We start from the raw sequence: 55,654 nt of genomic DNA on the forward strand, positions 1-55,654 counted from the left end.
CGGACCCTGTGATGGCCTGGGGTCAGGTGCCGTTGCTGTCCCAGACCCTGTGTCAGGGGACGGATGACGAACCGATGCGGTCCATCGTCGCCCGCTGCCGAGACTGGGAAAGGGAGGCGGGTATCCGCGCCGCGACCGTGTTCGGTGGTTTTGCGCTGGCCGATATCGAGGATTCGGGGACCAGCGCCGTCGTGATCGCCGATCGCTCCGTCGTTGCGGACGGGCAAACATTGGCGGAAACGGCCCGCGACGATTTGCTGACGCGCTGCTGGGCCGCCCGCGATGCCTTTATTTATAAGGGACGCGACCTCGACGCGGCGGTGACCGCGGCGAAGGGATACAATGACGGACCGGTCATCCTCTTGGATCACGCCGACAATTGCGGATCGGGCGCAACCCAGGACGTGATGACGGTCGTGGCGGCGGTTCTGCGCCGGAATCTGCAAGGCGCGGTGGTCGCGACCGTTTGGGACCCTGCTGCGGTCGCGAGCATGCTGGCGGCAGGCGAAGGCGCGACGGTTACGCTGGACCTGGGCGGCCGGACGGATATGCCGTCCATCGGCGCCGTCGGACGACCGCTGACCGTGACGGGCATCGTGGAAAAACTGTGCGACGGCAAGTTCCGCGTCGAAGGGCCGATGTATACCGGCGTCGAAATCCAATGCGGGCCGACGGCCCTTTTGCGGGTCGCGACGGCGGGCGGCGGTTTGGTGCGGATCATCGTCACGTCATTGCATCACGAACCCTGGGATGCGGGTGTCGTGCGCATGGTTGGGATCGACCCGGAAAAGACACGATATATCTTGCTGAAATCCCGCATTCACTATCGCGCGGGCTTCGGCACCTTGGCGCGTCACACGCTGACCCTGGATGGGGACGGCGTGACCACATCCGACAATACCCGTCTCGCCTATCGCAAGGTGCGGCGGCCGATCTATCCCCTCGACCCCCAAACGGAATGGGAGGTCGGGCAATGACTGTTCCCAAACCCGGAACAAGAAACAGTCTGACCGACGTAGCGGGCCTGGTGGTCGGCAATGCCGAAGACCGACAGGTCCGGTCCGGCACGACGGTGATCCTTTGCGAGCCGGACCTGCGGGCGGTCGCGGCGGTCCAGGTGCGCGGCGGCGGTCCGGGCACACGGGAAACGGACGCCCTCGCCCCCGGTGGATTGGTCGGGTCGGTGGATGCGGTGGTGCTGTCCGGCGGGTCGGCCTATGGGTTGGACGCGGCCGGCGGCGTGCATGCCTGGCTGGGCAGTCAGGGCCGGGGATACGATGTCGGCAAGCAACGCGTTCCGATCGTGCCGTCGGCCATTCTTTATGACCTGTCCCATGGCGGCGACAAGGACTGGGGCGAAGAGCCGCCCTATCGGCGTCTGGGGCGGGAAGCCGCGCTGGCCGCCGGACCGGATTTCACCCTCGGCAAGGCCGGGGCCGGATACGGCGCGCGGGCCGGGTCGCTGGAAGGCGGCCTGGGCAGCGCATCGGCGGTCGATCCGGTGACCGGCGCGACGGTCGCGGCCATCGTCGCGGTCAACAGTTTCGGGGAAACGACCGGGGAGGATGGATTCTTCTTTGCCGCGCCGTTCGAACGGGACGGCGAATTCGGCGGCTTGGGACCGTCGCCGAACTTGGCAAATCCGGAACCGGTCTTCGCGAAACTGGACAGCGGCATCGCCGCCGGGCGTACCAATACCACGATCGCGGTCGTCGCCACCGATGCGCGGCTGGACCATGCGGACACCCATCGCATGGCCGTGATGGCGGAAGCGGGTTTTGCGCGCGCCATCCGGCCGATTTTCACCCCCTATGACGGCGACACGGTGTTCGCGCTGTCGACCGGGCGGGGGCCGGCGGTGGATCTGGTCGGCCTGTGCCGGTTGGGCGCGATCGCCGCGGATTGTCTGGCCCGCGCCATTGCGCGAGGCGTTTACGAGGCGACGGGCACGACCGATTGGCCGGTCTGGCGCGACCGACACGCGACAGCGCGGTAGGGGGATCACGCGACGCTGCGGTGGGAATATCGACTTCAAACAAGATCGCGGTGTTGATACTGTGCCTCCGGACGATGGGTTAAATCCGGTGGAACGACGAACAAGAACGGGACGGGCATCATGAAACGGCAGTTGGGCGCATTCACTTTGGGACTGGCCATCCTTCTGGGGCTGACCCTGGGACCGGCGGTGCAGACGCCCGCCCAGGCGAAGACGGGCTTGATTATGGGCGTGACGCTGGAACCGCCGCATCTGGACCCGACGGCGGGCGCGCCGGCCGCCATCGACGAAATCGTCTATGCCAATGTGTTCGAGGGCCTGACCCGGATCGATGCGCAGGGTCAGGTGAAGCCCGGCCTCGCCGAACGCTGGGTGATCGAAGACGACGGGATGACCTATCGCTTCATCCTGCGCCCGGGCGTGACATTCCATGACGGCGCGGCGCTGGAGGCTTCCGACGTCAAATTTTCCTTCGAACGTGCGGTGGCGGACGATTCCGAAAACGCGCAGAAGGGTTTGTTTTCCGCCATCGACAGTATCGAGGCGCCGGACGACAAGACCGTCATCCTGAAGCTGAACCGCAAGGAAGGCCTGTTATTGTGGAATCTGGGCTGGGGTGATGCGGTGATCGTCGACCCGGCCTCCGCGGCGGATAACAAGACCCATCCCATCGGTACCGGACCGTTCAAATTCGTCGACTGGACCCAGGGCGATCAGGTCCGGCTGACCCGCAATCCGGATTATTGGGGAACGGCGGCGGCGCTGGATGCGGCGACCTTCAAGTTCATTCCCGATCCGGCGGCCCAGGTCGCGGCGCTGCTGGCGGGGGATGTCGACGTGATCCCGAATATCGGCGCGCCGGAGGCCGTGGCCCAGTTCCAGGCGGATCCGCGCTTTCAGGTGCTGGTCGGCACGACGGAAGGCGAGACCATTCTGGCCATGAACCAGCGGCGCCCGCTGTTGCAGGATGTTCGGGTGCGCCGTGCGATTCAGCATGCGATTGACCGTCAGGCGGTGATCGATGGGGCGATGTTCGGGTTCGGCACGCCGATCGGGTCCCATTTCGCGCCGCACAGCCCGGCCTATACCGATCTGACCGGCGTTACCCCCTACGATCCGGAAAAGGCGAAGGCGCTGCTGGCGGAAGCCGGGGTCGCGCCGGGGACGAAACTGGTCATGAAACTGCCGCCGCCGGTCTATGCCCGTCGCGGGGGCGAGGTCGTGGCCGCGCAGCTGCAGGCGGTCGGCTTCGACGTCGATCAGATTCCGGTCGATTGGGGCCAGTGGGTGTCGGAAGTCTTCAAGGGCGATCACGATTTCGACCTGACCATCGTCTCCCATACGGAACCGCTGGATATCGGCATCTATGCCCGGGACGATTATTACTTCGGCTATGACAATCCGGCCTTCAAGGAACTGATGCTCAAGATCGACGGCGTGTCCGACCCGGCCCAGCGCAACACGCTTTATAAGGAAGCGCAGCGCATGCTGGCCGACGACGCGGTCAACGGGTTCCTGTTCCAACTCGCGAAAGTCGCGGTTGCGAAAAAGGAACTGAAGGGCCTCTGGGCCAATGCGCCGATCCAGGCGAACGACCTGACCGGCGTGAAGTGGGAATGACCTTCCCAGCCTAACGGAGTGTTCTGAGGCGGATGGCGGGCTTTCTGATACGGCGGCTGACCGGGCTGGTGCTAACCTTGTTGGCGGCGTCCGCCGTGGTGTTCCTGGCGCTGGAACTGTTGCCCGGCGACGCGGCGCAAATCCTGTTGGGGACGGAAGTTCGCCCCGATACCTTGGCGGCGATGCGCGCGCAGCTGGGCCTCGACCGCCCCGCCGCCCTTCGATACGCCGAATGGATCGCGGGACTGGCGACCGGCGACCTCGGCGTGTCGCAGGTCTATCACGTGCCGGTCTGGGACATGGTGCGCGACCGTCTGGCGGTTTCGCTGCCGCTCGCCGTTCTGGCCTTTATATTATCGACGCTTCTGGCCCTGCCTTTCGGCATCACGGCGGCGGTGAAGCGGGGCCGTCTGGCCGATACGCTCATCATGGGCTTCGCGCAGATCGGCCTCGCGGTGCCGAATTTCTGGTTCGGCATTCTGTTGATCCTGCTGTTCGCGGTGCAGTTGGGCTGGGTTTCCGCAGGTGGCTTTCCGGGATGGGAAGGCGGCGTCGGTCCGGCACTCGGCGCCCTGTTCCTGCCCGCCTTGGCCCTGGCCCTGTCGGAAGCGGCGATTCTGTCGCGCATGGTACGGGCCTCCATGCTGGAAACCCTGGGGGAAGACTATGTCCGCACCGCCCGCGCCAAGGGATTGAGCGGGTCGCGCATCGTCGTCGGCCACGCATTGGGCAATGCGATGATCCCCATCGCGACGCTGATGGGTCTGCAATTCGCCTTTCTGGTCGCGGGCGCGGTGATCATCGAAAACGTCTTCTACCTGCCGGGGGTCGGGCGGTTGCTGCTGCAAGCGATTTTCGAACGCGACCTTGTCCTGGTGCGGAACCTCGTGCTGATGCTGTCCGCCTTCGTCGTCGCGCTCAGCTTTCTGGTCGACATGGCCTATGGCGCGATCGATCCCCGCTTGCGGAGGGCGACATGACCGGAACGCGCCTGCCGCAACTCTGGATCGGGCTGGTCGTGACCGTCAGCGTGCTGGCCGCGGCCCTGCTGTCGCTGGTCTGGACACCCTATCCGGTGGACGCGCAGTCGATCATCGACCGCCTGCAAGGCCCCGGCGCGGCCCACTGGCTGGGGACCGATATGTTCGGGCGCGATATCCTGTCGCGTGTGCTGGGCGGGGCGGGAACGGCCCTTCTGGTCGGCAGCGCGGCGGTCGTCGTCGGTCTGGCGGGCGGGTTGCCGCTGGGATTGGCGGCGGCGATGAACCGCGACGGTTGGGCCGATACACTGATCGCGCGCGGGGCGGATTTGATCTTCGCCTTTCCGGCCCTGCTGTCGGCGGTGTTGATCGCCGCCGTCTATGGACCGGGGGCGGCGAATGTCGTGGTCGCAGTCGGCATCTTCAACATCGCCGTCTTTGCCCGCGTGATCCGGGGCGCGGCCTTGTCGGTCATGGCCCGGCCCTTCATCCGCGCGGCGCTGGCGCTGGGGCGGCCCTGGCCGTCGGTGGCGGCGATCCATTTGCTGCCCAATATCGCGGGCGTGATCGCGGTGCAGGGAACGGTGCAGTTCGCGGTCGCGATCCTGGCCGAAGCGGGGCTCAGCTATCTCGGCCTCGGCGTCAAACCGCCGGACCCCAGCTGGGGCAAGATGCTGGCCGACGCGCAAACGCTGCTCTACCTCGACCCGAAGCAGGCGATCATTCCCGGCCTTGCCATCCTATGGGCGGTTTTGGGGCTGAACATGCTGGGCGACGGGCTGCGGGACCTATTGGACCCGCGCCTGCGGTCGATGCGCGCCAGGGGTTAGTTAGCGGTTAATCTATCGCTTGCCCCGGTTGCGGATCGGCTCGGCATAGGCCAATTCGACATCCCAGGGGAACAGAATCCAGGTGTCCTGGGACACTTCGGTCACGAACGTGTCGACCAGCGGGCGGCCCGCCGGTTTGGCATAGACGGTGGCGAAATGTGCCTTGGGCAGCATCTCGCGGACGATCTTCGCCGTTTTGCCCGTATCGACCAGATCGTCGACGATCAGCCAACCCGACCCGTCTCCGGCTTCCGGCTTTTTCAGGATATTCGCCTCACCCTGGGTCTTGTGGTCATAGGACGCGATGCAGACCGTGTCGATCAGGCGGACTTCCAATTCGCGCGCGACGATGGCGGCGGGGACCAGCCCGCCGCGTGTGATGGCGATCACACCGTCCAGCGGCTGAAGTTCCGACAGGCGCCAGGCCAGCGCCCGGGCGTTGCGGTGAAGTTCTTCCCAGGAAACCGGATATTCCTTATTGCGCGGCTCGCTCATCGTCGTCCTTCCGAATGCTTGGTCTCGACCGTCTTTTTGACTAGCGGAAGCGTGGCCGGGCGTCACGAAATAAAAAGCCCCGGCTTCCGTATGGGAAAGCCGGGGCCGATTAGGCGATGGTCGATCGGATCAGCGGGCGAAACGCACCGCCACGAAGATCTTCCGGTCGCCACGCAATACTTTCAGCAGGACGGAAGACCGGCCGGCATCCATTGCCGTCGTGACTTCCTTTTCAACATCCGCCGGGGTGCTGACCGGGTTCTGGTTGACTTCCAGAACCATGTCGCCGGGGCGCAGGTCCTTGTCGGCGGCATCCGAATCCTTGGCGATATCGGTAATCACCACGCCGCCTTCATTGGCATTCAGGTTATATTCCTGGATCAGGGCCTCGCTGAGCGGGGAGATTTCCACGCCCAGGGAGTCGAGGCGGCTGACGGAGCCTTTGCCCTGTTCGATCGTGCCTTCACCGGACAGCGCCGCCAGATCGATCTTTTCCCGCTGACCCAAGGTCGGGTTCAGGGTGATCGTCTTGCCGTCGCGCCAGACTTCGACCTCAACGGCCTCATCGACGCTGGCATTGGCGACGAGACGCAGCAGCTCGCGCGTGTCGTGCACCGGCTTGCCGCCGAAGGACAGGATGATGTCGCCCGCCTCGAAACCGGCCGTTTGCGCCGGGCCGCCTTCATGCACGGTGGAAATCAACGCGCCTTCCGCTTTCGCCAAACCCAGGCTGTCGGCGATATCGTCGGTGACTTCCTGGATCGAAACGCCCAGCCAGCCGCGACGGGTGGAGCCGTATTTCAGGATCTGATCCGCGACATTGGCGGCCTGATTGGACGGGATGGAAAAGCCGATCCCGATCGATCCGCCGGTCTGGGAGAAGATCGCCGTGTTGATGCCCACGACCTCGCCGTCCATGTTGAACAGCGGCCCGCCGGAGTTGCCCCGGTTGATCGACGCGTCCGTCTGGATGTAGTCGTCATAGGGGCCGCTTTGGATGTTACGGCCGCGCGCGGAGATGATCCCCGCCGTCACCGTGCCGCCCAGGCCCAACGGGTTGCCGATGGCCATCACCCAGTCGCCGACGCGAGACTTGTCGGAATCGCCCCAGGGCACTTCCGGCAGGGTCTTGCCGTCGGTATCGATCTTCAGGACGGCGACATCCGTCGACGGGTCGGTGCCGACCAGCGTCGCGGTATATTCCGTGTCGTCCTGCAGGATGACTTTGATTTCCTGGGAATCTTCGATCACGTGATTGTTGGTGATGACGATGCCCTTGGTGCCGTCGACGATGAAACCGGACCCTAGGCTCTGCGCATGGCGGGGCGGTTCGTCGTCCCGGCCGCGGCCGAATTTTTCCATGAATTCTTCCGGGAAGGGGCCGGACCGCTTCACTTCCTGTTCGGACGAAACGTTGACCACGGCGGGCAACAATTTTTCCGCCAAATCGGCGAAGGATTCCGGCGTGCCGCGTGCAAAGCTCGGCTGCGCGAAGGCAATCGCCGCCGCAACCATCAAGGTCGCCGCGGTCAACAGGCGGAAGGCACTGTGCGCCTCCGCTTTCGGAAGGGCCAGAACCGGCGCGGGACCGCGTCGCGAGGTGGCCTCCCTGGATTGGAGTATACGGGTTTTTAGGTAGCTCATATCGGTCCTCTAATCGCTGACGCCGAACGAAGGCGTAGGTTCCAGAATACACGATAACATCTGATGACGGGCATGCACCCGGTTTCGTTCCGCTGGGACGTGGGAAGCGATCAAGTGTCCGTCAACACCTGGGGCCGGTATAGGCCGGAAAACCATGAATTTGCCTCAATTACGCGCGGGTCAGGCCAAAATGCGCCACGATTGCGGCGATACCGGACAGGGCGATCCCCAAAGCCATGGGCAGGGCGCTGCCGTCCAGGAACAGGCCGACCACGACACCGACCACGGCGGCGATGGCATATTGGACCGTCCCGAACAGGGACGACGCGGTTCCGGCGATTCGCCCGAAATCACCGACGGCACCGGCCTGCGCATGCGGCAGGACCAGCCCCATTCCGATCAGGTAGAGAACCATCGGTACAAGGATCGTCCAGACGGTTTCGATTCCGGCCAGGACGGGGATCAGCAGCGCGACACCGAACACGCCGTTGAACAGGGTGCCGATCGTCAGCGCGCGTTGACGGTTGCTCATATGCCCGGCGATTTGCGCCCCGGCGATGAATCCGACGACGGCGGCGGAAAAGCAGAACCCGAAGACCTCCGCCGGGACGCCCAGAATACCGATGAAGACGAAGCTGGACCCGGAAATGAAACAGAACAATCCGCAATAGCTCGCGGTTCCGGCAAGCGTGTAGCCGACAAACCGGCGGTCGCGCAGCAAGCCGCCGATATTGCGCATCAATTGACGCGGCGCGGTAGCGGTGGCGTCCAGATAGGGGTTGGTTTCGCTCATCAACAGGAAACCGCCGACCAGGACCATCCCGCCGGCGATGGAGGTCAGGACGAAGCAGCTCTGCCAGCCGAATTGCGCCGTCAGATAACCGCCCAGAACCGGTCCGATCAACGGCGCGATCCCCATCGCGGCGGCGATCCGGGCCAGGGCCCGCCCGGCGGCTTCGGGGCCGTGAATGTCGCGGACAATGGCGCGGGCGATGACCGGCCCGGCACAGGCGCCCAGCGCCTGCAGGAATCGCCCCAGGATCAGGATTTCCAGGCTGGGCGCGAAAACGCAGACCAGGGAGGCGGCGAAATAGATCGCCATCCCGCCCATCATGACCGACCGTCGTCCGAACCGGTCGGACAGGGGACCGAACAGGATCTGGCAAATGGCGAAGGTGCCCAGATAGATCGACAGGGTCAGCTGCACCCCCGCCACATCGGCGGAAAACGCCGCCTGGATCGCGGGCAGGGCGGGTAGATAGAGGTCCGTCGAAATCGGACCCATCGCCACCATGAGGACCAGCAGCACCGAAACGGGGGCCGCCGTCGGCGCCGGTTTGCGGAACATCATGCGGCGGATTCCCTCGCTTCCGGGGGACCGTTTCGGGTCAGAACCAGAAACTGGACGACCGTGAACAGCGCCACGCCGATAATGACCAGCGCCAGCGTGCGCGCGGTCCCGTCATAAAGCGGCTGGACCAGCAGGCTTGTCAGGGCGGCGCAGAAAAACTGGAAAAACCCCAGGATCGCGGATGCGCTGCCGGCGACGCGCGGGAAGGGGCGCAGGGCCTCCGCCATGCTGCCCGGAATGACCATGCCGAAGCCGATCGTATAGACGCTCATCGGGCCGATGACGCGCGCGATGGTCAAGCTATCCGACAAAAGATACAGCAAGCCCGACCCGGCGATCAGGAATACGAAGGACAGCAGGATCACCGGACGGGTTCCCAGGCGCGGGATCAGCCGACCGGCCAGGAAGCTGCCGCTGGCATATCCCGCGACGGTGAAAATCATCAACAGACCGAACATGTCCGGTGACAGGCCCATTTCGCCGATGAACAGAAAGGGCGCTTCGGTGAAATAGGCGAAGAACCCGGCAAAGGCGAGGCTGGACGCGAGCGCCTGTCCCATGAAGAAGGGGGAGGACAGAAGACCGCCGTAAATGCGCACAAGCCGACGGGGCTTCAGCGCGTCCAGGTTCTTTTCCGGAACCGATTCCGTCAGTTTCAGATAGGTCGTCGCCAACAGGATCAGGCTGGCCAGGGTCAGGAAGACGAAATTGGCGCGCCATCCGATATGGGCCTGCAGGAACCCGCCCAGCATCGGCGCGACGGCGGGTACGATGGCCAGTGCCGTCCCGACGACGGCGAAGGCGGTGATCGCTTTCGGACCGTCGAATTTGTCCCGGACGACGGCGCGCCCGACCACCGGCCCGACGCAGGCCGCGAAACCTTGCAGAAAACGCCCGATCTGCAGGGCCTCAATGCCTGGCGCAAAGGCGCAGGCGAGGCTGATCGCGGAATACAGGACAAGGCCGATCAGGATGATCGGGCGACGCCCGAACCGGTCCGACAGCGGACCGAACAGCAATTGCGCCGTGGAAAACCCCAGAAAGAACAGGGTCAATGTCAGCTGCGTATCGGCGGGTTCCACCCCGAAATCGGCCTGGATCGCGGGTAGGGACGGCACATAGAGCGCCATGGAGGCGACGCCCATCGCGACAAGGGCCGTGATCAGGGGCAACATGCCGCGCGGTGCGGATCCGTCTTGCATTCCGTATCCTCGGGTCGATCCAAAGAGGGCGTTCAGGGCCCAAAGAGGGCGACAGGGCTTGTATTCAGGGTACCGGCCGGCGGGTCAGCCGATCCGATGCAGTCTTGCGCCTTCCGCCGTCAACCAATCCCGCGCGGCCCGGTAATCCGGGTCCAGGCGGGCGACCAGCGACCAGAAGGCCGGGGAATGGTCCATGTGGATGAGGTGCGAGACCTCATGCGCAACGACGTAGTGCAGTACCGGGGGCGGGGCAAGCACAAGACGCCAATTGAAAGACAGATTCCCGTTCGCCGCGCAGGACCCCCAGCGGCTGACCTGATCGCGCAGGCTGATGCGTCCAGGTTTTCGCCCGACTTGCAGGGCGAGGTCCTGGGCCAGCGGTTTGACGGTGCGCCGCGCCTCCGCCTTCAGGAAATCGGTGACCCGGCGCGGCAGATGCGCGGCCTCTCCCGATACGATCAGGCTGTCGCCGTCGATCCGCACGCCGCCACGGGCATCCGGGCGATGGTCGATCCGACGGTCGCGCCCGGCGATGGGCACGGCGACACCAGGGGCAAAGGCGATGCGTGTCGGGATGTTGTCCAGGGCGTCCAAGGCCCAGCGGGCGTTGCGCAACAGAAAGGCGTGCGCTTCCGTATCCGGTACGGTCATGGGATAGCTGACGACGGGTCGCCCGCTGCGCGTGTCGATCTGCAGCTTCAGCCGCCGCGCGCGCGGATGCCGCCGCCACAGGACCTCAACCTTGCGGCCGTCCAGAAGCACGGTTTCGGCGATTTCCACCGGGGCGGCGGGCAGCCTGCTTTTTCGGAAAAATCCCATATCCGTCTAATAGGCCGATTTGCGATTACGAGAAACGGGAAAGCGGATCGGGATTTACAGGAAACAGGCGCGGACGCGGCTCAGCGTTTCGGCCAAGGCACCGTCTTCATAGGCCTCCGGCGTGCCGACGCCCCAAATCGGGCCGGGCCAGGCGGGATCGGTCATGAAGCGCATGACGATATGGATGTGCAATTGCGGCACCATATTGCCCAGGGCGGCGACATTGGTTTTGTCCGCCCCCCATTCCACTTGCATCGCCTTGGACAGGGCGGCGATTTCTTCCGTCAGGGTGGCGCGGTCCGGCGCCGTCAGGTCGTGCCATTCGCGCAGGTCCGGCTGGCGCGGCACCAGGACGACCCAGGGAAACCGGGCATCTTTCGACAAAAGGACACGGCACAACGGCAAATCGCCGACCGTGACCGTGTCCTTTTGAAGCTGTGCATGCAGACTGAATTCTTGCGGCATCGGACTGCCTCTCCGTCGGTTAATTCGACGGGAGGGGACTACATCGCCCGGACATTGCCAAGGAATTCCTCAACGCGACTGTGCAATTCGTCCGACCGTTTGGACAGCGATTGCGCGACCGTCAACATCGTGCCGGATGCGCCGCCGGTTTCGTTGGCCGCCGCCTGAACGCCAGAGATGTTGGCGGAGACTTCCGACGTGGCCGCGGATTGCTCCTCCACCGCGCCGGAAATCGACGCGCTGATCTCGCTGACCTGCTGAATGACCTCGGCAATGCCTTTGATCGCCTCGGCCGTGGACCGGCTGACGGTTTGGATGCCGCCGATCTGGGATTCGATATCCTCCGTCGCCTGCGCGGTTTGGGAGGCGAGCGTCTTGACCTCCGACGCGACGACCGCGAAGCCTTTTCCGGCCTCTCCGGCACGCGCCGCCTCGATCGTGGCGTTCAGCGCCAACAGGTTGGTCTGGTTCGCGATATCGGAAATCATCGCCGTGACCGTGCCGATCTTGGCAGCGGCCTCGACCAGCCCCGCGACCAGTTCCTCCGACCGGCGGACTTCCGCGACGGCATCGTTGACGATCTTCGTTGAATTGGCCACCTGGCCGGAAATTTCGTTGACGGATGCCGCCAGTTCCTCGGTCGCCGCCGCCACCACGTTCGATTGGCTGCTGGTCTGTTCCGCGGCGGAGGCGAGGCCCTGCGCGGTAGATTCCATTTCCTGGGCGGAGGTTGCAACCTCGTCGACCACGGCTTTCACATTGGCTTCGAAATCGTCGGCAAGCTTCAGATTTTCCATCTTGCGCGGCGTCAGGTCCGTCGCGAATTTGATGACCTTATACGGCTTGCCGTTCAGATCGAAGATCGGGTTATACGACCCTTCGATCCAGACTTCCTTGCCGTTCTTGCCGATACGCTTGTACTGCGCGGCCTGGAACTCGCCGCGATTGAGATCGCCCCAGAATTTCTTGTAGTCGGGGCTGGCGGCGAAGTCGGGTTCGACGAACATTCGGTGATGCTTGCCTTTGATTTCGTCCAGGCTATAGCCCATCACCTTCAGGAAGTTCTTGTTGGCGTCCAGGATCGTGCCGTCCATCGAGAACTGAATGAGGGCCTGGGACGCGTCGATCGCGTTCGCCTGTCCCTGCAATTCCGCCAGTTGTTTCTTGCGGTCGCTGACATCGATGGCGAATTTGACGACCTTGTAGACCTTGCCCAATCGGTCGCGGATCGGGTTGTAGGACGCTTCGATCCAGACTTCCTTGCCGCCCTTGCCGATGCGCTTGAATTCGGCTTTCTGAGGTTCGCCCTTGTTCAAGGCGGTCCAGAAGTCGCGATAAGCGGGAGAGTCAGCCTCTTTCGGCTCAATGAATATCCGGTGTTGTTTTCCGCGAATCTCGTCGAGCGTATAGCCCATCACCTCAAGGAAATTCTGGTTCGCCGTGATAATCTTGCCGTCAGGCTGAAATTCGATGATCGCCTGGATATTGTCCAGGGCCTTATACTTCGCGGATACGTCGTTCGATCCGAACGCACCGATTGATAGTTTCCCCACTTATGCCTCCTAGCACATGTCATAATCAACGCTCCCCTTCGTTGTGACGGTACTATGCTAAGTGATAGTTAAAATAATGTTAAATAGTAAAATAGGTTACGAATATAAAAGGTTGTATAAAATTATCTATTGGCACCTTTTTACGAGAAAACCCCGTCAATAGTTGAAGTACGGAAGCCAATGTGAACCACGATTCGGTTTATATAGTGACGCTCGCCAGTTGCGATTAAGACAAGTTCTTGCAACCGTACAGAAGCGAACGGTCGGCGGACCGGTTGGGTGCCGGTCCGCCGTATTCATTTGCGTAACGGAAGGGGTGTTACATCGCGCGGACGTTGCCGAGGAACGCCTCGACGCGGTTGTTCAATTCGTCCGACCGTTTGGACAGCGACTGTGCGACGGTCAGCATCGTGCTGGAGGCGCCGCCGGTTTCGTTGGCCGCCGCCTGAACGCCGGAGATGTTGGCCGCGACTTCGGACGTGGCGGAGGACTGTTCTTCCACGGCACCGGAAATCGATATGCTGATCTCGCTCACCTGTTGAATTACGGTGGCGATGCCCTTGATCGCTTGGGCGGTCGACCGGCTGACGTCCTGAATGCCCGCGATCTGGGATTCGATTTCTTCGGTTGCCTTCGCCGTTTGAGAGGCGAGCGTTTTGACCTCCGACGCGACGACGGCGAAGCCTTTTCCGGCCTCTCCGGCGCGGGCTGCCTCGATCGTGGCGTTCAGCGCCAGCAGATTGGTCTGGTTCGCGATATCGGAAATCATCGCCGTGACCGTGCCGATCTTGGCGGCGGCCTCGACCAGCCCCGCGACCAATTCCTCCGACCGCCGGACTTCCAAGACGGCGTCGTTGACGATGCCCGTCGAATTGGACACCTGGCTGGAAATTTCGTTGACCGATGCCGCCAATTCCTCGGTCGCCGCCGCCACGACGTTCGATTGGCTGCTGGTTTGTTCCGCCGCGGAAGCCAAGCCCTGTGCCGTCGTTTCCATTTCCATCGCGGATCCCGACACTTCGTCGACCAAGGCCTTCACATTGGTTTCGAAATCGTCGGCGAGCTTCCGGTTTTCCGCCTTGCGCGGCGTCAGGTCCGTGGCGAATTTGACGACCTTATAGGGTTTGCCGTTCAAATCGAAGATCGGATTGTAGGAGGCCTCGATCCAGACTTCCTTGCCGCCCTTACCGATTCGCTTGTACTGCGCCGCCAGAAAATCGCCCTTGTTCAGCGTGTCCCACATTTTCTTATAGTCCGGGCTGGCGGCGAATTCCGCTTCGACGAACATCCGATGATGCTTCCCTTTCACTTCGTCGAGCGTGTATCCCATCACGTCCAGGAAGTTCTTGTTCGCGTGAAGGATGGTTCCATCCATCGAAAATTGGATGACGGCCTGTGACGCATCGATCGCGTTCGACTGCCCTTGAAGGTCGGCCATGTGGCTTTTGCGGTCGGTCACGTCGATCGCGAATTTAACCACCTTCGTGGTCTTGCCCTGGCGATTGACGATCGGATTGTAGGAGGCCTCGATCCAAACTTCCTTGCCGCCCTTGCCCAAGCGTTTGAATTCGGCCTTTTGCGGCTGACCGCGATTCAAGGCAGCCCAGAATTCTTTGTATTCCGAGGAGTCGGCATAGGTCGGATCGACGAAGATGCGGTGATGTTTGCCGCGAATTTCGTCGAGCGTATAGCCCATCAGACCCAGGAAGTTCTTGTTGGCGGAAATGATCTTGCCGTCCGGCTCGAACTCGATAACCGCCTGAATATTGTCCAGGGCTTGGTACTTGGCGGACAAGTCGGCATTGCCGAACAGTCGCCGAACAGTCGTCGTGTGTTGCCGTGAGGGTCGCATCTTAGGTCGTCTCCACAAAAATGCCGTGCGCTTCCCCCACACGGCCGTTCAATTCAGTGACCCTGAAATATCCAACAATATGAACGAAAAATACCCCCAAACGGGGGTGAATTGATAAATGGTCGAAATAGAGAAATGTGGTTTAATATATTGATAAATATAATATTTTTTCTTGCCCACGATATGGAAAGCTGGGCGTTCTCCCACAAAACACAGTCATTGTCGCGACAGTGCCGCAGCGACGGCCGCCCCGACTTTGGCATTGGCGATCAGCAAGGCGGTGTTGGCCCGCAGGGTTCTGCCGTCCGATGCCTGCGCGACGCGGGACAGCAGGAACGGGGTGACGGCCTTGCCGGAAATTCCAGCCTCCGCCGCCAGCGCCAGGGCGGCGTCGGTCCAGGCGTCGACATCCTGACCGGGCAGGGCGGCGTCCTCCGGCACCGGATTGCACAAAAGCAATCCGCCAAGCCCCAACTGCCAATGCAGGTCCGCGATGCGGGCGGCCTCCTCGGCGCTGTCCACGCGACGGTCGACCGGCAGGCCGCTTTCCCGGCTGTGAAAGGCGGGCAGGCTGTCCGTGCCGTAACCCAGAACGGGAACGCCCTGGGTTTCCAAGTATTCCAGCGTCCGCGGCAGATCCAGGATGCTCTTCGCGCCGGAAGATACGGTCAGAACCGGCGTACGGCCCAGTTCTAAAAGGTCGGCGGAGATATCCATGCTGTCCTGCGCGCCGCGATGGACGCCGCCGATCCCGCCGGTTGCGAAGACGCGGATTCCTGCAACATGCGCGCAGATCATGGTCGCGGAAACCGTGGTCGCGCCGGGTGCGCCCGACGCCAGCGTCGCGGCAAGGTCGCGTCGGCTCAATTTCGCGACGCCGGGTTCGGTCAGCCGCGCGCGGTCATCGGCGGTCAGGCCGATCCGAATGCGCCCGTCCAGCACGGCGATGGTCGCCGGTACCGCGCCGCCGTCTCGCACCGCCTGTTCCATCGCGGCGGCGGTTTCCAGATTCGTCGGCGTCGGCAGGCCATGGGCGATGACCGTGGATTCCAGGGCCACGACGGGGCGACCCTCGGCCAGGGCGGTTGCGATCTCCGGCAGGATTTCAAGGCTGTCCATCATGACCCGCATGCTGACATCCGGCGCGACCGCCGACAAGATGGCGATACGCGCGCGCTTCGGTTATCTAGGGGGCGCTAGCAAAGGAACCGATATGCACGACCCCAAACGCTTTCTTCTATCCCTGTTCGATGCGGCGCTGTCGGCGGCGGACCCGCTGCAATGCGTGCCGCCGCATCTGCCGGTCGAACCGGGAAGGCGCACTGTCCTGGTCGGTGCGGGGAAGGCGTCGGCGCTGATGGCGCAGGCGATCGAAAAGGCCTGGCCGCATGCGTTGGAGGGGCTGGTCGTCACGCGGTATGGCCATGCGGTTCCGTGCGAGCGGGTAGAGATTGTGGAAGCCGCGCATCCCGTGCCCGATGCGGCGGGGGAGGACGCGGCCCGCCGCATCCTGGACCTGGCGGAAAGCCTGGGCGAGGGGGATTTACTGATCTGCGCGATATCCGGCGGCGGATCGTCCCTGTTGAGCCTGCCCGCGCCCGGCCTGACGCTCGCGGACAAGCAGGCGGTGAACAAGGCGTTGCTGCGCTCCGGCGCGGCGATCGGGGAAATGAACTGCCTGCGCAAACATCTGTCCGCGGTGAAGGGCGGGCGTCTGGCGCGCGCCGCCTATCCGGCGCGCGTGCATACGATCCTGATTTCTGACGTGCCGGGGGACGATCCGGCGGTCATCGCCTCCGGCCCCACCGTGCCCGACGGAACCAGCCTTGCCGATGCGCGGGACATCCTGGATCGGCGCGGGATCGATGTGCCGCAGGCGGTGCGCGACGCGCTGTCCGATCCGGCCAATGAAACGCCCAAGCCCGGCGATCCGGTTTTCGCCAAATGCACGAGTGTCATGGCGGCGCGGCCGCTCGCTTCCTTGCAAGCGGCGGCGGATCTCGCGCGGAAAGTCGGGATAATGCCCCTCATTCTCGGCGATGCGCTGGAAGGCGAAAGCCGGGAGGTCGCGCAGGTCATGGCCGGGATCGCGCGGTCGATCAGGGAACACGGATTGCCGGTACCCGCGCCGTGCCTGTTGCTGTCCGGCGGGGAAACGACCGTGACGATCCGGGGCGAGGGCACGGGCGGTCCCAATGCGGAATTCGCGCTGGCACTGGCCGTCGCCTTGCAGGGGCTGGACGGGGTGCATGCGGTGGCCTGCGATACCGACGGCGTCGACGGCGCGGCGGAGGTCGCGGGCGCCGTCATTGGGCCGGATACGCTGGCAAAGGCACTGGCGCGGGGCATCGACCCCAGGAAGGCGCTGGCCGACAATGACGCCCATGGCTTCTTCGCGGCACTGGGCGACCAGATCGTGCCGGGGCCGACACTGACCAATGTGAACGACTTCCGGGCCGTGCTGGTTTCGTAAGGAAATCATCCCGGAATCGTCGCCAATCCGTAACAGAGCGCTGGTACATCTGCGCCTCATGAAGCTGCGGCAGGCTTTGCCGAAGCGATGAGGATGACGACGATGATCGATACCAACAGCCTGACGCAGACCCAGGATTTCGACGAGAACGATCTTCTGGCCGCCTTCGCCGATTTGGGTGAGGAAGTGCAGGACGCGCTGGATTGGGTCGACCACGCCTTCGGCGAAATCGAAAGCGAAGTCGCCGATCTGGCCCCGGTCAAGGCGACGAAGGCCCTGTTCGCGCTGCTGTTCCGCCGCGCCTAAGACCGTCCGGCCTATCGCGTCCCGACGCGGGTCAGGATTCCGCCGGTTTCGGCACCATTCCCTTCATGCTGCGGCCACCGAAGATGTGGAAGTGCAGATGCGGCACTTCCTGATGCGCGTCGCGACCGTGATTGGCGATCAGGCGGTAGCCCGGCTCGTCCAGGCCCAGTTGACGGGCAACGATGCCGATGGCGCGGAAATAGCCCGCGATTTCGTCGGGTGAGCCGGTCGCCGAAAAATCCGCCATCGACACATAGGACCCTTTCGGGATCACCAACACATGCACCGGCGCCTGCGGGGCGATGTCGTGAAAGGCGAGGGCGTATTCGTCCTCATACACCTTGTTGCAGGGAATCTCCCCGCGCAGGATTTTCGCGAAGATATTCTGATCGTCGTAAGCCATCGGTCTGTATTTCCTGTCGTGTCAACGCGCCGGGGTGGGTGTCGCGATATCCATCGCTTCCGCCGTGATCAGGGAGCCCCCGGCAAAGATGTAAAATCCCGCGATCGTGCGGTTGAAAATCAAGCGGCGGCGGGCGGACTGCAAATAACGGCGGATTCCCGTACCAAGCCCGCTATAGCAGATATAGATTACCGCCGTAATGCACTGCGCCGTCGGGACGAGGATTGCCAACTGGCCGCCCAAGGGGCGTGCCGGATCGACGAATTGCGAGAACACGGCACCGTAGGCCAGAATGGCCTTGGGATTGCTGAGCGAGATCAGAAAGGCGGCGCGGGTGATCTGAAACGGCGTTTTCGCGCGCTGGTCCGCGCCGTTGAACTCGATACGGCCCGATTTCCGCCACAGGGCAAACCCCATCCAGATCAGATACGCCCCGCCGCAAAGCTTCAAGACTGTGAATAGATAGGCATTGGCGACCAGAACCGTCGCCAGTCCGGCGGAAACGGCGGCGATGAAGCACAGGGCCGCCAACAGGATACCGACGACACCCCAGAGCGCATTCTTGAAACCGGCTGTCGAGGATACCGCGATGCAGTTCACGGCATTCGGACCCAGCGGGATTCCCGCCGCGATCCAAACGCCCATGAAAATCAGCCAGGTGTGAAAATCCATGACGCCCCCTCCTTAGTCCTTCGGACGGGACGCCTTTTCCGCGATGCCGGAGGTGCCGACCCGTGCGTCGAGCTTCGCCCAGACCTCGTCCGGCTTCAAGCCCGCATCGGCCCAAAGCACAAGCAGGTGATAGAGCAGATCGGCGCTTTCGGACGCGAGCGCGTCCCTGTCGTCCCGCATCGCCTCGATCACGGATTCGACGGCTTCCTCGCCGACTTTCTGGGCGATCTTGGCCCGGCCCTTGGTAAAGAGTTTCGCGGTGTAGGAGCTTTCCGGGTCGGCGCCCTTGCGCGATTGAACGGTCGCAAAGAGCCGGTCCAGGACCGTCGCGTCGATATCGCTCATGCTGCTCTCCTCAGGCTGCGGCGGTGCCGCCGTCGACGGGGCGGACGGGAACGCCCGCCGCCGCCATATGGGCCTTCACCTGGGCGATGGAAAATTCGCCGAAATGGAAGATGGAGGCGGCCAGAACGGCGGAGGCATGACCTTCCGTAACGCCTTCCACCATATGATCCAATGTGCCGACGCCACCGGAGGCGACGACGGGGACCGACACCGCATCGGCAATCGCGCGGGTCAGCGGCAGGTTGAACCCCGCCTTCGTCCCGTCGCGGTCCATGGAGGTCAGCAGGATTTCCCCCGCACCCAGGCTGACCACCTGTTCGGCAAAGGCGACGGTGTCGATGCCGGTCGCTTCCCGCCCGCCATGGGTGAAGATTTCCCATCGGCCCGGCGCGACGGATTTGGCGTCGATCGCGACCGTGATGCATTGCGATCCAAACCGTTCCGCCGCTTCTTTTACGAAGTCGGGGCGTTTCACGGCGGCGGTGTTGATCGACACCTTGTCGGCCCCGGCCAGCAGCAGCTTGCGGATATCGTCCACCTTGCGGACCCCGCCGCCGACGGTCAGCGGCATGAAGGCGACTTCCGCCGTTCGGGACACGACGTCGAAGAGGGTGTCGCGGTTGTCGCTGCTGGCGGTGATGTCCAGGAAGGTCAATTCGTCCGCCCCGGCGGCGTCATAGACTTTCGCCTGTTCGACCGGGTCGCCCGCGTCGCGCAGATCGACGAAGTTCACGCCCTTGACGACGCGGCCGTCCTTCACGTCCAGGCAGGGAATGACACGCACGGTCAGCATGGGTCAGGCTTCCTCTTCCGCCAGCAGGGCCATCGCTTCGGCAAGGTCGATCCGCCCATCATACAGTGCGCGGCCCGAAATCGCCCCGGCAATGCCGCCCGCCTCTTTCAGGGCGCGCAGATCGTCCAGGGACGACACCCCGCCGGACGCGATGATCGGCAGGGCGACCGCATCGGCCATGGCCTTGGTCGCCTGGACGTTGACGCCCTGCATCGCGCCGTCCCGGTCGATATCGGTGTAGATGACGGCGGCGACGCCCGCATCCTCGAACCGTTTGGCGAGGTCGGTGGCGTCCTGTTCCGTGGTTTCGGCCCAGCCTTCGACCGCGACCTTGCCGCCGCGCGCGTCGATGCCGACGGCGACCTTGCCCGGGAAGGCGGTGCAGGCGGCGGTGACGATATCCGGCTGCTTCACCGCGACCGTGCCCAGAATGACGCGCGATACGCCGCGATCCAGCCAGGCCGCCACATGGTCGACGGACCGGATGCCGCCGCCCAGTTGGATTTTCACCTTGTCCCCGGCTGCCGCGATAATCGCGGACACCGCATCGCCGTTTTCCGACTGACCGGAAAACGCGCCGTTCAGGTCGACCACATGAATCCAGTCGGCCCCGGCCCGGGCGAAGCTGGCGGCCTGATCCGCCGGGCTGGCGTTGAACACGGTCGCCGCGTCCATATCGCCGCGCAGCAGGCGCACGCATTGGCCGTCCTTCAGGTCGATGGCGGGGTACAGGATCATGGTCGGACCTTCGTCGGGGTTATAAAGCGGGGTTAGGGCTTCCAGTTCAGGAAATTGGATATCAGATGCAGACCGGGGGCCTGGCTTTTTTCCGGGTGGAACTGCGTGCCCACCATATTGTCGCGCCCGACCATTGCCGTCAGCGGCCCGCCGTAATCGGCCTGCGCCAGACAGGTATCGGGCGTGTCCGTCCTCAGGTGGAAGGAATGCACGAAATAGCAGTATGCCCCGACGCCGACATTTTTCAGCACGGGGTGGTCGGCACAATGGGTCAGATCGTTCCAGCCCATATGCGGGACCTTCAAACCCGGATCGTCGGGGGTGATCGCCGTCACCCGGCCCGGAATCCAGCCGAAGCCCGGCGTTTCGCCATGTTCTTCCCCGACCGTCGCCATCAATTGCATGCCGACGCAGATGCCCAGGAACGGGCGGCCCGCGCCGATCACGGCGTCGGTGATCGCCTCCGCCAGACCGTCGATACGCATCAGGCCCGCGCGACAATCCGCATAGGCGCCGACGCCGGGCAGCACGATCCGGTCGGCGCGCGCGACTTCCGTCGGGTCGTCGCTGACTAGGATGTGCTGATCCGGCGCCGCCATCCGTTCGAAGGCCTTGGCGGCGGAATGCAGGTTACCGGATCCGTAATCGACAATGACGGTGCGCACGCCGTTCCTCGCTTCAACTGGAAAAGTGCGGAAAATTTCCCGCGCCGTATTTAGCAGCTACATAACAAATCTGCACGCTTCGCGAATGACGGGCTGCGAATCAAAGTCATAATCAATTGCAAGTCATTGTTTTTATTGACAAATTACGCTGTGAGCGTAGTTTGACGCCACAACGATTCGAGATAATGAAGGGATGACGATATGAAGGGCGAACCAGAGGTCATCGAACAGCTCAACCTCATTCTGAAGAACGAGCTGACGGCGATTAACCAATATTTCCTGCATGCCCGCATGCTGAAGGACTGGGGATTCCAACGGCTTGCAGCCAAGGTCTACGAAGAATCCATCGGTGAAATGAAACACGCCGACTACCTGATCGAACGGGTTCTGATGCTCGACGGCCTGCCCAATCTGCAGGACCTCGGCCGCCTTAAAATCGGTCAGACGGTGCCGGAAATGTTCACGGGCGATCTGGCGTTGGAAATGGCGAACCAGGCCGGTCTGAAAAATGCGATCGCGATCTGCGAGGAAAAACGCGACTACATCAGCCGCGAAATCTTCGAGAAGATCCTCGACGATACCGAAGAACATATCGACTGGATCGAAACGCAACAGAGCCTGATCAAGGACACGGGCCTGCAGAACTATCTGCAGGAACATATGTTCAAGGGCGACGAGTCCTGATGACGCCCGCGCCGAGTCGCTGACAGGCGATCTTCCGGCGCGGCGTTATGTGTCGGTGGATGGGGACGAAGTATCCGGTTTGCGGATTTCGTCGCCGTCGCTTGGCGTGTTATCGGCGGTAAGGTCTTCGGGTTTAGGGCGTGCGGGCCGCGGCGTTTTGTGCAGGCGGTCCGCCGCCCTTATCCATTTCCGCATATTTCGATAGGTATACATCGCCTATCCCGTTCGCCCGGATCGAACCGTCCAAGCCCGCAGGCTCATTCCGCCGCCATCGTAACGCCGGTTTTCTTGGTCCAGATCATTTCTTCGATGGTTTCGGCGCATTTCCCGCATTGCGGCGTTACCCCGCAGGCGGCGTAGACGGCGTCAGGTTCGTCGTGACCGGCGTCGATGGCCTGGGACACGCGCTTATCGCAAACGGCATTGCAAATGCAGACATACATGGCGACGCACCGAAAAGGCTGTTCCTAACGATGCGAAATGTAATCAGTTAATAATGATTGTCAATCTCACTTATAGGCGAAAATGAGAGTCATTTGCGGAAAATTTGTGATGGCCCGTCCTCGATCCGGCAGGGTGCGTGACAGGCGCAAAAAGGAAAATGGCGGGGTCTTCCGGACTCCGCCATCCTATTAGAGTTCGCCATTCCTATAGGACCGGCGCTCCGTTAGACGCCGCCGCGCCGCAAGGCGTTGCAGTTCAGGTCGATGATGAATTCGTTCTGGGTCAGGAAGACCGCATCCTGCGACGGATCGGCCACGACCGCGTCATAACGGTCCTGCGTAGTCGGCAAAGCCAGGACACGGGACGGTCCTTCGACATCCGCGGTCGACGGGCGGTCCCTGAACAACTGCATCGGTTCGTTCGACGCGCGGGCATCGCAGGCGGGTTTCGTCAGAAGAACATAGAATTCAGGCGCGCGCGCCATGGACGACCCCGTCGACTGACAGGCGCTCAGGGCCAGGGCGGCAGCGGCGGCGGAAAGAACGATACGCATGATAAATCTCCTCAAATACAGACGAGACGCATAACGCATCCGCGATCGGATCGCGGTGCGCAACACATGCTAGGTTGTCGCGGCACAGGTGTTTTTCAACGTCCGGGATTGTTCCAAACGCCGTGCGCTACTTAAGGAACGCCGGCTTTCCGGGCCATTCCGGATATTTAAAGTTTTATAGAGATCCGCCTAAAGTCCCTTTGGTCGACGGTACCTGATCCGCCTTGCGCGGATCGATGGTCAGGGCCGTCTTCAACGCGCGGGCGAGGCCTTTGAAGCAGGTTTCCGCGATATGGTGATTGTTTTCGCCATACAGATTTTCGACATGCAGCGTCGCGCCCGCTGCTTGGGCGAAAGCGGCGAACCATTCCTTGAACAGCTCCGTGTCGAAATCGCCCAGCTTCGGCCGGGTGAAATTCACTTTCCACACCAGGGCCGGGCGACCGGAAAAGTCGATGGCGACGCGAGTCAGGGCCTCGTCCATCGGGATATAGGCATGGGCGTAGCGTTCGATCCCCTTACGGTCGCCCGCCGCCGTCAGCACCGCTTCCCCAACGACATAGCCGGAATCTTCGGTCGTGTGGTGGAAATCGATATGCAGATCGCCGTCGGCCCGCAGGGTCAGGTCGATCAGGCTGTGCTTGGACAGCTGTTCCAGCATGTGATCCAGGAATCCGATCCCCGTCGCCACGTCATAGCGACCGGTGCCGTCGATATTGACGGTCGCCGAAATGCGGGTCTCGTTGGTGTTCCGTTCAACCGATGCCGTGCGCATATGCTTAAAGCCTTTCCGTTTCTTCCGCCTTCGATTAGCAGGAACAAAACGGAAAGGCCAGCATCCGCGTAGAACCGCGGCTCAGGTTAGATGCAGATCGTGTCCAGCGGCGGGAAGCCGTTGAAGCCGACCGACGAATAGGTCGTGGTGTAGGCCCCGGTGCTGAGGATCCAGATACGGTCGCCTTCCTGCAGGGTCATCGGCAGGCCGTATTCGGTCTTTTCATACAACACATCGGCGCTGTCGCAGCTCGGCCCCGCCAGGACGACAGGCCCCATCGGGCCGGTATTGTCCGGGGTTTCGAAGCGATAGCGGATGGCCTCGTCCATGGTTTCGGCCAGACCGGAGAACTTGCCGATATCCAGGAAGACCCAGCGGCGAGGGTCGCCGTCGCCCTTTTCGGAGACCAGGACGACTTCCGCCGCGATGCAGCCCGCATCGGCGACGAGGCCGCGGCCCGGTTCGGCGATCAGCGCGACATCCAAGTCGCCGAAGTGACGGTTCGCCAACTGGCGCACGGTTTCGGCATAGGACTTCGGGTCGAGCTTGGCGGAGCGGATCAGGGTCGCGGGGAAGCCGCCGCCCAGATTGACCAGACCGATATCCACGCCACGCGCGGCCAAACGGTCGATCAGCGCGCGAATGCGGGCGAAGCAACGGTCCCAGGCATTCAGGTCGGTCTGTTGGGAGCCGACATGGAAGCTGATCCCCGGGCGTTTGAAGCCCAGTTCGGCGGCCTGGACCAGCAGTTCCTCGGCGAGACCGTCGGCGCAGCCGAATTTCTTGCCCAGGGGCCATTCGGACCCGGTGCCATCGACCAGAACGCGGCAATAGACGGAGGCGTCCGGCGCGGCGTCGGCCAGTTTTTTCAGTTCAGCCGGGGAGTCGAAGGCGAACAGCGGGACGCCGGCGGCATAGGCGAATTCGATATCCGCGCGGCGTTTGATCGTGTTGCCGAAGGACAGGCGGCAGGCCGGAATGCCCAGCGCTAGGCACTGTTCGATTTCACCGCGGCTCGCCACGTCGAAATTGGACCCGGCCTTGGCAAGGCGCGCCAGCAGGGCCGGGGCGGGGTTCGCCTTCACGGCATAGTGGATTTTGGCGGAACCCAAGGCATCGGCCAGCAAGCGATAGCGATCGGCGACCGCGTTCAGGTCCATGACCAGCGTCGGGCGTTCGAAACGCGTATCCGCCAAAAACCCGGCCAGACGCGCGGTCAGCGCGGTCGGTTCCGGCGCTTCGGCTTCCGCGAGTCGCAGGCCGCCCCAGTCGGCGTCCAGGTGGTGGTGGAATTCTTCCGAAACGATGTTGGCTTCGGATGCAATAGCAGCTTCGGCGGCCGCTTGGCCGCCCAATACGATACCCATTCCCGGCACTCCCTTCCGGATGCGGTCCGGCCTCATGCCGTCAATCGGCAGGTACCGGACCTCGTCAGTCCAAAAAGGACGCCTCCGTCGTTACGTACACCCATCCAGGTTTTCGCCTGAACAGGATCGGGGCGGGCCGGGAAAGGCCTCTCCCAATCGCAGGGGCCAGTGGCACGTGCGTCGAGCGTCTTGTGAAACCGCGTATATCCCGAAAGGGATACGGCGAGTAAATCGATTTTTAGCGAGGAGCCATGCGAAAAATGCATGAGGCGCGCGAAACCGGGCGGGCGGGAACCGTCAGTCCAAAATCTTCTTGGACAGGGCCGCATTGCCCCGGCGGCGCAGCAGATCCGCGGTGTCCGAACTGGTGATCAGTTCGACCAGCCGGACCGTGGTTGCCAGATGCGCCCCGGCTTCCGCCTTATGGTCGACATCGACCTTGGGCAGGCGCTCGATGATCTTCGCGGCGTAGTTTTCCAAATCCTTGCGCAGCTGGTTCACCTTGCTCTGGCAAGCGGATTGAAGACCGATCTGTTCCGCGATCCGATGCGCATCGCCCAGGGCTTGGGCGCGGCGTTCGGCGGCTTCGTATTTCCGTTCGTCGGGGAAGTCGTTGAAGTTCGGCGTGCCGCCGCCCCGGTTCGGCAAGACGGACAGGATAACCTCCTGCGCCGTCGACAGAACGAGGTTTTCCACCGCGTTGCTGACCTTGCCGCGGCAACCATACATGCGCTTGCCCCATTCGCCGTCGCGGCGAATGCCGATATCCGACGTGATTCCCTTGAACGCATTGGCGAACCGTTTCGCCTTGGCGACGACGTCGGTTTCCGTCGCATTCGGCTGATCGGCGGCTTCCGCCACCGCATCGGCGTCGCGCTCCAGGGCGGTGATGACGATCTCACCCGCCACGCCCAGATCCGCGCGCGCGGCCAGCGTATCGTCCAGCTTCTGGGACAGCGCGCGGAACACTTTCAAGACGGGGAAGGGTTGCAACAGCCGTCCGATCAGCGCCAACAACAGATAGACTTCGCTGCCCGGATTCTGTTTGGTCACGATGTCGTAGTGTCGTTTGACGACGTTCACATGCTCCTGGCTCAGGGTCAGGATCGGTTTGCGCGGCAGCAGCGACTTCATGGATTCGACGGTATCCGCGATTTCCAGCAAGGCGCACATCTCCCGGATATCCTCCAGGCGCCGCGTGCCGCCGATCTTCTTCGCGGCGGCGCGCACTTCCATCGGATCCTTGCCCAGGCTGTCGTCCCACTCCCGCAGCTTCTGCGCCGCGACCCGCCACAATTGCGACGCCGATTTCTTGATTTCCAACTCATCGGTGCGCTTTTGCGCCTGTTCGAAGGCGATGGCCGCGTTCTCCCAGTCTTCCCCGGCGATTTCCAGCAACAGTTTCCACATCGGTCCGATCGAGGCCCGCGCGATCCGACCCATTTCCTTCGGGTCGGGATCCTGAAACACCAGAATATCTTCGAAGGGCAGGCATAACATGCGTTGCGGCGTATAAATACGCGGTGCGCGGATTTCCGCCAAACGCGGGCGCAGCAAGGCCATGATCGCGTCATGCGGAATGCCGAAGCGGTTTTCGCCCCGGTCCAGTTCGATCTTCGCGGCCAGCATCTTCAGATCCCGCTCGGGGAGCTGCTCCAGAAACCCGCGAAGCTGATCGGCCGCGCTCGTCATACGTTTTCCTTACGGAAATTGGACAGCTTGTCGCGGGTGCCTTCGTCCAGATCCGCGCCCAGATTCATTTGGCTGTTGCGGCGCCAAAATGCCTGGCTCTCGCGTAGGCCTTCCCACAGGCTGATCTTATTGCCGACCGCCTCCTGCGGCAGGATCGGCAAGTGCTGGCAGAATTCCTCCAGCGTATCGCGCTGGGTGAAGCGGTCCCCGGACCGGGCGGCGGTCCACATGTCCAGAATCCGCTGCCAACCATCCAAAATATAGGAAACGCGACTGACGGCTTCGGCCATCGCGGTATGCGCCTCGTCGAAGGTTCGCAAGGGGTCGGCCATGTTTTCCGCCATGGAATCGACCTTGGCGACAGTCGCACGCGCGGCTTCCACCGCGGCGCGGATGGCGGTGCCCGTCCGTTGCGCCATCTCCGCGGTTTCCGGGGGTTCCTGGATCAGCCATTTCGTCAATTCATTGGCCAGATTTTCCAGATCGACGATGCGAAGGGTCAGATACCCGACCGCGAAACCGTCCGGAGCGCCCAGCGGCGCGATGGTTTTCGACCATTTTTCCAGCTTGGCGTAAACCTTGTCGCCGCGTTCGCCGATCGTCTGGGCATAGCCGCCTAAGGCCTCGCGGGCCAATTTCATACCGTCGGGCGTTGCCAGGGATTCGGCCGTCAGGGACGATGCGCCGGGATGGCTGGCCGCGAGTTGGCGGATGGCGGACAGCACCAAGGCGAACAGCACCTGCGTCGGATGGATGCGGTCATTGTCCAATTCCAGTTTCGCGCGCCGGGCCAGAACCGGACCGCCCAACCCGGTCGCGGCGACCCGAAGGCCCAGGGCGCGGATACCCACCGGCGATACATCGCGCAGTTGCGCCATTTCCTCATGCAACGCCCGGTCGTGCACGGACAGGTTCAGGGTTTCCGGCAGGACCTTATAGGGGATGATATAGGTTTCGAAGCCGCCGGACAGGCCCGGTATGAGGAATTCCAAGCCGCTTCCGCCTGCTCTTCGCAGCCGGGCATAGCGAACCACGGTTGTGGTGAAGGGCAGAAAGATTCCACGCTTCAGGAAGGTCGGCGGCAAAAGAGTACCAGCCCCGCCCTTCTTCGCGTTTGATGATCCTGCGCTGTTCATACCAACCGCCAAGCCCTTACGCTCGGTCAACCAATGCTGCCGAGCAAATCCCCGTTTTCCCCACGCCGCCAAGGTCCATTTCAGCTTGGTCCCATGGCAGCCCAAATCCTGTAACACGATTTGCGTGACGGAACGAATATGTAATCATGTACGGAACTTAGTCCAGCAAAACGGGTGGTCCGATACCATGACGGCCTCCACCGATTCCGACAGACTGCCGCCGAACGGTTTCGCATATCGCGATCCCCAAGAGGACGATGCGGCGGCAATCCTTGATCTGGGCCGGACCTTGTTGCTGGAAACGGATCATTATCTGCGCCTGCCGGAGGAGCGCGCCGGATCGGTAGGGGATGCGCGGGCCCTGATCCGCTATTTCCGTGATCTGCCGGGTGCCGTCATGCTGCATGTCTGGGACGAGAAAGAGGCCCGCCCCGTCGCGGAAGGGGTGCTGACGCGCGGCGGTCTTCAGCGTATTTCCCATGTCGGAACAATCGGAATCGGCGTATTGAAATCCTATTGGGGTCGCGGCCTGGGACAGGCCTTGATGGCGACCCTGGAGGATACGGCGCGTTGCAACGGTATTGAACGGTTGGACTTCACGGTGCTTGCCGGGAATCGCCGGGCGCGCGACTTCTATCGGCGGCTGGGCTATCGTGAGGAAGGTCGCCGCCGCCGGTCCGTTCGATTCGTCGCTGCGGACGGACTGTCCGCGCGGTACGAGGATGAAATCGCGATGGCGAAATGGATCGGACCGGAGGACGGGTCCGGTATCGTGGGTCAAGGCCGGGCTAAAGGCTGATTGGGAACGGATTGATGGTTTGGCGATTGTTCGGCGGGGGAAAGAAGAAGGAGGCGGCGCAAAAGGCGCGGCTTCAATCCCGCACGGCCAAATCGCCCGCAGGCAAGGCCGTCCCGCCCATGCCCGATATGTCCGGCCCGCCGCCGTCCGACGCTCAGGGTCGGCTGGATGCGGCGACGGTCTTGGCCGCCATCGAATCGGCGAAGCTGGAATTGGAAGCCCGCGATCGCGCGATTGAGGCATCGACCCGCGCGAAAGTCTGGGACGGCGATTCCACGACTCCGCCGGACGATTTGCGGGATATCGACCCGCAGGAAGCCGTGGCGCGCAAGAAACAACTGATTCAGGCGGCCCTGTCGGTGCACCGCCTGAAACAATCCGCCTTTTCGGAATTGAGCCGCGAGGAACGCGCGAAGCTGCGGTCAATGGCCGAAGCGGCGATGGGCTTGGGCAAAAAGGGCCGGTCGTGAGCGGGATTTCCGGTAAAACAGCCGTGTCCGATCCGGCCTTCCCATCGGACTGGGCGGAAAAGCTGCTATCCGGGGATCGGCGAATCTTGGCGAAGGCGGTGACCTTGGTCGAATCCACGCGGTCCGATCATCGCGACCAAGCGGAGGCCCTGATCGCCGCTGTCATGCCGCATACCGGGAAATCGACGCGCATCGGCATTTCCGGCGTGCCGGGTGTCGGCAAATCGACCTTCATCGAGGCGTTCGGTCAGCATGTGACCGATCTGGGCCATCGCATCGCCGTCCTGGCGGTTGACCCGTCGTCGAAACGGGCGGGCGGGTCGATCCTGGGCGACAAGACGAGGATGGAAGTTCTGTCCCGCAACCCGGCCGCCTTCATCCGACCTTCCCCGGCGGGATCGACCCTGGGCGGCGTGGCGCGCCGGACACGGGAAAGCATGCTTTTATGCGAGGCGGCGGGTTTCGACGTCATTTTGGTCGAAACGGTGGGTGTGGGGCAGAGCGAAACCGCCGTCGCCGATATGACGGATATGTTCCTGTTGCTGCTTTTGCCGGCGGGCGGGGACGAATTGCAGGGGTTGAAGAAAGGCATCGTCGAACTGGCCGATATGGTTCTGGTCAACAAGGCCGATGGCGACCTTGCGGCCCAGGCCAAGCGCACGGCGGCGGATTATCACGGGGCGCTGCGCCTGTTGAACAAGGTGCAGGCCGACTGGACGGTGCCGGTCCTGCCCTGTTCCGCCCTGACCGGTCAGGGCGTGGACGAGGCTTGGACCCGTATTCAGGCATTTCGCGACTTGGGGACGGGTAACGGCGGGTTTCAGGCACGCCGCCGCGATCAGGCACGCAGCTGGCTGTGGGACGAATTGCTGGCCGAACTGACGCAACGGCTGCGCCAGGACGATACCGTGCGCGACATGCTGCCCGCCGTGCAAAAGGCGGTGGCCGACGGCGACCTGCCCGCCCCGATCGGTGCGCGGCAATTGGTGGATGCCTTACTGCTGGGGCGGAATGCCCTTCAGAAATAGGGGCCGTTGGGTTACAGCGACGTGCGCAGGCCGTCCATGGCGTCGACGAGACCTTTGACGATGCCGGGTTCGGTCGCGGAATGGCCGGCGTCGTCGATGATCTTCAGTTGCAGGTTCGGCCAGACGGCCTTCAGGTCGAAGGCGGAAACCGGCGGGCAGATGACATCGTAGCGGCCCTGTACGACAATGCAGGGGATGTGGCGAATGCGGTCGATCTTCGCCAGAAGCTCGTTTTCCTCCAGGAACAGGCGATGCGCGAAGTAATGCGCCTCCAACCGGGCGAGCGGCAGGGATGCGCCGCGCAGGCCGATGGACCGGATGCTGTCCGCATTGGGCCGCAGCGTTGCGCAGGAGGCTTCGAACCGGCTCCAGATCTCGGCGGCCTTGCCATGGATTTCCTCGTCCGGGTTCATCAGGCGGCGCAGGTAGTTGCCCAGAACGTCGCCGCGTTCTTCCTCCGGAAGGTGGCCGGTGAATTTCGCGTATTCCTCCGGGAAGAACTGCCCCATGCCCTTCAGGAACCAGTCGACCTCGCTCTGCCGTCCCAGGAAGATTCCGCGCAGGACAAGCGCGCGCACCCGTTCGGGATGCGCTTCGGCATAGGCCAGCGCCAGGGTCGACCCCCAGGACCCGCCGAACACGACCCAATCGTCGATGCCGCGGGCGACGCGCAGGGTCTCGATATCCTCGATCAGGCGTTGGGTGTCGTTGTTGCGGGTTTCCGCCGACGGACGCGACCGCCCCGCCCCGCGTTGATCGTGCAGGACGATCTTGTAGAAATCGGGATCGAAGAAGCGCCGGTGCCCCGCCGTCGTGCCGGACCCCGGTCCGCCATGCAGGAAGCACACGCCCACGCCGTCCGGGTTGCCGCTCTCCTCCCAATAGATACTATGGGGGGATTCCACCTCCAGATAGCCGCTGTCATGCGGTTCCAGGGCCGGGTAGAGCCTATCTCGGGACATTGGGGGCCTTATGTCGAAAACGTGGTTGGCTGAAAGAGTATATGGACAGTATGCCGACTGTGCCGCCGGGGCGCAAAGCGGTTTCTCGCGGCGCTCACTTTTGACCGTGCTTGCGGGGGCGGGCGCAAGCGTTGCGGGTCCTATCGCAATCCGCCGGTCCTTTGCGGCGCCGGAGGCGGCGGCGTCCTTCCTGGCCAGGGTCACGGCGGTCGACGGGTCCGACCGATTGCGGCTGGCGGACGGCCGCAGGGTCATTCTGCCCCATATTTTGGGACCGGACCGGGACCGGCCCATGCCGCCGCCGACGGATGGCGACAGGCACCGCGCGGCCCAGGCGCTGGCGGATCGGGTGTTGGGGCGGGAGGTTCGCATCGATCTGGCGGAACCGGGGCAGGATCGGTACGGCAGGCTGCGTGCCCGCGTGATATGCGATGGGGAGGATATGGCCGAATGGCAGTGTCGCGCCGGGACCGTCCGGGTATTCCCGGAACCGGGCGCTGCCGAGGATCGCATCGCCGAACTGCTGCGGGCGGAAGACGCCGCGCGGACCGCCGCCGCCGGGCATTGGGCCGACGGTCGTTTCTCGGTCCGCCTGGTAAACGGTGACCCCATGGACGATGAGCAAGAGGCCGCGACGGACCGGTTCGACATCGCATTGGGCACGATCCGGCGGGTCACGCCGATCGGCGGGCGGTTGCATCTGGAATTCGGGGAGGATTGGCGGACCGATTTCACGGTTGGGCTGGAACCCCGCGCCGAACGGTCCTTGCCCGTTGCGAGGGAATTCCTGCCCGGCCGTGTGATCGAGGCCCGCGGCTGGGTCCGTTTCTGGAACGGACCCTATATGGAGGTCGCGGAAGCGGTCTGTATCAGGCTTCGATAAGCAGATCGTCGGCCCGGTCCACCCGTTTGGCGATGGAGGTCTTCAGTTTCTCCATGGCCCGGTGTTCGAGCTGCCGCACGCGTTCCTTGCTGACGCCCAGGACCTTGCCCAGTTCTTCCAGCGTGGCGCCGTCTTCCACCAACCGGCGGCGGCGGATGATCGTCTGTTCGCGTTCGCTCAGTTCCCCGATCGCCTCGCGCAGCCACAGGGACCGGCTTTCGGAATCCTTCAACCCGATGACGACTTCTTCCGGGCTGGGCCCGTCGTCACGCAGGAAGCCGATCCATTCGGATTCGCCGTCTTCCCCGACATGGGCGTTCAGCGACTGGTCGGACGCGGCAAGGCGGCCTTCCATCTGTTCGACATCGGACACGTTGACCCGCAGTTCCTCGGCGATGGACCGGCGTTCCTCGTCCGTCATCTGGGTGGCGGAGACATCGGCGATCTTCGCCCGCAACCGGCGCAGGTTGAAGAACAGCGACTTCTGCGCCGCCGTCGTGCCGGTGCGCACGATGGACCAGTTGCGCAGGACGTAATCCTGCATCGCGGAGCGGATCCACCAGGTGGCATAGGTGGAGAAACGCACATCGCGTTCCGGTTCGAAGCGGGCGGCGGCCTGCATCAGGCCGACATTGCCTTCCTGGACCAGATCGCCGGTCGGCAGGCCGTAATTGCGGAAACGGGCGGCCATGCTGACAACCAGCCGGGTATAGGCCGATACCAGTTCGTGCAGCGCGGTCTCGTCATTCTCCTCACGCCAGCGGCGGGCCAGATCCAGTTCCTTGTCGCGCGACAGCAGCGGCTGTTTCATCGACTGCCGGATATAGCGAACGTTGGCCCTTTGAGTGGCTGAATCGTCGAAGTGTGCCATGACCCATCTCCTTTATCGTTCCGGAGACCCGGTTCGGATCGGCGCGTCGGAGGACCGTCGCCCGGATCGGGTGCTGCATCGGTTTTCTGGTTCGGTCCGGAAATCGTCGCCAGCAAATCCCCTGTGGCAATCCCCTGAGGCAATCTCTTGAGGGCGGCGCTTCCTGATCGGTCCACTCTCGTCTCTATACGCGAGCTCTATGACAGTGGACCTACACAATGCTTAAAAAATCCGGCGCCGTCGAGAAACAGGACCGAAAAAGTCCTGTTCCAATTTGGAAACAGTAACGCTTTTGTGACAGCGATTACACGCTTTGAAGCGAAGATTCCGCGTTTGGCCGGTGTCGTGTCGCCGGATCAGACGATGAAACGGCGTTCGATCTGGCCTTCATTGTCCAACAGCGCGGCGGCCAACGGTCCGCCCCGACCGGACCCGGCGTCCAGGGACAGGGTGTATTTTCCATCGACGATCCCGGCCATGTCGGGGTCGTAGCCTCGCACGACGCGGCGGAACCCGCGATAGGGTTGGTCGATTTCCGCGAAGCTGCGCGCCGCCCACCAGAAGGCGTCGGCCTGTTTCGCCAGGGGCTTTTGAATATCCAGGCCGGTATGCACGAACAGGATCGCGCCGTCTTCGGTATAGGCGGCGCGTTTCAGGGCGGCGAACAGGGCGTCGTGGCCCGGTTCCGCCCGGGCGGCTTCGCGCACGCGGGCGGTCCAATAGGTTAGCGCCAAGGTGCCCTTTTCCGCTTCCTTCAAGCCGTCTTCCACGCTGAACCCGAAACCGCGCAACTGCGCCGCCAGACCGCGCTCCCCCATCCAACGCAGAACGGCGGGCGGGTCCGGGGCGAATTGCAGCTGCATCAGCTTCAGCCACATTTCCTCCTGGGCACCGCGCAGGAAGACGATATCGTCGACATGACGGAACGGCGGATGCGACAGAAACCAGCGGCGAAAGCGGACCAATTCCTCCAACACGCCGACGGGATCCGGCCCATAACCGAAATAGTTGCCCAGATAGACCATCCGGTCCCCGGCCTGCATTTCCGGCGCGATCATGTCGTGTAGCGTGATGAGCCGTTCCAGGTCGCCATGGATGGCGCCGATCGCCCAGATGCGTTCGGCCGCGCGCAGGACGGTGAATTTGTCGGATTGGCTCATCTGTCTCACGGAACGGGGTGACGCAAAAATCGCTTATAGCCTTCTACACCGAATCGGGCAGGCGTAGAAAGCGCGCTGCCGCGCCCACACCATGGGACGATTCCAAACTGTCGGGAACTTCGCTTTTGATCCCGATCAATGTCGCGAAATGAGGGATGCAGTAGCGTGTAAATCAGTATAACTATTTCCATAAGTTCCAAAGAGAACAAGACGCGGGATCGAAACACCATGGTAATTTGGATGAAGAAGAGTGTCGGCCATGCCATCGAGTTCTCTTTCCGTGAAGAAGTCTGTACCCGCACCTGAAGTTAAGGATACGCAAGACGACGCCAGCCCGGAGCGCGTATTCAGACTTGCCGCCGATGTCGGGCAATCAGTGCGCGGTCGCACCGCGGATATCCGCGACATTACCAGTCGAACGCGAATACTGGCCCTGAACGCGCTGATCGAATCCGCGCGCGCCGGGGATGCCGGGCGGGGTTTCGCCGTCGTGGCGAAGGAGGTGAAGGACGTTTCGGCGGAAATCGCCGATGTCGTCGGAACCCTGGAACTGGAACTTCTGTCCCGCGTCGACGAACTGGAATCCATCGGTAAGTTGCTGGTGAACAAGGTGCGCGGCGAACGGTTCGCCGATCTGGCCCTGAACGCGGTCGAACTGATCGACCGGAATCTCTACGAACGAACCTGCGATGTGCGCTGGTGGGCGACGGACAGCGCGATCGTCGATGCGGCGGCGTCCCCGGACAATGGCGCGGCGGCGGACTATGCGTCGAAGCGGTTGGGCGTCATTCTGGATGCCTACACGGTCTATTTGGACCTGTGGATCGCCGATGCCGACGGGACTGTGATCGCCAATGGTCGGCCGGACCAATATCGGACCAAGGGATTGAATGTGTCCCGCGAAGGATGGTTCCAACAGGCCCTGCGCACGGCCAGCGGGGACGACTATGTCGCCGCCGATATTGATCGCAATTCGGCCCTCAACGGGTCCCTGGTCGCCACCTATGCCGCCGCCATCCGCGAAGGCGGGGAACAACACGGGCGCGTGCTGGGCGTCTTGGGTATTCATTTCGATTGGGAACCGCAGGCCGATGCCATCGTCGGCGGCGTACGGTTGGGGGACGAGGAGCGGCGCGGCACCCGTGTCATGCTGTTGGATCGGAATCACCGCATCATCGCCGCAGCGGACGGCAAGGGAGTGTTGATCGATACGCAGCCCCTGACCCTGTCGCAGGGAGATCGCGGTTTCTATGAGGATGAGAAGGGCCGGATCGTCGCCTATTCCAAGACGCCGGGCTACGAGACCTATGGCGGCATGGGGTGGTTCGGGTGCCTGGTCTTCACGCCCGACGCTCCCTAACGCCGCAGGTTTTCTTCCAGGAAATCGCCGAAGGCGCGCACGATGGCGGGCGGTTTCGGCGCGGCATAGGCCAGGGCGATCCCGACATCGGGCAGGGGCGGCATCGGCGCGTGCAGGATATGCAGGTCCTTCGGAACGGCGGCTTTCGTGACGATGCTGATCGCTTGCCCGGATCGTGTAACGGCCAGCAGGCCCGACAGGCTGTTGCTGGCGAAGGCGATGCGGTAGGGCCGACCGGCCCGGTCCATGGCATCGCAGGCCGCGCGATGATCCAAGGTGTTGGGCGCGGACAGGGCCAAGGGCAAAACCGCGCTGTCCAAAATGGCCGGATTAGGGTCGGCGGCGACCCAGACCAGGGATGCGGGGCGCAGCACCCGCGACGGTTCCGCATCGCCGGGCAGGGAGATCAGCGCGGCATCGATACGCCGTCTGTTCAACATGGGGCGCAGTTCGACCGTCGGCGCGCAGACAATTTCAATCTCCACACCGTGATGGCGTGCGCCGAACCCTTTCAACAGATCGGGGATGAATGCCGTCAGGAAATCTTCCGGGCAGCCGAAACTGATCGATCCTTGCAGGCCGGTGCCGGACAGACCGGCGAGGGCGTCGTCATGGGCGGCTAGAATTCTTTCGGCATGGGTCAACAACCGGTCGCCGGTCAGGGTCAGTTGAACCCCGGTGCCGGTCCGGTGCAGGATCGGTTGCCCGACCAATCCTTCCAGGCGCTGCATCTGCATGCTGACGGCGGATTGCGTGCGTCCGACCTGCAGGGCGGCGGCGCTGATCGATCCGGTCCGCGATACGGCAACGAAACTGCGCAAGAGATGGATATCCAGCGTGTCCATAGAATATCAATAACATTGATTACTAATCTTTATAATATGAATTTGGCTGAACAACGCAGCACGATTATGGTGCGCGCATCGCCCCGTCGCCGCGACGGGGCCAACCGATAGGAGCGCCTTATGGAAGTGTCCCCGCAGACCGCCGGCAATGACGATCCGGCATTCTGGTCGTCCGTTTCGAACCATGTCATGCGGTATGGGCCGCAGTTCGAGAAGCATATTATCGAACGGGCGGAAGGCAGTTACGTCTATGACGCGACGGGCAAGGCGATCCTCGATTTCACCTCCGGCCAGATGAGCGCGGTTCTGGGCCATTCGCATCCCGAAATCGTGCGCACGGTGCGCGATCAGGTCGGACGGCTGGAACATCTGTTCAGCGGCATGCTTTCCCGCCCGGTCGTGGATCTGTGCGAACGGTTGGGATCGATCGTGCCGGGCCTGGAAAAGGTGCTGTTGTTGTCGACCGGCGCGGAATCGAACGAGGCCGCGCTGCGCCTTGCCAAGCTGGTGACCGGCAAGCACGAAGTCGTCGGTTTTTCGCGCAGCTGGCACGGCATGACCGGCGGGGCGGTGTCCGCGACCTACAGCGCCGGGCGTCGGGGCTATGGGCCGGCGCAACCCGGATCATTCGCGATTCCGGTTCCGCATGCCTATCGCCCGCGCTTCAAGCATCCGGACGGCAGCCTGGACTGGCAGACCGAACTGGACGACGCCTTCGCCCTGATCGACAGCCAGTCGACGGGCAATCTGGCGGCCTTCATCGCCGAACCGGTCTTGTCGTCGGGCGGAATCATTGAATTGCCGCTGGGCTATCTCGCCGCGCTGAAACAGAAATGCGAAGAACGCGGCATGTTGTTGATCCTGGACGAGGCGCAGACCGCGCTGGGCCGGACCGGCTATATGTTCGCGTTCCAGCGGGACGGGGTGACGCCGGATATTCTGACGGTGTCCAAGACCCTGGGCGCGGGACTGCCGCTCTCCGCGATGCTGACCAGCACGGCGCTGGAGGAGAAGGCGCATGAATTGGGGTATGTTTTCCTGACGACGCATGTGTCGGACCCGCTGCCCGCGGCGGTCGGCCTGACCGTCATGGATGTCGTCGAAAAGGAAGGGCTGATCGAGCGCACCGCGGTAACGGGTGCGCGGCTCCGCGCCGGTCTGGAATCCCTGAAACAGCGTTTCGACTGCATCGGCGATGTGCGGGGGCGCGGGTTGCTGCTGGGGCTGGAAATCGTCACCGACCGGGAAAGCCGGGTGCCGGATCTCGACATGGGCGACCGCATCGGGCGCGAGGCGATGGAGCGGGGCCTCAGCATGAATATCGTCAAGCTGCCCGCGATGGGGGCAGTCTTCCGCATCGCCCCGCCGCTGACCGTGTCCGAAGAGGAACTGGACCGCGGTCTGGAAATCATGGGCGACGCGATAGAGGCCGCCCGCCGCTGACGGTGCCGGAAAACGCGATGCCCGCCGGACCATCACAATCCGGCGGGCATCCGCATTCCGTGAAAAAGGTGGGCGCCGGTTAGGCGGCCTTTTCCATCATTTCTTCCAGCTTCAGGGCCGCTTCTTCTTCGCCGAGGTCTTCCACGGCGGCGAATTCGCGAGCCAGACGGTCCAGCGCCGCCTGATACAGCTGACGTTCGCTATAGGACTGATCCGGCTGATTGGAATTGCGGAACAGATCCCGGACCACTTCCGCGATCGCGACCGGATCGCCGGAATTGATCTTGGCTTCGTATTCCTGGGCGCGGCGCGACCACATGGTGCGGCGCACGCGGCTTTTGCCCTTCAGGGTCTTCAGCGCGGCCTTCATCATATCCGGCGACGACAGCTTGCGCAGGCCGGACTTGTCGGCCTTCGCGACCGGAACGCGCAGGGTCATGCGGTCCTTGTCGAATTCGATGATGATCAGCTCGACCTTCTGATCCGCGATCTCCTGCTCTTCGATACCAAGCACCTTGCCGACGCCATGGGTCGGGTAGACAACGAAATCACCCTTCGTATACGCGCTACTCTGAGACATTCCGACTTCCTTACACTCTGCCGCACGAATTGAACCGACGCAGAGGCGCTTTACGTCCCGACAGGCCCGGTCTTCCCCGAACGGATCAGCCCGATCCGACGGACGGCGCGCGATCCGTTTCGGGTTTCGCACGCCGGGGCTGTTGGCAACGCGGTCGCGCGGTGCGTTTGGTGTTTTTCGGGGGTTCACGGCCCCTACCCCGAAAAATCCGACCGAAGCCCCGTCGCCGAAAACCAATGGCTTCGACGTCCGACTCTTCGGTTTGTGGAAAGTGACGGCGTTTCCACCGCGATCGGCCCGGTTTATCGGCTCCCCGCTATCGGGAAACCGGCTGATTGGGCCAGAGACTCTCCATTTCGGAAACTATATTACCACAAATTTCCGTTGTTTCCGAGTCCGAAAACAGCACAAAATGCCCGCCGCTTGTGCGCGGGCTGCAAAAATCCCTATCTGAAACGTCGGAAATACGGCGTCTGCACTAAGGAACGCCGGAAATCCGATGGGTCAGGTTCCCTGACCCGGTTTCGGAGAGAAGTATAATTTGAACTTATCCGGTACGCCGTGCCAGTCGTTCGCATCCGCCGGCGCGTCGCCGATGGCGGTGATATTCGGCCAGGTTTCCGAATATTCCTTGTTCAGTTCCAGCCATTTTTCGGCTTCCGGCTCGGTATCGGGAAGGATCGCCTCCGCCGGGCATTCCGGCTCACAGACGCCGCAATCGATGCATTCGTCCGGATGGATGACCAGCATGTTCTCGCCCTCGTAGAAGCAATCGACCGGGCAAACTTCAACACAGTCCATATGCTTGCATCGGATGCAGTCTTCGGTGACGACGTAGGTCATGGAACTTCCTTCCGCTCTTCCTCAATTCCTGCGCGCTTTTCGCCGCGCGACGCGTCTGTTAAGCCTTTTCGGACCCGTTTCGGGCGACCGACCCGTCTGATAGGGGACGTTACCCGGTCCGCGCAACTCAAATCGACAGGCCCGCCGATGCCGACCCCGGAAATACATGGTCCGAACGCTTCTTCCGGCAAGGACGCGGAAGGTGAACCGCGTCGGCACGCCCCGTCGACCCTGCGCAACCGCGATGCCATCCTGCCGGTCCTGATCGACCATTTGCCGACAGAAGGCCGGGTGCTGGAAATCGCGTCCGGCACCGGCGAACACGCCGCATTTTTTGCACCGCGTCTGCCCGACGGGTTGGTCTGGCAACCGACGGACCGCGACCCGTCCGCATTGGCCGGTATCGATAGCTATACCGCCGATAGCGGATGTGCGCGGATCGAACCAGCCCGCGTGGTCGATGTGTCGCACCGATTATGGGCCGAAGACTTGTCCGCCGACGCCCTCTTCTGCGCCAACATGATCCATATCGCGCCCTGGATCGCGACATTGGGGCTGATGGCCGGGGCGGGCCGCTTGTTGCCGCCCGGCGCACCGTTGCTGTTATACGGGCCGTTCCGGCGGGACGGTCGGCATACCGGCGACGGCAATGTCGACTTCGACCGGTCGCTGAAACAGCGCGATCCCGAATGGGGAATCCGCGATCTGGAAGGGGAGGTCCTGCCCGCCGCGCAGCAGGCGGGCTTGGCATTGCGCACGGTCGTCGCTATGCCGGCTAACAATCTGATCGTCGTTCTGGAGCGACACGTATAAACAAAGACATATCGCAGTCGTCGTGGGGGAGTCAGCGGATGAAAGTTTCGGTAATCGGATCGGGTATCGTCGCCGTGCTGGTCGGTTTCGGCAGCAGCGTCGCCATCGTCATTGCGGGCGCGCAGGCGGTCGGTGCCGATGCGGGACAGGTTGCGTCCTGGGTGTCGGGCCTGTGCATCGCCATGGGCGTGTCCAGCGCCTACCTGTCCTATCGCCACAAGATGCCGATGATCACGGCCTGGTCGACGCCGGGCGCGGCATTGATCGGGGCGACGGCGGTCGGCGGCGTGCCGACCATCGGGATAGAGGCCGCGGTCGGCAGTTTCCTCTTCGCGGCCGTGCTGATCCTGTTGAGCGCCGCCGTCAAACCCCTGAACGATGCGATTTCCAAGATTCCGACGGCCATCGCGGCGGCCATGCTGGGCGGGGTGCTGATCGGGTTTTCCGTCGCGGTGTTCGACGCCGCGCGGGCCGATCCGATTTTGGTCCTGCCGCTGGTCGGTCTGTATCTCGTCATGCGGCTGATGAGCGCGACCTGGGCCGTCATCGTCGTCCTGGCTGCCGCCGTCGCCTGGTCCTTTATCCTGGGTCGCGTGGGCGAATTGCCGGATGGCCTGGCCCTGTCGCATTTCGAACTGATCGTCCCGTCCTTCGACCCGGCGGCGCTCATCGGTCTGGGCCTGCCGCTGTTCCTGGTTTCCATGGCCAGTCAGAACCTGCCGGGCTTCGCGGTGATGAAGGCCGCGGGCTATCAACCGCCGACCCGGTCGGCCCTGGGCGTCACGGGATTGGTGTCCCTGCTGACCGCGCCGTTCGGGTCGCATACGACGACCATGGCGGCGATCACGGCGTCGCTCTGCGCCGGGCCGGATACGCATCCCGACCCGGCGAAACGCTGGCCCAGCGGTGTGATCAGCGGCGCGATTTGGCTGGTCTTCGCGGCGATCGGCGTGTCGATCGTGTCGGGCTTCGCCGCCCTGCCGCCCGCCGTTCTGGTGACCGTCGCGGGTCTGGCGCTGCTGGGGCCGCTGATGGCGTCCCTCAGCACCGCTCTGGCACCAACGGAAACCCGCTTCGCAGCGATCCTGACGGTCGCGGTGACGGCGTCCAGCCTGTCCCTGTTCGGGATCGGCGCGGCGTTCTGGGGACTGGTGGCGGGCCTTGCCACGCTGGGTCTGGAAACCCTGGCGCGGCGATTGCGCAAACCCGCTTAAGTCCCGGTTGAACCCGGTTTAAGAGTCGGCGAGTTTTTTGTAGAACGTCCCGCTGAACCAGCCCAGCATCGCCCAGAAGATCGCCTTGGTGACGATGGAGGCGGCGGCGAAATGGCCTGCCAGTTCCGGCGGTGCCGTGCCGCCGAAATGTTCCGGTTGCGGCGCGCCGATGACATGCGGCGCGGCGATGATCAACAGGCCCAAAACGATCAGCGGCAGCCGATTGCCGAACACCAGCAGCAACAGCCCGACCCCCGTTGCGGCCGCGCAGCCGAGCCACCAGATCTGACGCCCGCCAAGATCGGCGGCCATGCTGCCCGGCACTTCCGGCGGCAGGCCCAGCGCGGGGGCCAGCGTGAACACGGCAAAACCGCCCATGGCCCACAATACGCCGCGGCGACCGTCCACCGGCACGCCATGCACGGTGAAGGCGGCGGTTAACATCAGCGCGAAGGCGACGCCGAAAACGATTTCCGACCCGACGGTATACAGGGTGCGTTCGATACCGTCTTCCGGTGCCCAGGCTTCGTCGCCGCCTTCATGGCCGGCATCGCTGTGCGCCTTGTAGATCTTGAAGGGCGTGTCGTTGGAGAAGCTGGCGGATTCCAAGACGGGTTGGTTCGACAGGTGCGGCGCGAAGGCTTGGCTATGATCATGCTCGCCCTGTTCGTATTTTTCCGCCTCCAACAGGATGGGGGTCGTGGTGAATTGATGAATGCCGGAAATCAGGATTCCGGTCAGAATACCGGCGGCAAAGGCCGCGCCGAAGACGCGCTTGAACATGGAAATCTCCCCAAAATCGATAGGCGCATGGATGCCGGTTCGCATCCGGTCATCCGGATGCGGTAAGACCGTCTGGGACGGTTGCCGGTCTCAGCGGAATTTTTAGTGGCCGTCTTAGTGACCGTCTTAGTGGCAGGGCACCGCGTAAAAATGGCGGCTGTCATGCGTCGAATTGTGGATCGTTTCCGAATGAGCGAACCCGACGCCCAGGAACAGGAAGATGCCGAAAAGCGCGGCTGCGAGGGCGACGCCAAGGCGCTGCACGCGATCATGGTCTTGGGCCTGATCGTGGGACAGAACGGCGGCCTGGGACTGCTGGAACTTGCTCATTTACTTACCTCTCCTCCGTCACACCCGACGGAAATTGGGTTGTAGCGGTTTCTCGGCAGGTTTCCCGGCTCGCGGGTCGACGCTCCATCGCCAGCCTTCCCGGATCGATCGATCCAGTGGCCTGTCCGAACCGTCGTCTCTTGGGACGGTCGATCCGGGGCGGCGGAACTCTCCGCTCACGGTTGCGGGGGCAGCCCGGGCTTCGGTTCCCTGATGGGTAAACCGTTCCCGTGTTCCCTTTTCACTCCAAGGCCTTCATGACCCGTTCAGGAGCACCGAGATGCTTAATGGACACAGTATTGTAACGGTGTGGATCGAACGTCAAGCGCCGCAATTGGCGTGGCTTACGAACCCGTGGTCACGACCCGTGTCAGGACTTCGGCCACGTTTTCCGCCGACGCCCCGCCCCGGATCAGGGATTTCAACTCCCCATTCGGTCCCATGAGGTAGAGGTAGCTGGAATGATTGACGAGGTAGAATCCGTCGCCCAGGTCCTCACCGACGGCATAGTAGACGCGGAATTTGGCGGCCACATCGGCGGTGGCGGCCTCGTCCCCGCGCAGGCCGACCATGCGAGGATGGAACGCCTGAACGTAATCCTTCATCAGGGCCTGGCTGTCGCGCTTGGGATCGACGGTGACGAAAACGGGCGTTACCTGTTCGGCCACGGCGGGGTCTTTTTCCGCGACGAGGTCCAGCGCGCGGGCCACCGTCGACAATTCCGTCGGGCAGACATCCGGGCAGAAAGTATAGCCGAAATAGAATAGGGAATAACCGCCCTTGAAATCCGCTTCGGTGACGATCTTCCCGTCCTGATCGGTCAGGGTGAAGTCACCGCCGATGGCGACGCCCGGCGCAACCACGGTTTCGGCGGCATTTCGCGCCCCGCCGGACCCGCCCGCCAGTTGGTGCCACGCAACCAGCGCGGCAAGTCCGATGGCGGCCAAGACGGCCAACATCGCACCAATCATGGGAAGGGTACGCCGATTCATCGCAAGAATACTCCAATCACCGGATAATCCGTTCGTCGCGTCAAGGCGGGGTCCGTCCTCTCGGCTACAGGACACAGCTAGAAAGTCAGGGCTAAAGAATCAAGCCGCCAAATCGTCGCGCATCTCTCGGCGGTGCGGGGCGCCACCCTATTGCGGATCGTTTGCATCGTCAAAAAAACACCGTATTTTGTCGGCACGTTCCCCCGGAGAGACCGAAATCGGGTCTTCTAGACAGAGAACAGCGAAAGCCGACGTGCACATCATGACTTCATTCCGCATCCATTCGATCCGTTTCATCGCGACCGTGGCCGTCCTGACCGCGGGTTTGGCCGCGCCGGTCCGGGCGCAGGAACCGAATTTGGGCACCTTCACGGACTGGATCGCCTATGACTACGATCAGTCGGGATCGAAGCGCTGCACCATGGCGTCGCAACCGAAAAAAGACGAAGGCGACTATACAAAGCGCGGCGCGATCTGGGCCTTCGTGATGCACCGGCCCAAGGAAGGCGCGACCGGGGAGGTCGGCTTCTTCATGGGCTATCCCTTGAAGGAAGGGTCCTTGGTCAAGGTGACGATCGGCGGGCAGACCTTCGATCTGTTTACCAGCGGCGAGGGCGCTTACGCCTGGCCGGAGGACGAGCCGAAGCTGATCGCCGCCATGCGGGGCGGGGCGTCGATGGTGGTCAAGGGCGTATCCGCGCGCGGCACGAATACGATCGACACCTACTCCCTATCCGGCTTCACTGCTGCGAAAGGCGCGATCGACAAGGAATGCGGGGTTAAATAACCGCCCGCGTGACGGTCGCCGTCACCCGTTCAGAGCGTGCGGCGGAAGAAATCCGCGATCCAGGAATTGACCGCGTCATGCACCGCTGCCCGGTCGACCCCGGCGGCGTCGGAGCACAGCATCGGCGCGTCTGCCTTAAAGGCCGGGGGGCAGATATCCACGAAAACGAAATGGCCGCCCGGCACATGGCGGATTTCGGGCGGCGCGGGCAGACCGGCGTCGAGTGCCAATAGGTTCTGCTTGCCGAGCCGACTGTCATTTGGACGGATCGCGAGAACCGGCATACCCACCTTCGCCAGGTCGTGCGCCGTGAACAGGACCGCGAATGGGTCCAGCAAAACCATCGCTTTCGGGATGGGAAGCGGGTTTCCGCCGGTCCGGACGACGCCCCCGGACCCGGGTGGATCGCCGTCGTTCTTCTGGGGGCCGCCGCTACAGGACAGCGGATCGTCCGGATTGTCGGCGCAATAGTCGGCCAACTGCGCCTCGTTCGGGACGGCCCCCGCCGTCATGAGCGACACGGCGGTGCCCAGCGAGAAGCCCAGCACCCCCAATCGCTCCGCATCCAGATGCGGTGACAGGCGCAGCATCGACGCAACGGTTTCAAATGCCGCGCCCAGCTGATCCAGGCGCGCCGGAAGCCGCGTCTTGCCGTGGAACGGCGCGATCACGATGAATCCGCGTTTCGCCAGCGCCGTCGCCGTTTCCAGGAGGATCATCGGGCTGCCGCCCGTCCGTCCACCGCCATGCGACAGAATCACGACCGGAAACCGGCCCGCGGAGACGGGAACGTCACGGCCGGCATGAAGCGTGAAGGGGCCGGCCTGCCACGGGTCGGCCTTCTGGTCCGCAGGATAGACGACCAATGTGTCGAAGGGGGGCTGCGCCGGTACAGCGATTTTCGAGACACCCGCTTCGTAATCGGCAAATGCCGGGGAGAGTGTCGGACCGACGCTGGAAAACGCGCCGATCAAGAAAAGCGTTATGCCCGGAAAGAAACTGCGAAAGCCCATGCCCGACCGATCCTCGCGCTTGCAGCGGCGGAAGGCCGCGCCCTCGACAAACATAAGGATACTATCTATGAACCCACCCGCTCGCGTTCAATGGCGCCCCGGCGGGTCAAGAAAGTTTAATGCGAGGGGATGGGTCAGGCCTTGCCGCCGAACTTTTCCTCTAAGTCGGCTTCCAGTTCCTTCAGGTCGTCGGGGACCGGCAGACCTTCGGCGCGCAGGGTGTTGATCAGCGCGTGGAGACGCATCTGAATTTCGTGTTCGTCGCCCGGATCGCCGGTCATCTGAGTCAGCAGCAGGGCGATTTCGGCCTTGTAATCCTCGAAGGACATGTCGGCGTCTCCTTGAACGATGCCTATATGATATACTGACACCAGTTTACACGAACCGGGTCGCGGCTGTATGACCTGCCGCAATTCGGCGATAGATTCAATCGAGGAAGGCGAAAAGCGCATGAGTGAAGCATTGGCACGGAACGGCGAGACGGCGGTAGCGCCGGGTCTCAGCGATTTCATGCCGGGCGGCGTGCTGTCGCCCGAGCCGGATTCGCGCGTCAATCTGATCGGGCAGGACCGCGACGGCCTGACCGCGCTGGTCGCGGAAATGGGCGAACCGGCCTTCCGCGCGAAACAGCTGTATCACTGGATCTATATGCGCGGCGCGAAGAATTTCGCGGATATGACCAATCTGTCCAAGGCCTTCCGCGCGAAATTGGAAGAGAAGTTCCGACTCGACCGGCCGCGCATTTCCGCCCATCAGAAATCCGTCGACGGCACGCAAAAATGGCTGCTGCGTTACGAAGACGGTAACGAGGCGGAAATGGTTTTCATCCCGGAAACCGACCGGGGGACTTTGTGTATCTCCTCTCAGGTCGGCTGTTCGCTGACCTGCGCCTTCTGTCATACCGGTACGCAAATGCTGGTGCGCAACCTGACGCCGGGCGACATCGCCGGTCAGGTCATGCTGGCGCGGGACGAACTGGACGACTGGGCCCAGACGGAGGAAGCGGGCCGAAAGGTCACCAATATCGTGCTGATGGGCATGGGCGAACCGCTCTACAACACCGACAATGTGATGGCGGCGATGCGTCTGGTTTCCGACGGCGACGGAATCGCCATCGGTCGGCGCAAGATCACCCTGTCGACCAGCGGCGTCGTGCCGGATATCCAGCGGGTGGGCGAGGAATTGGGCCTGTCGCTCGCCATATCCCTGCATGCGGTGCGCGATGATCTGCGCGACAAGATCGTGCCGATCAACCGCAAATACCCGATCGCTCAATTGATGGAGACGGTGAAGGGCTATCCCGGCCTGACCACGTCGCGCCGCGTGACATGGGAATATGTCATGCTGAAGGGCGTGAACGATTCCGACGAGGATGCGCGCACCCTGCTGCGTCTCATGGAAGGCATCCCGTCCAAGGTGAACCTGATCCCCTTCAATCCCTGGCCGGGCAGCGAGTATGAATGTTCCGACCCGGCGCGGGTCGAAAGCTTCCTGGCAATTCTGCATCGCGCGGGTATGGTGGCGACCATCCGCAAGACGCGCGGTCAGGACATTCTGGCGGCCTGCGGCCAGTTGAAATCGGAAAGCCAGCGCATCGGCAAGCGGGAACGGGATCGGCTGGCGTCGATCCGCGCGGAAAAGGAAGCGGCGGTCGGGTTGTAACACCCGCATTTGGGGGAAGCGCGGTGCGTCTGTCGTTCGTTTGGATTGCCGCCGCGATGTTGGCGCTCCTGTCCGCCACGCCCGGATTGGCGCGCGACGTTCTCTCTCTGACATCCGATATGCCGGTCAAACACCCGGCGGATGCGGCTGCAATTCTGGAGGACCCTGACGCGGTCCTGACACCGGCGGACATTCTGGACGGCGATCTGGACGCGGATTTCGCCCTCGTTGACGGCACCGCCGTCGGCCCGACCCGGTCCGCCGTCTGGGTGCGCTTGGAAGCGGTCAACGCCACCAAGGCGCCCATAGACTGGGTGATAAACCTTCCCAATGCGCAAGTGGACGAGGCCGATATCTACCATGTGATCGACGGCGCGGTCGTGGCGGTCTTCACTCTCGGCGACAAACGACCAGAGACGAACAAGGTTCTGACCTCCGATGGGAATGCGGCACCTTTGGTCACCCCGCCCGACGCGACCAGTATCGTCTATATCCGGCTATACAACCGGATCGGCGACGTTATCGACCCGTATTTCGAGGTTTCGTCCCCCCAAGCCTTCGTGGCGAAGCAACAGGTCATCTGGCTGTTGTTCGGATTGTTCATCGGCGGGACCGGCATCCTTTTCCTGTACAACACCATCCTGTTTCTGCGGATTCGATCCTCTCTGTATTTCTGGTACATCGCCTATTTGGGGACCGTGATTGCCGCCGTCGTCGCCGCGACAGGGATCGGGACACGGTTCCTGTGGTCGACCGACTCCTCCTTGCCGGAGGCGACGCCACCCTTTTTGACGTCTCTGGCCCTGGCCTTGGTGGTTCAATTCAGCCGCGCCTTTCTGGATACCCGGCGGCGCGCGCCGCATTTCGATAAGTTTCTGCGATTGGCGATCGCCTATTTCGCGATTCCACCCGTGGCCTATCTGGCCGGGGACGGCGCGTTGGCATTACAGCTTATTGCCGCAGGCGGCCTGATCCTGACGCCGTTGCCGGTTTACGGCGCGTGGCTTTGGTGGCGCGGCCATAGGGAAGCACGGTTTTTCACCGTCGCTTGGGGGGCGTGGTTCACCGGATCCACCCTCGCCTTCGGTCGGGTTCTGGGCGTCCTGCCGTCTATTGACCTGACCGTCCGGTTCTTCTGGGTCGGCGTGCTGATGGAAGCGGTGCTGTTCGCTTTTGCCCTGGCGGAGCGTATTCGCACCCTTCAGACGGAAAAGGCGGCGGCGGAACGCCGTGAACGTGAGTCCTTGGAGCGTATGACGGCGGAGCTGGAAGCCCGTGTCGCCGAACGCACGGAGGAATTGAGCCAGAAGCACGGCGCCTTGACGGAGACGATCGCCCAGAAAGACCGTCTGCTTTCGATCGTCGCGCACGACCTGATAGGGCCTTTCAGCATTATCTTGGGCATGACGGAAGTTCTGAAGGAACGGGCCGCCCGGATGGACCCGACGAAGGTCGCGGCATTTTCGGCGGATGTGCACGAATCGGCGAAAGCGCTGCACAAACTGCTCGACAATCTGCTGACCTGGGCGCGGATGCAGCGTGGCGAATTGACCTTCGAACCGACGGAAATCGATCTGTCCCACCGGGCGCGGCAGACCATCGATCTGTTCCGCCCGATCGCCGCGCAAAAGGATGTGCGGATCGTCTATGACGGGCCGACGGAGCTGCCCTGTCGCGTCGATCCCAATTTGGTCGATACCGTTCTGCGCAATCTGGTCAGCAATGCGATCAAGTTTTCGCATCCCGACGGTACGGTCACGGTGGACGGCGCCCCTCGGGACGATGGCGGCGTGTTGATTACGGTCACCGATACGGGGCTCGGCATGACGGACGATGTTCAAACGTCGCTGTTCCGGCTGGGCGCGGGTGCTTCCGCATCCGGGACGGTGGGCGAGACGGGCACCGGGATCGGTTTGCGCCTGTGTTACGAATTGCTGCGCGATCAGGGCGGGGGGATTTCCGTGCGCTCCGCCCCGGATGAGGGCGCGGCCTTCAGCGTCACCTTCCCGCCGCGCTAGCCCCTAAACGGCGGTCAGGGACCCCCAAACCAGGGCGGCGAAGAAGATCAGGCCGTTGGCGATCAGATAAAGCGCGCGGGCGCGGTCGATGTCGCGGGGTTCCAGGCGCGCGCGGCCGTCGCCGATCCACACGCCGACGACCTGACCGCCGGGATAGGTGCGCGGGCCGCCCAGCGCGATGTTCAAGGCGCCCGCGAAGGCCGCTTCCGGCCAGCCCGAATTCGGCGATTTGTGCTTCATCGCGTCGCGGAACATGATCCGCACCGCACCGATGGGATAGGCCGTGGGCGTCAGGGCGGCGGCCAGACAGATGATCGCGCCGCTGATCCGGGCCGGGAAGAAATTCGCCGCATCGTCCAGCCGCGCCGCGACGAAGCCGAAATCCTTATAGGTTTCGTTCTTATAGGCGATCATGCTGTCCAACGTATTGATCGCCTTATAGGCCAGCAGGCCGGGCAGGCCGAACAGGACATAGAATGCCAAGGGCGCGACGACGCCGTCGCTGAAATTTTCCGACAGGGATTCGATGGCCGACCGGGCGACCCCGTGCCGGTCCAGGCTTTTCGGGTCTCGGCTGACGATATGCGCGATTTCGCGGCGTCCGCCGTCCAGCCCGTCCTTGCGCAGGGCCTTGCCGACGCGCCGGACATGGTCGTGCAGGCTGCGTCCGGCGATGAAGACGCCGACAATGATCAGTTCCACGATCCAACCCTGGCGCAGGGGCTCCAGGCCTTCTTGAATCAGATAACCGATCCCTGTCGCCGCGCCGACCACGACGGCGACCGTCACCGCGCCGCGGATCAGGCGGTCGCGGGACGTGCGGTTCGGACGGTTCAGCCGCCGATCCAGGAACCGGATCGGCGCGCCGATCCAGACGACGGGATGCGGGACGATGCGGTAGAACCAGCGCGGATCGCCGATCGTGGCGTCGAACAGCAGGGCCAGGGTCAGAATCAAGGCGCGCGGCAGGTCCGCGGGAAGGCTCCCGGACAGGGCCTTCAGGAAGGCTTCCAGGAAGGACCAGATTTCCCCCATGGATCGGCTCTAGCGTTTGGCGGCGCGCGGGATTGGCGGATTTTTCGACCGGGACATCTGCTGATAGACGGCGTCGAGATAGCGGCCCTGGAACATGGTAATGCCCATATTCTGGCCGGTCCGGATCATGGTTTCGTTGTCGCAGCGCGACAGGATGATGCGGCCCTTGCCGATACGGTCCACCTGTTCGCTGACTTCCTTGCGCAGGGTTTCCGACCCACCGGAATCGAAGACCGGCCCGGCGGACAGCTTCACCAGATCGATTTCCATAAAGTTTCGATCGATGAAATGTGTCAGTTCCGGCGTGATCCCGTCCAGACAGATGCGGTAGCCTTTTTCCCGCACAAAATCGCGCGCGAAGACGAAGGACGGATAGTCGGACAGGATGTCGATCAACTGCAATTCGACGACCAGGGTGCCGCGGCTGCCCATGCGCAGGGAGGAATCGAATTCCAGGAATTCCGGCGCCAGCAGGGTCTGAACGTTCACATTGATGGAAAAAGACGAATGCAGCGACCGGTCGTCGGCGCGCGCCAGCATCTTCAAAACACGGCGGTCCAGGGTCTGGGTCAGGTGCTGGAACAGCCAGCGGTTCGCGGCCAGGTTCACATCCGGCAACACGGTTTTCGCCAGATCGAAAATGGAAATGAACAACTCGTTGAAGATCGGCTTCGGCGGATTGTCCTTGTGGACGACGCTGACGGCCTGACGCTTGAAGACACTGGATAGGTCTGACCGTTCCAGAAACTCCTCCAACCGGCCCAATTGTTCCGGTTTCAGCGGTCGGCGCGAATCCTCGAAGGTTTCGCCGGTCTGCTCCGCCATCTGTTGCAGGCGTTTCTGGCGCGCGCGTTCTTCCTCGAACACGCGTTCGCACAGTTCCATGAATTTCGGATACTGGCCTTCGACATTGTACAGGGTCGCGAAGCGGCCGTGGCCGTCGGTCGAATCCGCATCCGTCTGGGTCAGGGGATCGTCGCTGAACAGATAGCGCATGCGCATCACGGCTTCGTCCAGCTGCTGCAGCGACGCGCCCTTGACCACGAAGATCAGGTCGTTGTTGCCCAGCAGGAAGGACTGGCCCTCGAATGTCTGGACGAAGTCGTCCAGCGTGTTCAGGGCGATGCGGATATGGTGTTCGCGCCGGTTCTGCGGCTTCAGCCGGGACAGGTGAACATGCACGGCGCGGCGCCCCTCGCGGTGGCGATCCAACCGCTGGGCATAATCGAGCAGCAGATATTCCTGGCTGGCCAAATTCGGCTGTTGGGCCATAAGAAACGTTGCCTCTTTCGCTAACTATTACCGTCCGCGCCGAAAGCCCCCTCCACGCGATTTGAGTTGCAGGATATGCGGGTTAGACCTGCAAGAAAAGGCGTAAGGAATTGCTGTCATAACGGAATGCCCATGATAGTGCTATAAACGACTTGAATAACAAGCATCGACAGGTCCGGTTCCGGAGGAAAAATGAGCGATAAAAAGACCGCCGACAAACGCATTTCCGATGAGGAAGCGCTGCAATTTCATGCTTCCGGACGGCCGGGTAAGATCGAACTGACGCCGACCAAGCCGCTGACCACGCAGCGTGACCTGTCGCTGGCCTATTCGCCGGGCGTCGCGGTGCCTTGTCTGCGAATCGCGGAAGATCCGTCCACCGCCTATGACTATACGGCGAAGGGCAATATGGTCGCGGTGATTTCCAACGGCACGGCGGTGCTGGGCCTGGGCAATATCGGGGCGCTGGCCTCCAAACCGGTGATGGAAGGCAAGGCGGTGCTGTTCAAGCGCTTCGCCGATGTCGATTCCATCGATTTGGAAGTCGAAACCGAAGACGTCGACGAATTCGTCAATTGCGTGCGCTTCCTGGGGGCCAGTTTCGGCGGCATCAACCTGGAAGACATCAAGGCGCCGGAATGCTTCATCATCGAACAGCGCCTGCGCGAAATCATGGATATTCCGGTTTTTCACGACGACCAGCACGGTACCGCGATCATTGCGGCGGCGGGTTTGATCAACGCCCTGCATCTGACCGGACGCAAGGTGGAAGACACGAAACTGGTCGTGAACGGCGCCGGCGCCGCGGCCATTGCCTGTACCGAATTGGTGAAGGCAATGGGTATCCCGCATCAGAACGTGACGCTGTGCGATTCCAAGGGCGTGATCTATCAGGGCCGACAGGAAGGCATGAATCAGTGGAAGTCGGCGCATGCGGTGAAGACCGACGCCCGATCCCTGGCCGACGCGTTGGAGGGCGCGGACGCGTTCTTCGGCCTGTCCGTGAAGGGGGCCGTCACCGCGGCCATGGTCGACAAGATGGCCGACCGACCGATCATTTTCGCCATGGCCAATCCGGACCCGGAAATCACCCCGGACGAGGTTAAATCGGTGCGCGAGGACGCGATCGTCGCCACGGGCCGGTCGGACTATCCGAACCAGGTCAACAATGTGTTGGGTTTCCCCTATATTTTCCGGGGCGCGCTGGACGTGCGGGCGTCGACGATCAATGACGATATGAAGCTTGCCGCCGCCCATGCCATCGCCGCGCTCGCGCGGGAAGACGTCCCGGACGAAGTCGCCAGCGCCTATGGCGGGCAGGCCCTGCAATACGGCCCGGATTATATCATTCCGGTGCCGTTCGATCCGCGCCTCGTCGTCGCCGTTCCGGCGGCGGTAGCGGAGGCGGCCATGACGTCCGGCGTCGCGCGCCGCCCGATCATGGACATGGAAAATTACAGCCGGGAACTGCGCGCGCGCCTGGACCCGACGGCGAACATGCTGCACCTGATCATCGAACAGGTGCGCCAGAATCCGCGCCGTGTCTGCTTCGCGGAAGGGGAGGACCCCAGCGTCATCCGCGCGGCGGCGCTGTTCCGGTCTTCCGGTTACGGCATGCCGGTTTTGGTCGGCCGCGAGGACCGGATTCGGGAGACCGCGAAGGAATTGGGCCTGGACCCGAACCTGGATTTCGAAATCCACAATGCCCGCATGTCGTCGAATAACGAAATATATACCGACCTTCTGTATCAGAAGATGCAACGCAAGGGGCTGGTCTATCGCGATTGCCAGCGGCTGGTGAACCAGGACCGCAACATCTTCGCCGCCTGCATGTTGGAACATGGCGAAGTGGACGCCGTCGTCACCGGTGTGACGCGGGCGTTCAACGTCGCCTATGAAGGTCTGTCGCGCGTCATCGACGTGAAGGAGGGGTCGATCGCCATGGGCGTGTCGATCATGGTCGTGCGCGGCCGGACGATCTTCATCGCCGATACCTCCGTCAATGAATTGCCGAATGGCGATACCCTGGCGGAAATCGCCAAGAACGCGGCGGCCTATGCCCGTCGGTTGGGCCATGAACCGCGCGTGGCGATGCTGTATGCGTCGAATTTCGGCAATCCCGACACGCCCGGCGGTCAGCGCGTGCGCGATGCCGTGACGCGGCTGGAGGCCATGGATGTCGATTTCGAATTCGATGGGGATCTGTCGCCGACCGTCGCGCTGGATTACGATCTGATGCAGCGCGCCTATCCGTTCTGCCGGTTGAGCGGCGCGGCCAATGTCCTGGTCATGCCGGGCATCAATTCCGCCCATATCGCGACCCGGATGTTGCAGAAGCTGGGCGGCGGCACGTCGATCGGGCCGTTGCTGATGGGCCATACGCGCCCGGTGCAGATCGCCCGGATGGGGTCCAGCGTCAGCGACCTCCTCACCCTGGCGGCCCTGGCGGCGCATGACGCGATTTCCGCCTGACGCAAAGTCGTCATGGAATCGGGTTACAAGGGGGTTTCGATGGGCGACATGGTTTGACCTCCGTCCATCGAATTTCCCTTTGAGGATGATACGGAGCGGGAAACAGCCATGTCCGGTTCATGGGTCAGATCGATTCTTTTGGCGTCGGCGCCTGCCTTGGCGGCGCTGGGTTTCCTGACCTATACGGACCGGTTGCCGCCATGGGAAGCGGCGGTGTTGGCGGGGGCGGTGCTGCTGGGCGTCGCCATCGCCGTGCGGCGGCGCTTGTCGGCGGAACAGGTGGCGATGCGCCGCCTGAACCGGTTGACGGCGGAAGCCCAGGCCCAGTTGGACGCGTTGAGCTATAAGGCCGCCGTGGCGGACCGGATCGTTTCCTCTCTGCCGCATCCGATTTTCTTCCTGGATCGCGAACGGCAGGTCGTGCGCGCCAATGCGGTGGCGCATGCCCTGTTGGATTCCGATCTGACCGGGCGCGATATCGCCGACGGGCTGCGCGATCCGGCACTGCTGGCCGCGATCGACCGGGCGCTGGACGGCGCGGGGCCTCAGCAGATCGACCTCAGCCTGCCTGTGCCGGTCGAAACGGATTATATCGCGCGGATCGAACCGGTCGCGCCGCCGCCCGGGACACCGCCGGACGGTCGCGATGCGCCGGTGGTTCTGGTCGATATGCAGGACGTCACGGCGCTGCGCCGGTCGGAACAGATGCGTGTCGATTTCGTCGCCAATGTCAGTCACGAATTGCGCACGCCGCTGACGAGTCTGAGCGGCTTCATCGAAACCCTGCGCGGCCCGGCGCGCGACGACGCGCAGGCGCGCGATCATTTCCTGGCCATCATGCAGGAACAGTCCGAACGCATGTTCCGCCTGATCAACGACTTGTTGAGCCTGTCGCGGATCGAGCTGGACGAACACAGCCGCCCGCAGAAGGAAGTAGATCTGACGGACCTGCTGCGCCGGTTGATCGAAATGCTGGCGCTGAAGGCGAAGCAGGCGAATGTGCGCGTGGAAAGCGACTGGCCCGACGATCTGCCGCCGGTGCGGGGCGATGCGGACCAATTGTTCCAGGTTTTCCAGAACCTGTTGGACAATGCCATCAAATACGGCGCGAAGGGCGAGCGGGTCCTGGTCCGGGTGTCGCGCAAGGAACGACGGCGGGTTTCCGTCGATATCGTCGATTTCGGCCCGGGTATCCCGCGCGAACATATTCCGCGCCTGACGGAACGGTTTTATCGGGTCGATGCGGCGCGGTCCCGCGAACTCGGCGGTACGGGTCTGGGGCTCGCCATCGTGAAACATATCGTCAATCGCCACCGCGGACGGCTGAATGTTACAAGCGAAATCGGGCGTGGATCGACTTTCAGTGTCACGCTGCCGTTGATCGAATCCATCCAGGAATCCCAGGATTCCGCGGAAATGCCTGCAGCGTGACACATAAAGGTCTATACCTTTCGGCGTTGATGTAACAAAACAGTCTTGCATCCATCACAAAAGCGTCAGCAGCCGCGCCTAAAACCCGGCCAACGTCGTGGTGACGAGTGCGTGCCATCCGGCACGACATCATCCGAGCAGGGGCAGAGACATATGCAGGTATCAGGACGCCAGCGGGTAATAGCGGTCGCGCTAATTCCCCAGGAGTCCCTTATGCCGTTCCGTATGTCGTCCCCGGAAGTACCGGGTCGCGCCATGACGGAAGTTTCCCACCGGTATTCTCATCCGAATCCGACCCGTTTCCCGAAACAGAAACTCTGACATCACCTGTCAGGATGGAGTAGAGACATGAAGGCTTTGAAACTGACCGTCGCCGCCGCCGCTCTGGGCGCCGTCGCTTTCTCCGGCGCCGCGCAGGCGCGTGATTATGTGTCGATCATGGGCTCGTCGACGGTTAAGCCGTTCGCCGATCTGGTCGCCGAAGAATTCTCCAAGGTTTACTCCGGCAAGTTTGCCGCGCCGGTCGTCGAAAGCGGTGGCTCCTCCGCCGGTCTGAAAGAATTCTGCAAGGGTGAAGGCGAAGGCACGATCGACGTCGCCAACGCGTCCCGCCCGATCAAGGCGAAAGAAATTCAGGCTTGCGCCGACGCCGGTGTCACGAAGATCACGGAAATCCGCATCGGTTACGACGGCATCGTCTTCGCCAACCCGGTCGACAAGCCGGCCTTCGCGTTC

At 62.9% G+C, this 55,654-nt stretch carries 56 protein-coding genes and 1 riboswitch (2 of these 57 only partly in view); of the genes, 22 read left to right on the forward strand and 34 right to left on the reverse strand.

The genetic code is table 11. The features are described 5' to 3' along the window. From HH303_RS11385 to HH303_RS11405, 5 genes are all read left to right on the forward strand, one after another. Nucleotides 1-977 carry the 3' portion of a M81 family metallopeptidase gene (locus HH303_RS11385; RefSeq protein WP_169625457.1) on the forward strand. 544 nt of this gene lie to the left of the window's left edge, so only the last 977 of its 1,521 coding nucleotides appear in the window; the start codon falls outside the window, past its left edge; it ends in the stop codon at nt 975-977. Next, complete coding sequence (locus HH303_RS11390; protein ID WP_169625458.1) at nt 974-1,996, forward strand: P1 family peptidase; 1,023 nt, start codon at nt 974-976, stop codon at nt 1,994-1,996. The genes HH303_RS11385 and HH303_RS11390 overlap by 4 nt, the downstream gene beginning before the upstream one ends. A gap of 120 nt (nt 1,997-2,116) precedes the next feature. Then, on the forward strand, nt 2,117-3,616 hold the full coding sequence (locus HH303_RS11395) for an ABC transporter substrate-binding protein (protein WP_169625459.1): 1,500 nt from the start codon (nt 2,117-2,119) through the stop codon (nt 3,614-3,616). Between the two features lie 32 nt (nt 3,617-3,648). After that, entirely contained in the window at nt 3,649-4,596 is a 948-nt protein-coding gene (locus tag HH303_RS11400; RefSeq protein WP_169625460.1) for an ABC transporter permease, read from the forward strand. Next, nucleotides 4,593-5,426, forward strand: coding sequence for an ABC transporter permease (locus HH303_RS11405; RefSeq protein ID WP_169625461.1), 834 nt, complete (start codon nt 4,593-4,595; stop codon nt 5,424-5,426). Before HH303_RS11400 ends, HH303_RS11405 begins: the two co-directional genes overlap by 4 nt. A 12-nt stretch (nt 5,427-5,438) precedes the next feature. On the opposite strand, the gene gpt is transcribed toward HH303_RS11405, so the two are convergent. The 9 genes from gpt to HH303_RS11450 all read right to left on the reverse strand — a co-directional run bounded on the left by gpt (nt 5,439) and on the right by HH303_RS11450 (nt 15,938). Then, entirely contained in the window at nt 5,439-5,921 is a 483-nt protein-coding gene (gene gpt / locus HH303_RS11410; protein ID WP_169625462.1) for a xanthine phosphoribosyltransferase, read from the reverse strand. A gap of 129 nt (nt 5,922-6,050) precedes the next feature. Then, nucleotides 6,051-7,565 (reverse strand): DegQ family serine endoprotease, encoded by a 1,515-nt coding sequence (locus HH303_RS11415; protein ID WP_169625463.1) that lies wholly within the window; start codon nt 7,563-7,565, stop codon nt 6,051-6,053. Between the two features lie 169 nt (nt 7,566-7,734). Then, nucleotides 7,735-8,916, reverse strand: coding sequence for a multidrug effflux MFS transporter (locus HH303_RS11420; protein ID WP_169625464.1), 1,182 nt, complete (start codon nt 8,914-8,916; stop codon nt 7,735-7,737). After that, entirely contained in the window at nt 8,913-10,118 is a 1,206-nt protein-coding gene (locus HH303_RS11425) for a multidrug effflux MFS transporter (RefSeq protein WP_169625465.1), read from the reverse strand. Before HH303_RS11425 ends, HH303_RS11420 begins: the two co-directional genes overlap by 4 nt. Before the next feature lie 84 nt (nt 10,119-10,202). Beyond that, nucleotides 10,203-10,937 carry a M48 family metallopeptidase gene (locus HH303_RS11430; protein WP_169625466.1) on the reverse strand — a complete coding sequence of 245 codons (735 nt, stop codon included), beginning with the start codon at nt 10,935-10,937 and terminating at the stop codon, nt 10,203-10,205. Between the two features lie 54 nt (nt 10,938-10,991). Next, nucleotides 10,992-11,402 carry an HIT domain-containing protein gene (locus tag HH303_RS11435; RefSeq protein WP_169625467.1) on the reverse strand — a complete coding sequence of 137 codons (411 nt, stop codon included), beginning with the start codon at nt 11,400-11,402 and terminating at the stop codon, nt 10,992-10,994. A 38-nt stretch (nt 11,403-11,440) separates the two neighbouring features. Further along, nucleotides 11,441-12,955, reverse strand: coding sequence for a methyl-accepting chemotaxis protein (locus tag HH303_RS11440; protein ID WP_319637390.1), 1,515 nt, complete (start codon nt 12,953-12,955; stop codon nt 11,441-11,443). Between the two features lie 319 nt (nt 12,956-13,274). Beyond that, complete coding sequence (locus HH303_RS11445) at nt 13,275-14,807, reverse strand: methyl-accepting chemotaxis protein (protein ID WP_169625468.1); 1,533 nt, start codon at nt 14,805-14,807, stop codon at nt 13,275-13,277. A 216-nt stretch (nt 14,808-15,023) separates the two neighbouring features. After that, a complete protein-coding gene (locus HH303_RS11450) occupies nt 15,024-15,938 on the reverse strand; it encodes a pseudouridine-5'-phosphate glycosidase (RefSeq protein WP_227421726.1) in 915 nt (304 codons plus the stop codon). Nucleotides 15,939-16,020: 82 nt separating this feature from the next. Between HH303_RS11450 and HH303_RS11455 the strand changes: the two genes are divergently transcribed. After that, nucleotides 16,021-17,280, forward strand: a complete 1,260-nt coding sequence (locus HH303_RS11455; protein ID WP_169625790.1) for a glycerate kinase type-2 family protein — start codon at nt 16,021-16,023, stop codon at nt 17,278-17,280. Between the two features lie 102 nt (nt 17,281-17,382). After that, nucleotides 17,383-17,586: a hypothetical protein gene (locus tag HH303_RS11460; protein WP_169625469.1), complete on the forward strand. Its 204-nt coding sequence runs from the start codon at nt 17,383-17,385 to the stop codon at nt 17,584-17,586. A gap of 31 nt (nt 17,587-17,617) precedes the next feature. Here HH303_RS11460 and HH303_RS11465 read toward each other — a convergent pair whose 3' ends face one another. The 6 genes from HH303_RS11465 to hisH are packed head-to-tail and all read right to left on the reverse strand — an operon-like array spanning nt 17,618 to nt 21,202. Next, nucleotides 17,618-17,989, reverse strand: coding sequence for a histidine triad nucleotide-binding protein (locus tag HH303_RS11465; RefSeq protein WP_169625470.1), 372 nt, complete (start codon nt 17,987-17,989; stop codon nt 17,618-17,620). Between the two features lie 21 nt (nt 17,990-18,010). After that, nucleotides 18,011-18,661 (reverse strand): LysE family translocator, encoded by a 651-nt coding sequence (locus HH303_RS11470; protein ID WP_169625471.1) that lies wholly within the window; start codon nt 18,659-18,661, stop codon nt 18,011-18,013. Nucleotides 18,662-18,673: 12 nt separating this feature from the next. Then, nucleotides 18,674-19,006 (reverse strand): phosphoribosyl-ATP diphosphatase, encoded by a 333-nt coding sequence (locus HH303_RS11475; RefSeq protein ID WP_169625472.1) that lies wholly within the window; start codon nt 19,004-19,006, stop codon nt 18,674-18,676. 10 nt (nt 19,007-19,016) lie between these two features. Beyond that, on the reverse strand, nt 19,017-19,799 hold the full coding sequence (gene hisF, locus HH303_RS11480; protein WP_169625473.1) for an imidazole glycerol phosphate synthase subunit HisF: 783 nt from the start codon (nt 19,797-19,799) through the stop codon (nt 19,017-19,019). 3 nt (nt 19,800-19,802) lie between these two features. Continuing rightward, the gene (gene hisA / locus HH303_RS11485; protein WP_169625474.1) at nt 19,803-20,537 is read right to left on the reverse strand and encodes a 1-(5-phosphoribosyl)-5-[(5-phosphoribosylamino)methylideneamino]imidazole-4-carboxamide isomerase; all 735 of its coding nucleotides are present in this window, start codon (nt 20,535-20,537) and stop codon (nt 19,803-19,805) included. Nucleotides 20,538-20,569: 32 nt separating this feature from the next. Continuing rightward, the gene (gene hisH / locus HH303_RS11490) at nt 20,570-21,202 is read right to left on the reverse strand and encodes an imidazole glycerol phosphate synthase subunit HisH (RefSeq protein WP_169625475.1); all 633 of its coding nucleotides are present in this window, start codon (nt 21,200-21,202) and stop codon (nt 20,570-20,572) included. A gap of 201 nt (nt 21,203-21,403) precedes the next feature. Between hisH and bfr the strand changes: the two genes are divergently transcribed. Next, the gene (gene bfr / locus HH303_RS11495) at nt 21,404-21,886 is read left to right on the forward strand and encodes a bacterioferritin (RefSeq protein WP_169625476.1); all 483 of its coding nucleotides are present in this window, start codon (nt 21,404-21,406) and stop codon (nt 21,884-21,886) included. Nucleotides 21,887-22,143: 257 nt separating this feature from the next. Here bfr and HH303_RS11500 read toward each other — a convergent pair whose 3' ends face one another. The 6 genes from HH303_RS11500 to HH303_RS11525 all read right to left on the reverse strand — a co-directional run bounded on the left by HH303_RS11500 (nt 22,144) and on the right by HH303_RS11525 (nt 27,853). Further along, complete coding sequence (locus HH303_RS11500) at nt 22,144-22,329, reverse strand: (2Fe-2S)-binding protein (protein WP_169625477.1); 186 nt, start codon at nt 22,327-22,329, stop codon at nt 22,144-22,146. 224 nt (nt 22,330-22,553) lie between these two features. Next, nucleotides 22,554-22,883 carry a hypothetical protein gene (locus HH303_RS11505; protein ID WP_169625478.1) on the reverse strand — a complete coding sequence of 110 codons (330 nt, stop codon included), beginning with the start codon at nt 22,881-22,883 and terminating at the stop codon, nt 22,554-22,556. Nucleotides 22,884-23,058: 175 nt separating this feature from the next. Then, the gene (gene hisB / locus HH303_RS11510; protein ID WP_169625479.1) at nt 23,059-23,658 is read right to left on the reverse strand and encodes an imidazoleglycerol-phosphate dehydratase HisB; all 600 of its coding nucleotides are present in this window, start codon (nt 23,656-23,658) and stop codon (nt 23,059-23,061) included. 86 nt (nt 23,659-23,744) lie between these two features. Beyond that, nucleotides 23,745-25,025 (reverse strand): type III PLP-dependent enzyme, encoded by a 1,281-nt coding sequence (locus HH303_RS11515; RefSeq protein ID WP_319637392.1) that lies wholly within the window; start codon nt 25,023-25,025, stop codon nt 23,745-23,747. Between the two features lie 297 nt (nt 25,026-25,322). Further along, entirely contained in the window at nt 25,323-26,717 is a 1,395-nt protein-coding gene (locus HH303_RS11520; protein WP_169625480.1) for a hypothetical protein, read from the reverse strand. Further along, nucleotides 26,714-27,853, reverse strand: a complete 1,140-nt coding sequence (locus HH303_RS11525) for a hypothetical protein (RefSeq protein ID WP_169625481.1) — start codon at nt 27,851-27,853, stop codon at nt 26,714-26,716. The genes HH303_RS11520 and HH303_RS11525 overlap by 4 nt, the downstream gene beginning before the upstream one ends. 187 nt (nt 27,854-28,040) lie before the next feature. Between HH303_RS11525 and HH303_RS11530 the strand changes: the two genes are divergently transcribed. Genes HH303_RS11530 through meaB form a run of 3 tightly spaced genes read left to right on the forward strand, consistent with a single transcriptional unit; the run spans nt 28,041 to nt 30,150 of the window. Beyond that, nucleotides 28,041-28,652: a GNAT family N-acetyltransferase gene (locus HH303_RS11530; protein WP_169625482.1), complete on the forward strand. Its 612-nt coding sequence runs from the start codon at nt 28,041-28,043 to the stop codon at nt 28,650-28,652. A gap of 14 nt (nt 28,653-28,666) precedes the next feature. Next, on the forward strand, nt 28,667-29,122 hold the full coding sequence (locus HH303_RS11535) for a hypothetical protein (protein WP_169625483.1): 456 nt from the start codon (nt 28,667-28,669) through the stop codon (nt 29,120-29,122). A 5-nt stretch (nt 29,123-29,127) separates the two neighbouring features. Beyond that, a complete protein-coding gene (meaB, locus tag HH303_RS11540; protein ID WP_319637410.1) occupies nt 29,128-30,150 on the forward strand; it encodes a methylmalonyl Co-A mutase-associated GTPase MeaB in 1,023 nt (340 codons plus the stop codon). 11 nt (nt 30,151-30,161) lie between these two features. Here the strand turns inward: meaB and pip are convergent, their stop codons facing one another. Further along, complete coding sequence (gene pip / locus HH303_RS11545; RefSeq protein ID WP_169625484.1) at nt 30,162-31,112, reverse strand: prolyl aminopeptidase; 951 nt, start codon at nt 31,110-31,112, stop codon at nt 30,162-30,164. 10 nt (nt 31,113-31,122) lie between these two features. On the opposite strand from pip, the gene HH303_RS11550 reads away from it, so the two are divergent. Continuing rightward, nucleotides 31,123-31,995, forward strand: a complete 873-nt coding sequence (locus tag HH303_RS11550; protein ID WP_169625485.1) for a thermonuclease family protein — start codon at nt 31,123-31,125, stop codon at nt 31,993-31,995. On the opposite strand, the gene HH303_RS11555 is transcribed toward HH303_RS11550, so the two are convergent. Both HH303_RS11555 and HH303_RS11560 read right to left on the reverse strand, forming a co-directional pair. Next, nucleotides 31,982-32,866: an RNA polymerase factor sigma-32 gene (locus tag HH303_RS11555; RefSeq protein WP_169625486.1), complete on the reverse strand. Its 885-nt coding sequence runs from the start codon at nt 32,864-32,866 to the stop codon at nt 31,982-31,984. The two genes, HH303_RS11550 and HH303_RS11555, sit on opposite strands and share 14 nt — an antisense overlap. Nucleotides 32,867-33,222: 356 nt before the next feature. Continuing rightward, entirely contained in the window at nt 33,223-34,026 is an 804-nt protein-coding gene (locus HH303_RS11560; protein ID WP_169625487.1) for a metallophosphoesterase family protein, read from the reverse strand. Between the two features lie 280 nt (nt 34,027-34,306). On the opposite strand from HH303_RS11560, the gene HH303_RS11565 reads away from it, so the two are divergent. After that, the gene (locus HH303_RS11565; protein WP_319637393.1) at nt 34,307-35,386 is read left to right on the forward strand and encodes a methyl-accepting chemotaxis protein; all 1,080 of its coding nucleotides are present in this window, start codon (nt 34,307-34,309) and stop codon (nt 35,384-35,386) included. Here HH303_RS11565 and HH303_RS11570 read toward each other — a convergent pair. Continuing rightward, nucleotides 35,383-36,231: a LysR family transcriptional regulator gene (locus HH303_RS11570; protein WP_169625489.1), complete on the reverse strand. Its 849-nt coding sequence runs from the start codon at nt 36,229-36,231 to the stop codon at nt 35,383-35,385. The two genes, HH303_RS11565 and HH303_RS11570, sit on opposite strands and share 4 nt — an antisense overlap. A 120-nt stretch (nt 36,232-36,351) precedes the next feature. On the opposite strand from HH303_RS11570, the gene HH303_RS11575 reads away from it, so the two are divergent. Continuing rightward, complete coding sequence (locus HH303_RS11575; protein WP_227421727.1) at nt 36,352-37,674, forward strand: aspartate aminotransferase family protein; 1,323 nt, start codon at nt 36,352-36,354, stop codon at nt 37,672-37,674. 79 nt (nt 37,675-37,753) lie between these two features. Here the strand turns inward: HH303_RS11575 and HH303_RS11580 are convergent, their stop codons facing one another. Together HH303_RS11580 and fdxA are read right to left on the reverse strand one after the other, a co-directional pair. Further along, on the reverse strand, nt 37,754-38,254 hold the full coding sequence (locus tag HH303_RS11580; RefSeq protein ID WP_169625490.1) for a CarD family transcriptional regulator: 501 nt from the start codon (nt 38,252-38,254) through the stop codon (nt 37,754-37,756). A 504-nt stretch (nt 38,255-38,758) separates the two neighbouring features. Continuing rightward, nucleotides 38,759-39,097, reverse strand: coding sequence for a ferredoxin FdxA (gene fdxA / locus HH303_RS11585; RefSeq protein WP_169625491.1), 339 nt, complete (start codon nt 39,095-39,097; stop codon nt 38,759-38,761). Between the two features lie 147 nt (nt 39,098-39,244). Between fdxA and HH303_RS11590 the strand changes: the two genes are divergently transcribed. After that, nucleotides 39,245-39,910, forward strand: coding sequence for a DUF938 domain-containing protein (locus HH303_RS11590; protein ID WP_169625492.1), 666 nt, complete (start codon nt 39,245-39,247; stop codon nt 39,908-39,910). A 38-nt stretch (nt 39,911-39,948) separates the two neighbouring features. Continuing rightward, on the forward strand, nt 39,949-41,124 hold the full coding sequence (locus HH303_RS11595; RefSeq protein ID WP_169625493.1) for a benzoate/H(+) symporter BenE family transporter: 1,176 nt from the start codon (nt 39,949-39,951) through the stop codon (nt 41,122-41,124). An 18-nt stretch (nt 41,125-41,142) separates the two neighbouring features. Here the strand turns inward: HH303_RS11595 and HH303_RS11600 are convergent, their stop codons facing one another. The 3 genes from HH303_RS11600 to HH303_RS11610 all read right to left on the reverse strand — a co-directional run bounded on the left by HH303_RS11600 (nt 41,143) and on the right by HH303_RS11610 (nt 43,229). Next, a complete protein-coding gene (locus HH303_RS11600) occupies nt 41,143-41,952 on the reverse strand; it encodes a CbtA family protein (protein ID WP_227421728.1) in 810 nt (269 codons plus the stop codon). 81 nt (nt 41,953-42,033) lie between these two features. Next, a complete protein-coding gene (locus tag HH303_RS11605) occupies nt 42,034-42,237 on the reverse strand; it encodes a CbtB domain-containing protein (RefSeq protein WP_169625494.1) in 204 nt (67 codons plus the stop codon). A gap of 37 nt (nt 42,238-42,274) precedes the next feature. After that, a riboswitch (cobalamin riboswitch) is annotated at nt 42,275-42,532 on the reverse strand. Nucleotides 42,533-42,581: 49 nt separating this feature from the next. Further along, complete coding sequence (locus HH303_RS11610; protein ID WP_227421729.1) at nt 42,582-43,229, reverse strand: SCO family protein; 648 nt, start codon at nt 43,227-43,229, stop codon at nt 42,582-42,584. A 262-nt stretch (nt 43,230-43,491) separates the two neighbouring features. Here HH303_RS11610 and HH303_RS11615 point away from each other — a divergent pair, with 262 nt between their 5' ends. Further along, entirely contained in the window at nt 43,492-44,016 is a 525-nt protein-coding gene (locus HH303_RS11615) for an invasion associated locus B family protein (RefSeq protein ID WP_169625495.1), read from the forward strand. A 29-nt stretch (nt 44,017-44,045) separates the two neighbouring features. Here the strand turns inward: HH303_RS11615 and HH303_RS11620 are convergent, their stop codons facing one another. Both HH303_RS11620 and HH303_RS11625 read right to left on the reverse strand, forming a co-directional pair. Continuing rightward, nucleotides 44,046-45,083 carry an alpha/beta hydrolase family protein gene (locus HH303_RS11620; protein ID WP_169625496.1) on the reverse strand — a complete coding sequence of 346 codons (1,038 nt, stop codon included), beginning with the start codon at nt 45,081-45,083 and terminating at the stop codon, nt 44,046-44,048. An 80-nt stretch (nt 45,084-45,163) separates the two neighbouring features. Continuing rightward, nucleotides 45,164-45,358: a hypothetical protein gene (locus tag HH303_RS11625; protein ID WP_169625497.1), complete on the reverse strand. Its 195-nt coding sequence runs from the start codon at nt 45,356-45,358 to the stop codon at nt 45,164-45,166. A gap of 121 nt (nt 45,359-45,479) precedes the next feature. On the opposite strand from HH303_RS11625, the gene rlmN reads away from it, so the two are divergent. Both rlmN and HH303_RS11635 read left to right on the forward strand, forming a co-directional pair. Continuing rightward, nucleotides 45,480-46,691 (forward strand): 23S rRNA (adenine(2503)-C(2))-methyltransferase RlmN, encoded by a 1,212-nt coding sequence (gene rlmN / locus HH303_RS11630; protein WP_227421730.1) that lies wholly within the window; start codon nt 45,480-45,482, stop codon nt 46,689-46,691. Nucleotides 46,692-46,714: 23 nt separating this feature from the next. Next, on the forward strand, nt 46,715-48,709 hold the full coding sequence (locus tag HH303_RS11635; RefSeq protein WP_169625499.1) for a sensor histidine kinase: 1,995 nt from the start codon (nt 46,715-46,717) through the stop codon (nt 48,707-48,709). Between the two features lie 3 nt (nt 48,710-48,712). Here the strand turns inward: HH303_RS11635 and cbiB are convergent, their stop codons facing one another. Continuing rightward, entirely contained in the window at nt 48,713-49,744 is a 1,032-nt protein-coding gene (gene cbiB, locus HH303_RS11640; RefSeq protein ID WP_169625500.1) for an adenosylcobinamide-phosphate synthase CbiB, read from the reverse strand. A gap of 9 nt (nt 49,745-49,753) precedes the next feature. After that, entirely contained in the window at nt 49,754-51,016 is a 1,263-nt protein-coding gene (locus tag HH303_RS11645) for an EAL domain-containing protein (protein WP_169625501.1), read from the reverse strand. Nucleotides 51,017-51,208: 192 nt separating this feature from the next. Here HH303_RS11645 and HH303_RS11650 point away from each other — a divergent pair, with 192 nt between their 5' ends. From HH303_RS11650 to HH303_RS11660, 3 genes are all read left to right on the forward strand, one after another. Beyond that, a complete protein-coding gene (locus HH303_RS11650; protein ID WP_169625502.1) occupies nt 51,209-53,488 on the forward strand; it encodes an NADP-dependent malic enzyme in 2,280 nt (759 codons plus the stop codon). A gap of 108 nt (nt 53,489-53,596) precedes the next feature. Beyond that, nucleotides 53,597-54,919 (forward strand): sensor histidine kinase, encoded by a 1,323-nt coding sequence (locus HH303_RS20210; protein ID WP_169625503.1) that lies wholly within the window; start codon nt 53,597-53,599, stop codon nt 54,917-54,919. A 348-nt stretch (nt 54,920-55,267) separates the two neighbouring features. Then, on the forward strand, nt 55,268-55,654 hold the 5' end (the start) of the coding sequence (locus tag HH303_RS11660; protein WP_169625504.1) for a PstS family phosphate ABC transporter substrate-binding protein. The gene runs 663 nt beyond the window's last position; 387 of the gene's 1,050 nt are visible here — the first part of the coding sequence; its start codon is at nt 55,268-55,270; its stop codon lies off the right edge, out of view.

The organism is Pacificispira spongiicola, assembly GCF_012926505.1.
GTDB lineage: Bacteria > Pseudomonadota > Alphaproteobacteria > UBA8366 > Aestuariispiraceae > Pacificispira > Pacificispira spongiicola.

What these genes read in the sequence shown, in the direction of transcription:
- HH303_RS11390 (WP_169625458.1), top strand. Translation starts at nt 974, where the DNA reads ATGACTGTTCCCAAACCCGGAACAAGAAACAGTCTGACCGACGTAGCG.
- HH303_RS11395 (WP_169625459.1), top strand. Translation starts at nt 2,117, where the DNA reads ATGAAACGGCAGTTGGGCGCATTCACTTTGGGACTGGCCATCCTTCTG.
- HH303_RS11400 (WP_169625460.1), top strand. Translation starts at nt 3,649, where the DNA reads ATGGCGGGCTTTCTGATACGGCGGCTGACCGGGCTGGTGCTAACCTTG.
- HH303_RS11405 (WP_169625461.1), top strand. Translation starts at nt 4,593, where the DNA reads ATGACCGGAACGCGCCTGCCGCAACTCTGGATCGGGCTGGTCGTGACC.
- gpt (WP_169625462.1), bottom strand. Translation starts at nt 5,921, where the DNA reads ATGAGCGAGCCGCGCAATAAGGAATATCCGGTTTCCTGGGAAGAACTT.
- HH303_RS11415 (WP_169625463.1), bottom strand. Translation starts at nt 7,565, where the DNA reads ATGAGCTACCTAAAAACCCGTATACTCCAATCCAGGGAGGCCACCTCG.
- HH303_RS11420 (WP_169625464.1), bottom strand. Translation starts at nt 8,916, where the DNA reads ATGATGTTCCGCAAACCGGCGCCGACGGCGGCCCCCGTTTCGGTGCTG.
- HH303_RS11425 (WP_169625465.1), bottom strand. Translation starts at nt 10,118, where the DNA reads ATGCAAGACGGATCCGCACCGCGCGGCATGTTGCCCCTGATCACGGCC.
- HH303_RS11430 (WP_169625466.1), bottom strand. Translation starts at nt 10,937, where the DNA reads ATGGGATTTTTCCGAAAAAGCAGGCTGCCCGCCGCCCCGGTGGAAATC.
- HH303_RS11435 (WP_169625467.1), bottom strand. Translation starts at nt 11,402, where the DNA reads ATGCCGCAAGAATTCAGTCTGCATGCACAGCTTCAAAAGGACACGGTC.
- HH303_RS11445 (WP_169625468.1), bottom strand. Translation starts at nt 14,807, where the DNA reads ATGCGACCCTCACGGCAACACACGACGACTGTTCGGCGACTGTTCGGC.
- HH303_RS11450 (WP_227421726.1), bottom strand. Translation starts at nt 15,938, where the DNA reads ATGCGGGTCATGATGGACAGCCTTGAAATCCTGCCGGAGATCGCAACC.
- HH303_RS11455 (WP_169625790.1), top strand. Translation starts at nt 16,021, where the DNA reads ATGCACGACCCCAAACGCTTTCTTCTATCCCTGTTCGATGCGGCGCTG.
- HH303_RS11460 (WP_169625469.1), top strand. Translation starts at nt 17,383, where the DNA reads ATGATCGATACCAACAGCCTGACGCAGACCCAGGATTTCGACGAGAAC.
- HH303_RS11465 (WP_169625470.1), bottom strand. Translation starts at nt 17,989, where the DNA reads ATGGCTTACGACGATCAGAATATCTTCGCGAAAATCCTGCGCGGGGAG.
- HH303_RS11470 (WP_169625471.1), bottom strand. Translation starts at nt 18,661, where the DNA reads ATGGATTTTCACACCTGGCTGATTTTCATGGGCGTTTGGATCGCGGCG.
- HH303_RS11475 (WP_169625472.1), bottom strand. Translation starts at nt 19,006, where the DNA reads ATGAGCGATATCGACGCGACGGTCCTGGACCGGCTCTTTGCGACCGTT.
- hisF (WP_169625473.1), bottom strand. Translation starts at nt 19,799, where the DNA reads ATGCTGACCGTGCGTGTCATTCCCTGCCTGGACGTGAAGGACGGCCGC.
- hisA (WP_169625474.1), bottom strand. Translation starts at nt 20,537, where the DNA reads ATGATCCTGTACCCCGCCATCGACCTGAAGGACGGCCAATGCGTGCGC.
- bfr (WP_169625476.1), top strand. Translation starts at nt 21,404, where the DNA reads ATGAAGGGCGAACCAGAGGTCATCGAACAGCTCAACCTCATTCTGAAG.
- HH303_RS11500 (WP_169625477.1), bottom strand. Translation starts at nt 22,329, where the DNA reads ATGTATGTCTGCATTTGCAATGCCGTTTGCGATAAGCGCGTGTCCCAG.
- HH303_RS11505 (WP_169625478.1), bottom strand. Translation starts at nt 22,883, where the DNA reads ATGCGTATCGTTCTTTCCGCCGCCGCTGCCGCCCTGGCCCTGAGCGCC.
- hisB (WP_169625479.1), bottom strand. Translation starts at nt 23,658, where the DNA reads ATGCGCACGGCATCGGTTGAACGGAACACCAACGAGACCCGCATTTCG.
- HH303_RS11515 (WP_319637392.1), bottom strand. Translation starts at nt 25,025, where the DNA reads ATGGGTATCGTATTGGGCGGCCAAGCGGCCGCCGAAGCTGCTATTGCA.
- HH303_RS11520 (WP_169625480.1), bottom strand. Translation starts at nt 26,717, where the DNA reads ATGACGAGCGCGGCCGATCAGCTTCGCGGGTTTCTGGAGCAGCTCCCC.
- HH303_RS11525 (WP_169625481.1), bottom strand. Translation starts at nt 27,853, where the DNA reads ATGAACAGCGCAGGATCATCAAACGCGAAGAAGGGCGGGGCTGGTACT.
- HH303_RS11530 (WP_169625482.1), top strand. Translation starts at nt 28,041, where the DNA reads ATGACGGCCTCCACCGATTCCGACAGACTGCCGCCGAACGGTTTCGCA.
- HH303_RS11535 (WP_169625483.1), top strand. Translation starts at nt 28,667, where the DNA reads ATGGTTTGGCGATTGTTCGGCGGGGGAAAGAAGAAGGAGGCGGCGCAA.
- pip (WP_169625484.1), bottom strand. Translation starts at nt 31,112, where the DNA reads ATGTCCCGAGATAGGCTCTACCCGGCCCTGGAACCGCATGACAGCGGC.
- HH303_RS11550 (WP_169625485.1), top strand. Translation starts at nt 31,123, where the DNA reads ATGTCGAAAACGTGGTTGGCTGAAAGAGTATATGGACAGTATGCCGAC.
- HH303_RS11555 (WP_169625486.1), bottom strand. Translation starts at nt 32,866, where the DNA reads ATGGCACACTTCGACGATTCAGCCACTCAAAGGGCCAACGTTCGCTAT.
- HH303_RS11560 (WP_169625487.1), bottom strand. Translation starts at nt 34,026, where the DNA reads ATGAGCCAATCCGACAAATTCACCGTCCTGCGCGCGGCCGAACGCATC.
- HH303_RS11570 (WP_169625489.1), bottom strand. Translation starts at nt 36,231, where the DNA reads ATGGACACGCTGGATATCCATCTCTTGCGCAGTTTCGTTGCCGTATCG.
- HH303_RS11575 (WP_227421727.1), top strand. Translation starts at nt 36,352, where the DNA reads ATGGAAGTGTCCCCGCAGACCGCCGGCAATGACGATCCGGCATTCTGG.
- HH303_RS11580 (WP_169625490.1), bottom strand. Translation starts at nt 38,254, where the DNA reads ATGTCTCAGAGTAGCGCGTATACGAAGGGTGATTTCGTTGTCTACCCG.
- fdxA (WP_169625491.1), bottom strand. Translation starts at nt 39,097, where the DNA reads ATGACCTACGTCGTCACCGAAGACTGCATCCGATGCAAGCATATGGAC.
- HH303_RS11590 (WP_169625492.1), top strand. Translation starts at nt 39,245, where the DNA reads ATGCCGACCCCGGAAATACATGGTCCGAACGCTTCTTCCGGCAAGGAC.
- HH303_RS11595 (WP_169625493.1), top strand. Translation starts at nt 39,949, where the DNA reads ATGAAAGTTTCGGTAATCGGATCGGGTATCGTCGCCGTGCTGGTCGGT.
- HH303_RS11600 (WP_227421728.1), bottom strand. Translation starts at nt 41,952, where the DNA reads ATGCGAACCGGCATCCATGCGCCTATCGATTTTGGGGAGATTTCCATG.
- HH303_RS11605 (WP_169625494.1), bottom strand. Translation starts at nt 42,237, where the DNA reads ATGAGCAAGTTCCAGCAGTCCCAGGCCGCCGTTCTGTCCCACGATCAG.
- HH303_RS11610 (WP_227421729.1), bottom strand. Translation starts at nt 43,229, where the DNA reads ATGAATCGGCGTACCCTTCCCATGATTGGTGCGATGTTGGCCGTCTTG.
- HH303_RS11615 (WP_169625495.1), top strand. Translation starts at nt 43,492, where the DNA reads ATGACTTCATTCCGCATCCATTCGATCCGTTTCATCGCGACCGTGGCC.
- HH303_RS11620 (WP_169625496.1), bottom strand. Translation starts at nt 45,083, where the DNA reads ATGTTTGTCGAGGGCGCGGCCTTCCGCCGCTGCAAGCGCGAGGATCGG.
- HH303_RS11625 (WP_169625497.1), bottom strand. Translation starts at nt 45,358, where the DNA reads ATGTCCTTCGAGGATTACAAGGCCGAAATCGCCCTGCTGCTGACTCAG.
- rlmN (WP_227421730.1), top strand. Translation starts at nt 45,480, where the DNA reads ATGAGTGAAGCATTGGCACGGAACGGCGAGACGGCGGTAGCGCCGGGT.
- cbiB (WP_169625500.1), bottom strand. Translation starts at nt 49,744, where the DNA reads ATGGGGGAAATCTGGTCCTTCCTGGAAGCCTTCCTGAAGGCCCTGTCC.
- HH303_RS11645 (WP_169625501.1), bottom strand. Translation starts at nt 51,016, where the DNA reads ATGGCCCAACAGCCGAATTTGGCCAGCCAGGAATATCTGCTGCTCGAT.
- HH303_RS11650 (WP_169625502.1), top strand. Translation starts at nt 51,209, where the DNA reads ATGAGCGATAAAAAGACCGCCGACAAACGCATTTCCGATGAGGAAGCG.
- HH303_RS20210 (WP_169625503.1), top strand. Translation starts at nt 53,597, where the DNA reads ATGTCCGGTTCATGGGTCAGATCGATTCTTTTGGCGTCGGCGCCTGCC.